At 67.7% G+C, this 54,648-nt stretch carries 56 protein-coding genes (1 of these 56 cut by a window edge); 27 read left to right on the top strand and 29 right to left on the bottom strand.

Annotated elements, in window-relative coordinates; genetic code table 11:
- The 4 genes in view from ctaD to BMZ02_RS11205 are tightly spaced (at most 30 nt apart) and all read left to right on the top strand, a layout consistent with a single transcriptional unit that may run on beyond the window.
- Window positions 1-528: the 3' end of a cytochrome c oxidase subunit I gene (gene ctaD, locus BMZ02_RS11195; protein ID WP_091643643.1), read on the top strand. Its footprint begins 1,062 nt before the window's first position; only the last 528 of its 1,590 coding nucleotides appear in the window; its start codon lies beyond the left edge, outside the window; the stop codon is at window positions 526-528.
- 10 nt (window positions 529-538) lie between these two features.
- A complete protein-coding gene (locus BMZ02_RS19305) occupies window positions 539-661 on the top strand; it encodes a hypothetical protein (protein ID WP_281244333.1) in 123 nt (40 codons plus the stop codon).
- Window positions 658-1,248 carry a cytochrome c oxidase assembly protein gene (locus tag BMZ02_RS11200; protein ID WP_091643646.1) on the top strand — a complete coding sequence of 197 codons (591 nt, stop codon included), beginning with the start codon at window positions 658-660 and terminating at the stop codon, window positions 1,246-1,248. Before BMZ02_RS19305 ends, BMZ02_RS11200 begins: the two co-directional genes overlap by 4 nt.
- A gap of 30 nt (window positions 1,249-1,278) precedes the next feature.
- The gene (locus BMZ02_RS11205) at window positions 1,279-2,139 is read left to right on the top strand and encodes a cytochrome c oxidase subunit 3 (RefSeq protein WP_091643648.1); all 861 of its coding nucleotides are present in this window, start codon (window positions 1,279-1,281) and stop codon (window positions 2,137-2,139) included.
- Between the two features lie 73 nt (window positions 2,140-2,212).
- Here the strand turns inward: BMZ02_RS11205 and BMZ02_RS11210 are convergent, their stop codons facing one another.
- Complete coding sequence (locus BMZ02_RS11210; RefSeq protein ID WP_091643651.1) at window positions 2,213-2,431, bottom strand: twin transmembrane helix small protein; 219 nt, start codon at window positions 2,429-2,431, stop codon at window positions 2,213-2,215.
- Between the two features lie 124 nt (window positions 2,432-2,555).
- Here BMZ02_RS11210 and BMZ02_RS11215 point away from each other — a divergent pair, with 124 nt between their 5' ends.
- From BMZ02_RS11215 to BMZ02_RS11235, 5 genes are all read left to right on the top strand, one after another.
- Complete coding sequence (locus BMZ02_RS11215) at window positions 2,556-3,302, top strand: SURF1 family protein (protein ID WP_091643654.1); 747 nt, start codon at window positions 2,556-2,558, stop codon at window positions 3,300-3,302.
- Window positions 3,289-3,900, top strand: a complete 612-nt coding sequence (locus BMZ02_RS11220; protein ID WP_139209204.1) for a hypothetical protein — start codon at window positions 3,289-3,291, stop codon at window positions 3,898-3,900. The genes BMZ02_RS11215 and BMZ02_RS11220 overlap by 14 nt, the downstream gene beginning before the upstream one ends.
- Before the next feature lie 3 nt (window positions 3,901-3,903).
- A complete protein-coding gene (locus BMZ02_RS11225) occupies window positions 3,904-4,941 on the top strand; it encodes a COX15/CtaA family protein (protein ID WP_091643659.1) in 1,038 nt (345 codons plus the stop codon).
- Window positions 4,938-5,882, top strand: a complete 945-nt coding sequence (cyoE, locus tag BMZ02_RS11230; RefSeq protein WP_281244335.1) for a heme o synthase — start codon at window positions 4,938-4,940, stop codon at window positions 5,880-5,882. The genes BMZ02_RS11225 and cyoE overlap by 4 nt, the downstream gene beginning before the upstream one ends.
- A 107-nt stretch (window positions 5,883-5,989) precedes the next feature.
- On the top strand, window positions 5,990-6,619 hold the full coding sequence (locus BMZ02_RS11235) for a YbhB/YbcL family Raf kinase inhibitor-like protein (protein ID WP_091643664.1): 630 nt from the start codon (window positions 5,990-5,992) through the stop codon (window positions 6,617-6,619).
- Window positions 6,620-6,715: 96 nt separating this feature from the next.
- Here BMZ02_RS11235 and fabB read toward each other — a convergent pair whose 3' ends face one another.
- The 3 genes from fabB to BMZ02_RS11250 form a co-directional block, all read right to left on the bottom strand.
- Complete coding sequence (fabB, locus tag BMZ02_RS11240) at window positions 6,716-7,936, bottom strand: beta-ketoacyl-ACP synthase I (protein WP_091643667.1); 1,221 nt, start codon at window positions 7,934-7,936, stop codon at window positions 6,716-6,718.
- Window positions 7,937-8,070: 134 nt separating this feature from the next.
- Complete coding sequence (gene fabA, locus BMZ02_RS11245; protein ID WP_091643669.1) at window positions 8,071-8,613, bottom strand: bifunctional 3-hydroxydecanoyl-ACP dehydratase/trans-2-decenoyl-ACP isomerase; 543 nt, start codon at window positions 8,611-8,613, stop codon at window positions 8,071-8,073.
- Window positions 8,614-8,825: 212 nt separating this feature from the next.
- Window positions 8,826-9,236: a DUF4168 domain-containing protein gene (locus tag BMZ02_RS11250; RefSeq protein ID WP_091643672.1), complete on the bottom strand. Its 411-nt coding sequence runs from the start codon at window positions 9,234-9,236 to the stop codon at window positions 8,826-8,828.
- 194 nt (window positions 9,237-9,430) lie between these two features.
- Here BMZ02_RS11250 and BMZ02_RS11255 point away from each other — a divergent pair, with 194 nt between their 5' ends.
- Both BMZ02_RS11255 and BMZ02_RS11260 read left to right on the top strand, forming a co-directional pair.
- The gene (locus BMZ02_RS11255; protein ID WP_091643675.1) at window positions 9,431-10,960 is read left to right on the top strand and encodes an ATP-binding protein; all 1,530 of its coding nucleotides are present in this window, start codon (window positions 9,431-9,433) and stop codon (window positions 10,958-10,960) included.
- Window positions 10,953-12,365 (top strand): sigma-54-dependent transcriptional regulator, encoded by a 1,413-nt coding sequence (locus tag BMZ02_RS11260; protein WP_091643678.1) that lies wholly within the window; start codon window positions 10,953-10,955, stop codon window positions 12,363-12,365. The genes BMZ02_RS11255 and BMZ02_RS11260 overlap by 8 nt, the downstream gene beginning before the upstream one ends.
- Window positions 12,366-12,388: 23 nt before the next feature.
- Here BMZ02_RS11260 and BMZ02_RS11265 read toward each other — a convergent pair whose 3' ends face one another.
- From BMZ02_RS11265 to BMZ02_RS11275, 3 genes are read right to left on the bottom strand one after another with little or no spacing between them, the layout of a single operon-like run.
- Complete coding sequence (locus BMZ02_RS11265; RefSeq protein ID WP_091643680.1) at window positions 12,389-12,994, bottom strand: DUF938 domain-containing protein; 606 nt, start codon at window positions 12,992-12,994, stop codon at window positions 12,389-12,391.
- Window positions 12,991-13,461 (bottom strand): YcgN family cysteine cluster protein, encoded by a 471-nt coding sequence (locus BMZ02_RS11270; protein ID WP_091643683.1) that lies wholly within the window; start codon window positions 13,459-13,461, stop codon window positions 12,991-12,993. The genes BMZ02_RS11265 and BMZ02_RS11270 overlap by 4 nt, the downstream gene beginning before the upstream one ends.
- 7 nt (window positions 13,462-13,468) lie before the next feature.
- On the bottom strand, window positions 13,469-13,942 hold the full coding sequence (locus BMZ02_RS11275) for a TspO/MBR family protein (protein ID WP_091643686.1): 474 nt from the start codon (window positions 13,940-13,942) through the stop codon (window positions 13,469-13,471).
- Window positions 13,943-14,063: 121 nt separating this feature from the next.
- Here BMZ02_RS11275 and BMZ02_RS11280 point away from each other — a divergent pair, with 121 nt between their 5' ends.
- A complete protein-coding gene (locus BMZ02_RS11280) occupies window positions 14,064-15,644 on the top strand; it encodes a peptide chain release factor 3 (RefSeq protein WP_091643688.1) in 1,581 nt (526 codons plus the stop codon).
- A gap of 24 nt (window positions 15,645-15,668) precedes the next feature.
- On the opposite strand, the gene BMZ02_RS11285 is transcribed toward BMZ02_RS11280, so the two are convergent.
- A complete protein-coding gene (locus BMZ02_RS11285; RefSeq protein ID WP_091643691.1) occupies window positions 15,669-16,877 on the bottom strand; it encodes a TraB/GumN family protein in 1,209 nt (402 codons plus the stop codon).
- 128 nt (window positions 16,878-17,005) lie between these two features.
- Here BMZ02_RS11285 and BMZ02_RS11290 point away from each other — a divergent pair, with 128 nt between their 5' ends.
- Window positions 17,006-17,782: a M90 family metallopeptidase gene (locus BMZ02_RS11290; RefSeq protein ID WP_091643694.1), complete on the top strand. Its 777-nt coding sequence runs from the start codon at window positions 17,006-17,008 to the stop codon at window positions 17,780-17,782.
- 28 nt (window positions 17,783-17,810) lie between these two features.
- Here the strand turns inward: BMZ02_RS11290 and BMZ02_RS11295 are convergent, their stop codons facing one another.
- Complete coding sequence (locus BMZ02_RS11295; protein ID WP_091643697.1) at window positions 17,811-18,371, bottom strand: ATP-dependent zinc protease family protein; 561 nt, start codon at window positions 18,369-18,371, stop codon at window positions 17,811-17,813.
- Here BMZ02_RS11295 and BMZ02_RS11300 point away from each other — a divergent pair.
- Complete coding sequence (locus BMZ02_RS11300) at window positions 18,370-18,879, top strand: protease complex subunit PrcB family protein (RefSeq protein WP_091643700.1); 510 nt, start codon at window positions 18,370-18,372, stop codon at window positions 18,877-18,879. The two genes, BMZ02_RS11295 and BMZ02_RS11300, sit on opposite strands and share 2 nt — an antisense overlap.
- An 85-nt stretch (window positions 18,880-18,964) precedes the next feature.
- The gene (locus BMZ02_RS11305) at window positions 18,965-20,410 is read left to right on the top strand and encodes a DUF4139 domain-containing protein (protein WP_245754026.1); all 1,446 of its coding nucleotides are present in this window, start codon (window positions 18,965-18,967) and stop codon (window positions 20,408-20,410) included.
- 14 nt (window positions 20,411-20,424) lie between these two features.
- On the opposite strand, the gene BMZ02_RS11310 is transcribed toward BMZ02_RS11305, so the two are convergent.
- From BMZ02_RS11310 to BMZ02_RS11320, 3 genes are all read right to left on the bottom strand, one after another.
- Window positions 20,425-22,566, bottom strand: a complete 2,142-nt coding sequence (locus BMZ02_RS11310) for a putative bifunctional diguanylate cyclase/phosphodiesterase (RefSeq protein WP_091643705.1) — start codon at window positions 22,564-22,566, stop codon at window positions 20,425-20,427.
- Window positions 22,567-22,650: 84 nt separating this feature from the next.
- Entirely contained in the window at window positions 22,651-24,774 is a 2,124-nt protein-coding gene (locus tag BMZ02_RS11315; RefSeq protein WP_091643708.1) for an HDOD domain-containing protein, read from the bottom strand.
- A gap of 32 nt (window positions 24,775-24,806) precedes the next feature.
- Window positions 24,807-25,322, bottom strand: a complete 516-nt coding sequence (locus BMZ02_RS11320) for a shikimate kinase (RefSeq protein ID WP_171909902.1) — start codon at window positions 25,320-25,322, stop codon at window positions 24,807-24,809.
- A 118-nt stretch (window positions 25,323-25,440) separates the two neighbouring features.
- On the opposite strand from BMZ02_RS11320, the gene BMZ02_RS11325 reads away from it, so the two are divergent.
- Window positions 25,441-26,022, top strand: a complete 582-nt coding sequence (locus tag BMZ02_RS11325) for a YajG family lipoprotein (protein WP_171909903.1) — start codon at window positions 25,441-25,443, stop codon at window positions 26,020-26,022.
- Between the two features lie 85 nt (window positions 26,023-26,107).
- Window positions 26,108-26,881 (top strand): DUF3108 domain-containing protein, encoded by a 774-nt coding sequence (locus BMZ02_RS11330; protein ID WP_091643714.1) that lies wholly within the window; start codon window positions 26,108-26,110, stop codon window positions 26,879-26,881.
- A gap of 10 nt (window positions 26,882-26,891) precedes the next feature.
- Here BMZ02_RS11330 and BMZ02_RS11335 read toward each other — a convergent pair whose 3' ends face one another.
- Window positions 26,892-28,106, bottom strand: a complete 1,215-nt coding sequence (locus tag BMZ02_RS11335) for a PQQ-dependent sugar dehydrogenase (RefSeq protein ID WP_091643717.1) — start codon at window positions 28,104-28,106, stop codon at window positions 26,892-26,894.
- Window positions 28,107-28,160: 54 nt separating this feature from the next.
- Window positions 28,161-28,964 (bottom strand): metallophosphoesterase, encoded by an 804-nt coding sequence (locus BMZ02_RS11340; protein WP_245754015.1) that lies wholly within the window; start codon window positions 28,962-28,964, stop codon window positions 28,161-28,163.
- A 160-nt stretch (window positions 28,965-29,124) separates the two neighbouring features.
- Here BMZ02_RS11340 and BMZ02_RS11345 point away from each other — a divergent pair, with 160 nt between their 5' ends.
- Together BMZ02_RS11345 and BMZ02_RS11350 are read left to right on the top strand one after the other, a co-directional pair.
- Window positions 29,125-29,703, top strand: a complete 579-nt coding sequence (locus BMZ02_RS11345) for a chalcone isomerase family protein (protein ID WP_091643722.1) — start codon at window positions 29,125-29,127, stop codon at window positions 29,701-29,703.
- 91 nt (window positions 29,704-29,794) lie between these two features.
- Entirely contained in the window at window positions 29,795-31,192 is a 1,398-nt protein-coding gene (locus tag BMZ02_RS11350) for a PhoH family protein (protein WP_091643725.1), read from the top strand.
- A 127-nt stretch (window positions 31,193-31,319) separates the two neighbouring features.
- Here BMZ02_RS11350 and lipA read toward each other — a convergent pair whose 3' ends face one another.
- The 3 genes from lipA to BMZ02_RS11365 all read right to left on the bottom strand — a co-directional run bounded on the left by lipA (window position 31,320) and on the right by BMZ02_RS11365 (window position 33,443).
- Window positions 31,320-32,324 carry a lipoyl synthase gene (gene lipA, locus BMZ02_RS11355; protein ID WP_091643728.1) on the bottom strand — a complete coding sequence of 335 codons (1,005 nt, stop codon included), beginning with the start codon at window positions 32,322-32,324 and terminating at the stop codon, window positions 31,320-31,322.
- A 106-nt stretch (window positions 32,325-32,430) separates the two neighbouring features.
- Window positions 32,431-32,754 (bottom strand): hypothetical protein, encoded by a 324-nt coding sequence (locus BMZ02_RS11360; RefSeq protein WP_091643730.1) that lies wholly within the window; start codon window positions 32,752-32,754, stop codon window positions 32,431-32,433.
- The gene (locus tag BMZ02_RS11365; RefSeq protein ID WP_091643733.1) at window positions 32,751-33,443 is read right to left on the bottom strand and encodes a hypothetical protein; all 693 of its coding nucleotides are present in this window, start codon (window positions 33,441-33,443) and stop codon (window positions 32,751-32,753) included. Before BMZ02_RS11365 ends, BMZ02_RS11360 begins: the two co-directional genes overlap by 4 nt.
- A 188-nt stretch (window positions 33,444-33,631) precedes the next feature.
- Here BMZ02_RS11365 and BMZ02_RS11370 point away from each other — a divergent pair, with 188 nt between their 5' ends.
- Entirely contained in the window at window positions 33,632-34,495 is an 864-nt protein-coding gene (locus tag BMZ02_RS11370; protein WP_091644085.1) for a DMT family transporter, read from the top strand.
- 7 nt (window positions 34,496-34,502) lie between these two features.
- Here BMZ02_RS11370 and dusB read toward each other — a convergent pair whose 3' ends face one another.
- Complete coding sequence (dusB, locus tag BMZ02_RS11375; RefSeq protein ID WP_091643736.1) at window positions 34,503-35,477, bottom strand: tRNA dihydrouridine synthase DusB; 975 nt, start codon at window positions 35,475-35,477, stop codon at window positions 34,503-34,505.
- A 104-nt stretch (window positions 35,478-35,581) separates the two neighbouring features.
- Between dusB and BMZ02_RS11380 the strand changes: the two genes are divergently transcribed.
- Complete coding sequence (locus BMZ02_RS11380) at window positions 35,582-36,535, top strand: 2-hydroxyacid dehydrogenase (protein WP_091644087.1); 954 nt, start codon at window positions 35,582-35,584, stop codon at window positions 36,533-36,535.
- A 13-nt stretch (window positions 36,536-36,548) separates the two neighbouring features.
- Here BMZ02_RS11380 and BMZ02_RS11385 read toward each other — a convergent pair whose 3' ends face one another.
- From BMZ02_RS11385 to BMZ02_RS11400, 4 genes are all read right to left on the bottom strand, one after another.
- Window positions 36,549-37,109, bottom strand: a complete 561-nt coding sequence (locus tag BMZ02_RS11385) for a DUF2726 domain-containing protein (protein WP_091643739.1) — start codon at window positions 37,107-37,109, stop codon at window positions 36,549-36,551.
- A gap of 120 nt (window positions 37,110-37,229) precedes the next feature.
- Entirely contained in the window at window positions 37,230-38,783 is a 1,554-nt protein-coding gene (locus BMZ02_RS11390) for a methyl-accepting chemotaxis protein (RefSeq protein ID WP_091643742.1), read from the bottom strand.
- A gap of 91 nt (window positions 38,784-38,874) precedes the next feature.
- Entirely contained in the window at window positions 38,875-41,544 is a 2,670-nt protein-coding gene (locus tag BMZ02_RS11395) for a bifunctional acetate--CoA ligase family protein/GNAT family N-acetyltransferase (RefSeq protein ID WP_091643744.1), read from the bottom strand.
- Between the two features lie 18 nt (window positions 41,545-41,562).
- Window positions 41,563-43,461 carry a propionyl-CoA synthetase gene (locus BMZ02_RS11400; protein ID WP_091643747.1) on the bottom strand — a complete coding sequence of 633 codons (1,899 nt, stop codon included), beginning with the start codon at window positions 43,459-43,461 and terminating at the stop codon, window positions 41,563-41,565.
- 203 nt (window positions 43,462-43,664) lie between these two features.
- On the opposite strand from BMZ02_RS11400, the gene BMZ02_RS11405 reads away from it, so the two are divergent.
- Together BMZ02_RS11405 and BMZ02_RS11410 are read left to right on the top strand one after the other, a co-directional pair.
- On the top strand, window positions 43,665-44,414 hold the full coding sequence (locus BMZ02_RS11405) for an SDR family NAD(P)-dependent oxidoreductase (RefSeq protein WP_091643750.1): 750 nt from the start codon (window positions 43,665-43,667) through the stop codon (window positions 44,412-44,414).
- Window positions 44,407-45,300 carry an alpha/beta fold hydrolase gene (locus BMZ02_RS11410; RefSeq protein ID WP_245754016.1) on the top strand — a complete coding sequence of 298 codons (894 nt, stop codon included), beginning with the start codon at window positions 44,407-44,409 and terminating at the stop codon, window positions 45,298-45,300. The genes BMZ02_RS11405 and BMZ02_RS11410 overlap by 8 nt, the downstream gene beginning before the upstream one ends.
- Window positions 45,301-45,321: 21 nt before the next feature.
- Here the strand turns inward: BMZ02_RS11410 and BMZ02_RS19015 are convergent, their stop codons facing one another.
- Window positions 45,322-45,486 carry a hypothetical protein gene (locus tag BMZ02_RS19015; RefSeq protein WP_171909905.1) on the bottom strand — a complete coding sequence of 55 codons (165 nt, stop codon included), beginning with the start codon at window positions 45,484-45,486 and terminating at the stop codon, window positions 45,322-45,324.
- A 100-nt stretch (window positions 45,487-45,586) separates the two neighbouring features.
- Between BMZ02_RS19015 and BMZ02_RS11415 the strand changes: the two genes are divergently transcribed.
- Entirely contained in the window at window positions 45,587-45,823 is a 237-nt protein-coding gene (locus tag BMZ02_RS11415; RefSeq protein WP_091643756.1) for a sulfurtransferase TusA family protein, read from the top strand.
- Window positions 45,824-45,825: 2 nt separating this feature from the next.
- Here BMZ02_RS11415 and sohB read toward each other — a convergent pair whose 3' ends face one another.
- The 5 genes from sohB to BMZ02_RS11440 all read right to left on the bottom strand — a co-directional run bounded on the left by sohB (window position 45,826) and on the right by BMZ02_RS11440 (window position 51,541).
- A complete protein-coding gene (gene sohB, locus BMZ02_RS11420; protein WP_091643759.1) occupies window positions 45,826-46,839 on the bottom strand; it encodes a protease SohB in 1,014 nt (337 codons plus the stop codon).
- Window positions 46,840-46,900: 61 nt separating this feature from the next.
- Window positions 46,901-48,211, bottom strand: coding sequence for an MFS transporter (locus BMZ02_RS11425; RefSeq protein ID WP_091643761.1), 1,311 nt, complete (start codon window positions 48,209-48,211; stop codon window positions 46,901-46,903).
- Window positions 48,208-49,449 (bottom strand): SAM-dependent methyltransferase, encoded by a 1,242-nt coding sequence (locus tag BMZ02_RS11430; protein WP_091643764.1) that lies wholly within the window; start codon window positions 49,447-49,449, stop codon window positions 48,208-48,210. Before BMZ02_RS11430 ends, BMZ02_RS11425 begins: the two co-directional genes overlap by 4 nt.
- Entirely contained in the window at window positions 49,449-50,216 is a 768-nt protein-coding gene (locus tag BMZ02_RS11435) for a DUF1365 domain-containing protein (RefSeq protein ID WP_091643767.1), read from the bottom strand. The genes BMZ02_RS11430 and BMZ02_RS11435 overlap by 1 nt, the downstream gene beginning before the upstream one ends.
- Window positions 50,213-51,541, bottom strand: coding sequence for an NAD(P)/FAD-dependent oxidoreductase (locus BMZ02_RS11440; RefSeq protein WP_091643770.1), 1,329 nt, complete (start codon window positions 51,539-51,541; stop codon window positions 50,213-50,215). Before BMZ02_RS11440 ends, BMZ02_RS11435 begins: the two co-directional genes overlap by 4 nt.
- Before the next feature lie 165 nt (window positions 51,542-51,706).
- Here BMZ02_RS11440 and BMZ02_RS11445 point away from each other — a divergent pair, with 165 nt between their 5' ends.
- The 3 genes from BMZ02_RS11445 (at window position 51,707) to djlA (ending at window position 54,081) form a co-directional block, all read left to right on the top strand.
- Window positions 51,707-52,315, top strand: coding sequence for a TetR/AcrR family transcriptional regulator (locus tag BMZ02_RS11445; protein WP_091643772.1), 609 nt, complete (start codon window positions 51,707-51,709; stop codon window positions 52,313-52,315).
- Between the two features lie 86 nt (window positions 52,316-52,401).
- Window positions 52,402-53,154 (top strand): helix-turn-helix transcriptional regulator, encoded by a 753-nt coding sequence (locus BMZ02_RS11450; protein WP_171909906.1) that lies wholly within the window; start codon window positions 52,402-52,404, stop codon window positions 53,152-53,154.
- A gap of 129 nt (window positions 53,155-53,283) precedes the next feature.
- Complete coding sequence (djlA, locus tag BMZ02_RS11455) at window positions 53,284-54,081, top strand: co-chaperone DjlA (RefSeq protein ID WP_171909907.1); 798 nt, start codon at window positions 53,284-53,286, stop codon at window positions 54,079-54,081.
- 22 nt (window positions 54,082-54,103) lie between these two features.
- On the opposite strand, the gene BMZ02_RS11460 is transcribed toward djlA, so the two are convergent.
- Complete coding sequence (locus BMZ02_RS11460) at window positions 54,104-54,571, bottom strand: CopD family protein (RefSeq protein WP_245754017.1); 468 nt, start codon at window positions 54,569-54,571, stop codon at window positions 54,104-54,106.
- Between the last annotated feature and the right edge of the window lie 77 nt (window positions 54,572-54,648).

Consider the following 54,648-nt stretch of genomic DNA (forward strand, 5'->3'; position numbering starts at 1 on the left):
CTGTTCTCCATCGCCTTCGTGGTGCTGTTCACGGTGGGTGGCCTGTCCGGCGTGATGCTGGCACTGGCACCGGTCGACCTCCAGTACCACGACACCTACTTCGTGGTGGCCCACTTCCATTACGTGCTGGTGAGCGGCACCGTTTTCGCCATCATGGCAGCCGTCTACTACTGGCTTCCCAAGTGGACCGGCCACATGTATGACGAGACGCTCGGCAAGATCCATTTCTGGGCGTCCGCCATTTCGGTGAACGTGCTGTTCTTCCCGCAGCACTTCCTCGGACTGGCCGGTATGCCGCGCCGGATTCCCGACTACGCGCTGCAGTTTGCCGAGTTCAACATGATCTCCTCCATCGGCGGGTTCGCGTTCGGGTTGTCGCAGCTGCTGTTCCTGTACATCATCATCAAGTGTGTGCGTGGCGGTGAGAAGGCCACCGATCAGGTCTGGGATGGCGCCCAGGGCCTGGAGTGGACGCTGCCGTCCCCCGCGCCGTACCACACGTTCGACACACCGCCGGTTGTGCGTTGACGGAGGAGCGTTGGACGAGAACCAGCACAAGACCGGGGCACGGCGGCGGGGCATTCTGATTACCGCCGCCGTTCTGGCCGGGATCTCCCTGGGCGTATACCTGATCTTTATCCTGTTGCAGGTGGGGTTATGAGCGACGAGACCACGAGCAAACGCCACACGAACCTGGTGACCAGGCTGGTGCTGGTGACGGTGGGCATGTTCGGGTTCGGGTTCGCCCTGGTGCCGCTGTATGACGTGATCTGCGATATTACCGGCCTCAACGGCGTGGTGGATCTCCAGGCCGCGGATTACGACGGCGCCGCAGAGGTCGACCCCGACCGCAAGGTGACGGTGGAGTTCGTGGCCACGGTCAACGACAACCGGCCGTGGGAGTTTACCCCGGAGGTCCGGCGCATGGAGGTCACCCCTGGTGAGCTCTACACCGTGACCTTCAAGACCACCAACGAGCAGGATGAGGACACGGTCAGCCAGATCGTGCCCAGCGTTGCCCCCGGGCGTGCCGGGCGGCATTTCCGCAAGACGGAGTGCTTCTGTTTCACCGAGCAGCCGTTCGAAGCCGGCGAGAACCGCGACATGTCGGTGACGTTCTTCATTGACCCGCGGCTGCATGAGCGGAAACAGGTGGTGACGCTGTCCTATACCCTGTTCGATCTGGGTGCCGGCGATGATCCCGACTTCGATCCAGAAGATGCTCAGTTGCACGCCGGTTCCGAGTAATCGGGCGGCGAGAAACGAGGAAAAACAAGCATGAGCCAAGCAGAAGGCAGCTACTACATTCCCCACGACAGCCGTTGGCCCGTGTTCGGTATTCCCGGCATGACGCTGCTCGCCGCCGGGTTTTCCGTGTATCTGAACGGCGGCGACTGGGGTGTTCCCATGATGGTTCTGGGGGCGGTCATCACCGTCATCATGACCGTCATGTGGTTCCGCGACGTGGTCAACGAGAGCGTGTCGGGCAAGTACAACGCACAGGTGGACATCTCCTTCCGGCAGGGGATGGCGTGGTTCATCTTCTCCGAGGTCATGTTCTTCGGTGCCTTCTTCGGCGCCCTGTTCTACGCGCGGGTGTTCTCCATTCCGTGGCTGGGGGGCGGTGATCCGGCCACCAGTCAGTATCTCTGGGATTCGGTGGTGCTGTCCTGGCCGACGGCCGGGCCGGGGATGCTGGACCTGGACTACCAGGCCATGGGGGCCTGGGCATTGCCGACCATCAACACCCTGATTCTGCTGACCTCGGGCGTGACGCTGACCTGGGCGCACCACGCCATCAAGGAGAATCATCGGCAGAAGGTGATCATCGGTCTCGCGCTGACCGTGGCACTGGGTCTGCTGTTCAGCTCCATTCAGGCCTACGAGTACGTCTATGCCTGGGAGGACCTCAACCTGCGCATGGACACGGGCATCTACGGCTCCCTGTTCTACATGCTCACCGGCTTCCACGGCGTGCACGTGATTGTCGGGGCGCTGACCCTGTTCGTGATCCTCATTCGCGTGATCAAGGGTCACTTCACCGCGGACGACCACTTCGGCTTCGAGGCGGCCGCGTGGTACTGGCACTTCGTGGACGTGGTCTGGCTGGGCCTGTTTGTCTTCGTGTACCTGATCTGATCAGCGGCTGTCGTGGCCACCACAGCGGTGGTCACGACACCACTCCCGGGAACTCGGCGCGGCCAATCGGCGTCTACTGCCGGAACGGATCGTTCATTTCGATGACCCCGGCGGCAATGAGTCCCACCACGACCAGAAACAGCCCAACCGAGAGGCCAATGCGCCAGGTGAGTGCGCGGACGACCCGGCGTGAGTCGCTCTTGTCCCGAACCAGGAAGATGGCGCCGGAGAACAGGCTGATCACGATGGCCATCATGGCCAGGACGATGGCGATTTTGATGGCTAGTTCCATGGGTTCCTGCCAGGACAGGGGCTGTGTGAACCCCGGGTTGCAGAGAGCGGTCACACGTCGCGTGTGACGGGTCTTCCGAGTATACGCGCGTTACACGACGCCTGACACCCCATCGGAGAATTGCATGCGCCTCGGGCGTTATCAGTTCAGGCCCCGCATTGTGCCGACGCTGGCAACGCTGCTGGTGTTCCCCGCACTGCTTGCGCTCGGGTTCTGGCAGCTTGATCGGGCGGATCAGCGACAGGCGATCGTGGACGCCTACGAAACCCGCGATCAACGGCCGGAAGTCGACCTCAACGCCGAGTCGATGCCCGCGGGTGACGCGGCGCCGAGGAACACGCGGGCGTACGGCCGTTTCGATGACGAGCGGCAGCTGCTGCTGGACAATCAGTTCCACCGCGGGCAGGTCGGCTATCACGTGCTGACGCCATTTCACATCGAGGGGAGCGACGCGGTGGTGCTGGTGGACCGCGGTTGGGTGCCGGCCGGTGACAGCCGGGCCGAACTCCCCGACGTTCAGGTCGACGGTGCGCGCCGGTCGGTCACCGGCTTTCTCGACCAGGGGCCGCCGAGCGGATTGCGCCTGGGCGGCATGGCGGATGGGGAGACCGGCTGGCCTCTGCGCATCCAGTACCTGGATTTCGAAGAGCTGGAAGGGCGTCTGGGCGTCGATTTGATGCCCCGCGTTCTCCGGCTTGACCCGGAGGCGCCGGACGGCTTTGCCCGGGATTGGGGGCCGGCGTTTCGGGAGGGATACGGGCCGGAGCGCAATCACGGGTACGCGGTCCAGTGGTTCGGTCTGGCCACGGCGCTCGCGGTGATTTTCCTGGTAGTCAACACGAAACGGATGGGGTCCGATGACAAGGAATGACAAGGCACAGATGTGGCGTGGCAGGCGTGCCCTGCTGTTGCTACTGGCCCTGTTTCTGCTGCCGGCGGCGATCGCCTGGACGCTGTTCTTCAGTGGCTGGCGGCCGCCAGCCACGTCGAATCACGGCGAGCTGCTGGATCCGCCGGTGCAGGTGGAGGCATCCGGCCTGACCCCCATCGCCGGCCCGGGTGGCGTGCCCGGTTTCCGCGGTCAGTGGACGATGCTGGTGGCGCTCCAGGGGCCGTGTGAACAGACCTGCCAGGACAGGCTGCGGGAGACACGCCAGGTCCGTCGCGCCCTGGCCCAGAACATTGACCGGGCGCAGCGGGTGCTGATTCTGGAGGCGGAGGATCATGCGCCGTCCGAGGCGTTTCTCGAGCGCCACCCCGATCTCCACGTGGTGACCGGCGGGGCGGAGTGGGCGCGGGGCGCGGACGCGCCGGAGGTTGCCCTGAGCCTCATCGATAGCCGCGGCTTCCGCATGATGGAGTACGGCGAACCCTTCTCCCCCTCCGGCATGCTCGACGACATGAAGCATCTGCTCCGCCTGTCGAACGTCGATATCGAACGCCTTGACGGCCTATCCGACCGGGATTGAACCATGGGAAACATCCGATTCTTCCGCTTCTGCCTGTCTGCTGCTGCCGTGACCCTGGTGGTCATTCTCCTCGGGGCCTGGGTTCGCCTCGAGGATGCCGGGCTCGGGTGTCCGGACTGGCCTGGCTGCTACGGCATGCTGCTGGGTGTGCCGCAGACCGATGAGGCGATCGAGACGGCCAACCTGGCCTACCCGGAGCGCCCCGTCCACGTTGGCAAGGCGTGGAAGGAGATGATCCATCGCTATGCGGCCGGCATTCTCGGCCTCATGGTGTTCGCCATGGCCGTAATCGCCGTCCGGAACCGTCGTGATCCCTGGCAGCCGGTGGGAGTGCCGCTGTTCCTGGCGGGGCTGATCATCGCCCAGTCGATACTGGGCATGTGGACGGTCACCTGGCAGCTCAAGCCCCTGGTGGTGACGCTGCATCTGCTGGGCGGCATGACCACCCTGGCGATCCTGTGGTGGCTGACCCTGAGAACAGGGCGGATGATTCCGGCGGTCACCCGCGACCCCGTACAGCGGTTGCGCCCCTGGGTGCTTGCCGTGCTCGCCGTGGTCGTGGCGCAGATCGCGCTCGGGGGTTGGGTCAGTACCAACTATGCGGCGCTGGCGTGCACGGATTTTCCGAGGTGCGGCGGGCAGTGGTGGCCGGACGCGAACTACGGTGATGCGTTCGTGCTGTGGAAGGGACTCGGAGTGGACTACGAGTTCGGTGTGCTGGACCATCCCGCCCGCGTCGCCGTGCATTTCGTCCACAGGATTGGCGCCGTGGTGACGGCCATCGCCGTCATCGGGTTGGCGCTGGCGGTCTGGCGGGCCACTCTCGCTACGGTCCCTCGTGCCATCGCCGCGGCGAGTGTGGCGCTGCTCGGCCTTCAGTGGGCGCTGGGCATCACCAACGTGCTGGCAAGCCTGCCGTTGTCCGTAGCCGTGGCCCATAACGGGGGCGCCGCACTTCTCCTGTTGAGCGTGCTGACCCTTTACCATACCCTTCAACCCTTGCCCGCTTCCGCGCCACCCCGGCAGGGGTCCGCGGAGTGACATCGACGACAACGCAACGGGATGGCGCCGCGCGCGACGGTATGGCGGAACTCACGCAACACTGGGAAGACTACTACGCCCTTTGCAAGCCGAAGGTTGTGGCGCTGCTGGTATTCACTGCCATCGTCGGCATGGTGCTGGCGGCGCCGCCCGCGGAAGTGCCCTGGAATGCGTTGATCTTCGGCAGCATCGGCATCGGTCTGAGCAGTGCCTCCGCGGCCGCGATCAATCAGGTTGTCGACGAGAAGGCCGATGCCGCCATGGCGCGGACGCGGGGCCGGCCGCTCCCCCAGGGGGCGATGCCCACGGGGCGGGCCATCGTGTTCGCCACCACGATCGGGGTGATCGGGCTTGGTACGCTTTACTGGCTGGTCAACCCGATGACAGCCCTGCTGACCGCGCTCTCCCTCATGGGCTATGCGTTCGTCTATACGCTGTTTCTCAAGCGCGCCACGCCCCAGAACATCGTTATCGGGGGTGCCGCCGGTGCCGCGCCGCCGGTGCTGGGCTGGGTCGCGGTGACCGGGACCATCGACCCCCACGCGCTGCTGCTGTTCCTGATCATTTTCATCTGGACGCCGCCGCATTTCTGGGCGCTTGCGATTCACCGCCGTGAGGACTACGCCAAGGTCGATATCCCCATGCTCCCGGTGACCCACGGGGTGCGGTTCACCGAGGTGCAGATCCTGCTCTACACCGTGCTCCTGGTGGCGGCCAGTCTGTTGCCGTTCGCCATGGAGATGAGCGGCCTGTTGTACCTGGTTGGCGTCATGGCCCTCAACGCCGGTTTTCTCTATTACGCCATCGCCATGTGGGTCTCCGATGACGACACGCTGCCCATGCGGGCGTTTGCCTACTCGATCACCTACCTCATGGGGCTGTTTGGCCTGTTACTGGTCGACCACTACCTGCCGCTGCTTGCCCGCCTGCTGCCCGCCTGAGGCCTGCGGCAGCCACCGCCCGCTTCACATTCCCCGTCCCGGCATGTCTACAATGTAGCGATGGAGGACCGTTAATCGGAACCTGTACAGCAGGAAGGGGAGCATTCATGAAGCTGACAAGCCACAGCCTGAGGGAAGGACAGCCCGTTCCGGAGCGGAACGCGTTCGGGGTGCCCGATCCGCAGACCCACATGCGTTTCGGAGACAACTACAGCCCCCATCTGGCCTGGTCCGGTGTGCCGGAGGGTACGCGCTCTCTGGTCCTGCTCTGTCACGACCCGGACGTGCCGAGCGAGGCCGACGACGTCAACAAGGAAGACCGGGAGGTGCCGGCGGATCTGCCGCGCGTGGACTTCTTCCACTGGGTGCTCGTGGACATTCCTCCGGACACCCATGAGCTGGAGGAGGGCGCGTTTTCCCGGGAAGTGACGCCGAAGGGCAAGAGCGGTCCGGAGGCGCCCGGCGGGTTGCGCCAGGGCCTGAATGACTTCACCAACTTCCTTGCCGGAAACCCCGACATGGCGGGTGAATACTTCGGCTACGATGGCCCCTGTCCCCCGTGGAACGATGCCTTGCTCCACCACTACGTGTTCACCCTCTACGCAACCGATCTGGAGCGCTGTCCGGTGGACGGGAAATTCACCGGGCAGGACGTCCGGCAGGCGCTCAGCGGCCACGTGCTGGATCGCGCCGCCGTGACCGGCACCTATACCCTGAATCCGAAGGTGAAGGGGTAGCCGACACCGATCTCCGGTACCCGTGAACGCAAGAGGGCGGACCCGCACGCGGGCCCGCCCTCTTTGCTGCTGGTGCCGGTGATCGCCGGCGCGGTGTCAGGAGCCGCTGTAGCGTTTGAAGATCAGCGAGCTGTTGGTCCCGCCGAATCCGAAGCTGTTGGACATCACCGCCTGAAGGCCGGCGTTGTCCACGCGCTCGCGAACCACCGGAGCACCCTCGGCCTCCGGGTCGAGCGTTTCGATGTTCGCCGAGGCGGTGATGAAATCGCCGCGCATCATCAGCAGGCTGTAGATCGCCTCCTGTACGCCGGCAGCGCCAAGGGAATGCCCGGTCAGCGACTTGGTGGAGCTGATCTGCGGCATGGTGTCGCCGAACGCATTGCGTACCGCTCCCAGTTCGGTGATGTCTCCGGCAGGGGTGCTGGTACCGTGGGCGTTGATGTAGTCCACCGGACCGTCGTGGGTGGCCAGGGCCTGCTGCATGCAGCGGGTCGCACCCTCGCCGGAGGGCGCAACCATGTCGTAGCCGTCGGACGTGGCGCCGTAGCCCGTGAGTTCCGCGTAGATGGTCGCACCCCGGGCCAGCGCATGCTCCAGCTCCTCGACCACCAGCATGCCGCCACCACCGGCGATGACGAAGCCATCCCGATCCGCGTCGTAGGCGCGCGAGGCGGTTTCCGGCGCATCATTGCGCTTGGAGGAGAGCGCGCCCATGGCGTCGAACAGCATGGTCATGCTCCAGTGCTCCTCCTCGCCGCCGCCCGCGAAGACGATGTCCTGTTTGCCCAGCTGGATCTGTTCCATGGCGGTGCCGATGCAGTGCGCGCTGGTGGCGCAGGCGGACGTGATGGAGTAGTTCAGGCCCTTGATCCTGAAGGGCGTTGCCAGGCAGGCAGACACCGTGCTTCCCATGACCTTGGGAACCATGTACGGCCCGACCCGCTTGACGCCGCGCTCGCGCAGCGTGTCCGTCGCCTTGACCACGTTCTCCGTGGATCCGCCCCCGGAGCCGGCCACCAGTCCGGTGCGTGGGTTCGAGACCTGCTCGGGCGTCAGCCCGGCATCCTCGATGGCCTGTTGCATGGACACGTAGGCGTAGCCGGCCGCGTCGCCCATGAAGCGTCGCGCCTTGCGGTCGACGTGCTCTTCCAGATCCAGGTCAACCACCCCGGCGACGCGACTGCGCAGACCCATCTCCTCGTAGGCTTCCCGGTATCGGATACCGGAGCGGCCGTCCCGGAGGCTTGCCGTTACGGATTCCTTGTCGTTCCCGAGGCAGGAGACAATGCCAAGACCTGTAATTACCACACGTTTCATACTGATTTGCTCCTCGCTACGCCCAAGCCGCGAGCGCGCTCGCAGAGTGCACGGGATGAGACGTCTGAGGGTGCCCTGCTATCGCGATCCCGCACCGCGGCACCAGTATCCACTGACCCGATCGCCGCATGCGCTCAACCTTCCATTGCCTCCGGCGACTGGAAAAGCCCCACCCGGAGATCGCTGGCATTGTAGATGGGCTTGTTGTCCACCAGCATCTCGGCATCTGCAATGCCCATGGTGAGCTTGCGCATGATGACCCGCTTCATGTCGATCTTATAGGTCACCAGCTTGGCATCGGGCAACACCTGGCCGAAGAATTTGACCTCCCCGGATCCCAGCGCACGACCGCGGCCCAGCCCGCCCTTCCAGCCAAGGAAGAATCCCACAAGCTGCCACATGGCGTCGAGGCCGAGACAGCCGGGCATCACGGGATCGTCCTGGAAGTGGCAGTCGAAGAACCACAGGCCGGGGTGAATATCCAGCTCGGCGTGGATGTGCCCCTTACCATACGCGCCGGAGGTGTCGTCGATGTGAACGATGCGATCCAGCATCAGCATGTTGGGCTTGGGCAACTGCGGATTGCCCGGTCCGAACAGCCGTCCCTCCGCGCAGCGGATGAGATCGTCGTACGAGAAGCTGGAATCGTTCTTCAGATAATGCGGATTCGTTGCCATTTGGTCCTCGGATGGCGCGGGCGGAGTCCGCTCACGCCGTATTCGTGGATAAAGGCAGAGTGTAAGGGATACGTCAGACTGGATCGAGTACTGATCGACTGTCTGCCCTCCCGGATGCCCTTCCAAAAAAAACCCCGTGCAGGACACGGGGCAAGCGTGGAGGGCAACCACTTGAAACCATGTGACTCACCGGCCTGTTGCCGGGGACGGCATCACTGCCGGTCCTCGATCATGCCGACGACTTCCTCGCGCATCTCGGGATCCCGCTCCAGGGCCGCGGCGACGGCGGAGTATTCCTGCACCTCGAGACCGCTTGCCTGGATCGCTTCAACCATTTCGTCGTTCGCCTCCTGCTGGAGCTGCTGCGCGTCTTCGGTCTGTTCCGCGCCCTGCAGCCGCTCGGAGTACTCGCGGTGGATCTCGCCCACTTCGACGTACGCATCGGCAAATTGTTCCAGCGTGTCGTCGTCGAAGTCCTCCTGCTCGGCCATGCCGTCAGGCTCCTGCTCGTAGGTCTCTGCCTGCGCGTCATCGCCATCCATCGCCATGGCGGACAATGCCGGCACCAGCAGCAGGCCGGACATCAGCGGGATCATGAAACGAATGCTGTTACGCTTTTTCATAAGTTTGAACCTCGAACGATTGATCTGATTTGTGGCCCAACTGATGCAGGCGTCGTGCCAGGATGGTTATCCGGCAACGCTGGCATCGCTGCACTGCCCGTCAGGCCGCCTCATGAGAACCGGGTTTGCGGGTCGCCCGGTTGTCCGCAAGTACGCATCTTGCGGCCCTCTACCGTGACACATAGTGTATACATATGACACATGCGACAAAGTTGAGCCGGGTTATCACGCGCCTGCGCAACGTCTGGAGCCACGGGTACAGTCTGCGCTGGGCGCTGATCCTGCGCGTCCTTCTGCCGTTGCTGGTTGCCATGAGCCTGGTCACCGTTGTCGGGCTGCGCACCATGGAGCAGGCCATCGAGACGCGGATGCAGGAGGACGTGGAGCTGGTCGCGCGCGCCATCCGGCTGCCCATCAGCGACAGCCTGGAGAAGGGCGAAGACGCCAGTGTCCGGCAGGCCCTCGAGTCCGTTTTCCGGATTGGTCGGGTCTATGGTGCCTACGTGTATGACGACAGTGGTGACCTGGTGGCTGCCGTGGGTGCGGTCAATCCGACCCCCGAGAGCCGGGAGCTGGCGGAGCGTGCCGCGGACGGCGAACGCAGTGGCGACTTCGAGCAGATCCAGGGCCAGGAGGTCTACTCCTATTTCGAGCCACTGACCGATAGCAGTGGCCGTATCAGCGGCCTGCTGCAGGTGACCCGGCGCGGCAGCGACTTCCGCGACGACATCGGCCGCATGCGGCTGCAGGCGTTCGCGTTCATCGGGGCGGCAGGCGTGGCGATCAGCCTGCTGCTGCTGGTGGGGCACCGCGGTGCCATAGGCAGGCATCTTGCAAGCCTTGCCGGCAGTATGTCGCGGATCGAGGCCGGAGAGCGGGAGCATCGGGCGTCGGCGGAAGGGCCGAAAGAAGTCCGCTCCCTGAGCACGGCATTCAATACCATGCTCAACAGTATGGAAGAGGCCGAACAGGAGATCGCGCAGCGCCGCTCCGAGCAGGCTCGGCTCGAAGACGAGCTGCGTCATGCCGAAAAGCTGGCGGCGATCGGCCGCCTGGCCGCCGGTGTGGCGCACGAGCTCGGGACGCCCCTGAGCGTGATCGATGGCAAGGCGCAGCGGGCGCTGCGTCACGCCGATGCGGATTCACGCCAGGAGCGCTCGCTGGAGCAGATCCGTGCCGAGGTCACGCGCATGGAGCACATCGTGCGGCAACTGCTGGAGTTCGCGCGCACGTCGAGCCGGCAGTTCCGCTGGACCCGGCTTGGTGACCTGGTCGGTGCGTCGCTCGCCTCCCTGGAGGATCGTCTGCGGGAGCTCGGGGCGGCAGTCGTCGTGCGGGGCGAGACCCCGGGGCCGGAACTGTACGTGGACCCCGTGCGTATTGAACAGGTGCTGGTCAATCTCATGCGCAACGCCCTGCAGGCGGGTGCCCGGCAGATTACGGTCAACTGGGACGATGCCGACCCGGTGACGGTCACCATTGATGACAACGGGCCGGGCGTGCCCGAGGAGATCCGGCCGCGGCTGTTCGAGCCGTTCTTCACGACCAAGTCCGTGGGTGACGGAACCGGGCTCGGCCTGGCAGTCGTGCACGGCATCATCACCGAACACGGCGGTGCCATCGCGATCGGCGTAAGCCCGGATGAAGGCGCCCGGTTCACCCTGACGCTTCCGCGCGAAGCGCGGCCAGAGAGCGAACAGATCAAAGGACACGACCATGGGTAACAAGGCGGTGAAACAGTCGGAGCAGATTCTGCTTGTCGAGGACGATCCGGGCCTGCGCGAGCTCCTGCGCGATGAGCTCGAAGACGCCGGTATGGAGGTGGACGCCGTCGACTCGGCCGAGCGCGCCCTCAAGCAGCTCCAGCAGGGGAGCCCCGACGTGGTCATCAGTGACCTGCGCTTGCCGGGCATGGATGGCATGGCGCTACTGCAGGAGGTGCGCAACCTGCACGCCCGTCCGGCGTTCCTGATCATCACCGCGTTCGGAACCATCTCCCAGGCCGTCGAGGCACTGAAGCACGGCGCCGACGAGTTCCTCACCAAGCCGCTGGATCTGGAGCATTTCATGCTGTCGGTGAACCGGCTGCTGGAGACGCGGCGGCTGCGCGGCGAAGTGCAGCGGTTCCGCGAGCTGATCGAGCAGGACAGCTTTCACGGCATGATCGGGCGCGGTCGCGTCATGCAGGTGATGTTCGATCAGATTCGCCAGCTTGCCCGCGCCGCCGGCCCGGTGCTGGTTGCCGGCGAGAGCGGGACCGGCAAGGAGCTGGTGGCCCGGGCGATCCACGCCGAGAGCAGCCGTGCCGGTGCCGCCTTTCAGGCGGTGAACTGCGCCGGTGTGCCGGCGGAGCTGCTGGAGAGCGAGTTCTTCGGTCACGAGGCCGGTGCGTTTACCGGGGCATCCCGGGCGCACAAGGGGCTGTTCGACCAGGCCGACGGCGGCACGCTGTTCCTGGACGAGATGGGCGAAATGCCCATGGCGCTGCAGGCGAAGCTGCTGCGGGTGTTGCAGGACGGCGTGATCCGGCCGGTGGGTGCCAACAAGGAACACACCGTGGACGTGCGGATCGTCGCCGCCACCAACCGCAACCTGGAGGAGCTGATCGAGTCGGGCGACTTCCGTGAGGACCTCTTCTACCGACTGGAGACCTTCACCCTGCGTGTTCCGCCCCTGCGCGAGCGCGAGGACGACATGGAGCTCCTGGCCGCACGATTCCTGGAGCGCTTTGCGGTGCAGCTGGACAAGGAGGTTCAGGGGTTTACACCGGCCGCCATGAACTGCCTGAAGCAGTACGGCTTCCCCGGCAATGTGCGCGAACTGGAGAACGCGATCGAGCGGGCGGTGACGTTCTGTCACGGCAGCCAGGTGGATGTGGAGCACCTGCCGAGCCGCATGCAGGATCAGCAGCGGCCGCAGATCGACACGGCCGGCCTGGACAACGCCATGGAGCAGTTTCTCGACGGCCCCATCCTGCCGACGCTGGACGAACTCGAGCGGCGGTACATCACCTACGTGCTGGAGCAGGTGGGGGGCAACAAGCGGCGCGCCGCCGCGCTTCTGAATGTCAGCCGCCGCACGCTCTACCGCCGGCTGGACGAAGAGGGCGACCAGCGCATCAACGGCTGACAACCCTCGGCGCACCTCCGCCGCTATTCACGGGTCCAGACCAGTGTCCGGTTGTTTGCGGGCATGGCGACGTCATCGACGAGCCGGAGCCCGTGGCGGCCGGCGAGCGGCAGCAGATCGTCCATGTCCCGGATGCCGCTGTCCGGGTCCTGTTGCTGCAGCGTGGCGTGGAAGCGGGCGTTGCTGGGTGCCGTGTGTTCGCCACCGTAGGCAAACGGGCCGTACAGCAGAAACCGGCCGCCCGGTCGCAGCACCCGCCCCACCCCGGCAAACAGGGCTTCTACCCCCGGCCATCCCATGATGTGCGCGGTGTTGGCGGAGAAGACCCCGTCGAAGGGGCCGGTGATGGACTCCGGCCAGGCCAGCACGTCCAGTGGCTCCGGGAGTGCGATGGTGCCAGACCCGGCCTGGCGGATCCGGGCGGTCGCCGTATCCAGCGTGCCCGGGCGGTCGGTGGGGTACCAGTGCAGCCCCGGCAGGGCCCGTGCAAAGTGGACCACGTGCTGCCCCGTGCCCGTGCCGATTTCGAGCACCGTGCCGGATGCCGGCATCCACGCGCGCACCACGTCGAGTATCGGGCCCTTGTTGTTCTCGCAGGCCTGGGACCAGGGCAGGGCGTCGGCGTTCATGAGTGCGGCTCCGGCTCCTGGTGAATCCACTCGACGATATGTTCCTCCAGCTCGCTGTCGGCCACATCCTGCTCCCGTGCCATGCGTCCGCGCACAGAGACCCCCGCCTGGTGGACCGTCTGCCGGTCACCGGAAACCAGGTGGTGCCACCAGGCGAGGCCGCGGCCCTCGGCCACGCGCCGGTAGGCACAGCTCGCCGGCAGCCATGGTGCGGTGCGCGCCAGTTCCGGTGTCATCTGCAGGCAGTCGGGCACCGACTCCCGGCGCCTGGGGTAATCGGAGCACAGGCAGGTGTGGCAGTCCAGCAGCCGGCAGGCGATGTCGGTGGAGAAGATCTCGCCGGTATCCGCGTCTTCGAGCTTGTGTGCGCAGCAGCGCCCGCAGCCGTCGCACAGCGCCTCCCACTCGTCGGCGGTCATCTCCTCAAGACGTTTGTCTTCCCAGAACGGCGGCGTGTGCTGACTCATGGCGGACCTACGCGTTCAGGACCATGATGGAGCCATTCAGCGCCATCGCATAGGTGACCCACACCAGGTAGGGCAGCAGCAGCGCGCCGGCCACCGGGCGGATGCGCCAGAAGGCGATGACCGTTGCAGTCAATGCCGTCCACAGCAGCAGGATGTCGACGAATGCCGGCAGGATCGCCTGTTGACCGAAGAACAGCCAGGACCACAGGCCGTTCAGGCCGAGCTGCACCACGAACAACACCAGTGCGGCGCTGCTGCCACTGGCCGTGTGGCGGGCCTCCCAGACCATCCAGGCGGCAATGCCCATGACCGTGTAGAGCACGGTCCAGACCGGGGCGAACAGCCAGTCCGGCGGCGTCCACGCCGGCTTTTCCAGCTGCGCATACCAGACGCCAGGGTCGGTGACCGACGCGGCCAGGGTGGCAACCAGGAAGCACAGGGACAGCCAGGCGAGCAGGGCGATCAGGGACATGCGGTTCATGGGCGGGCGTCAGCCTCCCTCGTTGGTGTCGCTGTAGGCGTGGTCGTGTCGGGACGTTATAATCCCGCGTTACCCGCGGTTCCCTCAACACCGTGCCATTTGTTAACCCTTGGGCCGATCCATGAGCAAGCTTCCGGAAGCGGTGGCTCAGCGCCGCACGTTCGCGATCATCTCCCACCCGGACGCCGGTAAGACCACGGTGACGGAAAAGCTGTTGCTGTTCGGTGGTGCCATTCAGGTCGCCGGCACCGTCAAGGGCCGCAAGGCGGATGCCCACGCCACCTCCGACTGGATGCAGATGGAGCAGGAGCGTGGCATCTCGGTGACCTCGTCGGTCATGCAGTTCCCCTACAAGGGCAGCACCATCAACCTGCTCGACACCCCGGGTCACGCCGATTTCTCCGAGGACACCTACCGTGTGCTCACCGCGGTGGACTCCGCGCTCATGGTGATCGACGCCGCCAAGGGCGTCGAGGAGCGCACCATCAAGCTGATGGACGTGTGTCGTCTGCGCGATACGCCGATCATGACGTTCGTCAACAAGCTCGATCGCGAGGGCCGCGACCCCATGGAGCTGCTGGATGAGGTCGAGGACGTGCTCAGGATCCGCTGCGCGCCGGTCACCTGGCCCATCGGCATGGGCAAGGGGTTCCGGGGAGTCTACCACCTCTACAACGAGTCCATTCACCTCTTCAGTCCCACCCACGGCGGACGCATTCAGGAGGGCGAGGTGATCCAGGGGCTGGACAACCCGCGCCTGGACGAGCTCTTTGGTGGCGAGGCGGAGGCGCTGCGCGAGGAGATCGACCTGATCCGCGGCGCCAGCAACGACTTCGACAAGGCCGCCTTCCTGCGCGGTGAGCTGACCCCGGTATTCTTCGGATCGGCCATCAACAACTTCGGCATCCGTGAGTTCCTGGACGACTTCGTCAGCTATGCGCCCGAGCCGCAACCGCGGGAGGCCCGGGAGCGGACAGTGACCCCGGACGAGGACAAACTGACCGGTTTCGTGTTCAAGATCCAGGCGAACATGGACCCGAACCACCGCGACCGCGTGGCCTTCATGCGGGTGTGCTCAGGGCGCTTTCAGGCCGGCATGAAGCTGCGCCACGTGCGCATCGGCAAGGACATCAAGGTGCCCTCCGCCATCACGTTCATGGCGGGTGAGCGGGAACAGGCGCAGGATGCCCTGCCGGGTGACATCATCGGTCTGCACAACCACGGCACCATCCAGATCGGCGATACCTTCACCCAGGGGGAAGCGCTCAAGTTCACGGGCATTCCGAACTTCGCCCCGGAGCTGTTCCGGCGTGTCGTGCTCAAGGACCCCATGCGCATGAAGGCCCTGCAGAAAGGGGTCGAACAGCTCTGCGAAGAGGGAGCTTCGCAGCTGTTCCGGCCGTTGAATACCAATGAACTGATCGTCGGCGCCGTGGGGGTGCTGCAGTTCGACGTGGTGGCGCATCGGCTCAAGGCGGAGTATGGCGTGGATGCCGTATTCGAGCCGGTCAACGTCAACACCGCACGCTGGGTGCGGTGCGAGGATCCGAAGATGCTGGAGGAGTTCCGCCGCAAGGCCGCCGACAACCTGGCGGAGGACGTGGCCGGGAACCTCACCTACCTGGCGCCCACCCGCGTGAACCTGGACCTCACCCGGGAGCGTTGGCCGGACATCGCCTTCGACGCGACCCGCGAGCACTGACCCCCACCCGGGCCGCCGGAGGGGTCAGGAGGAGATCAGCTGCTCGAAGATCCGGAACCCGGCGATATAGGTGCCTGCCGCCGAGCCGAACGTGGCCAGCAGAAACACCAGCAGCGTGCGCGACACGCGGTTGCGCCACCACCCCTTGAGCGCCGCGACGTCGCGGCGCAGGGTGGCGAAATCACCCACGGTCGGCTTGCGTAGCGTCATCTCGATGCCGGCGGCCACGAAGCCCGCGCCGATGGTCGGGTTCAGCGATGTCAGCGGAGCCGCGAAGAACGTCCCGAGAATGGTCAGCGGATGGGCCCAGGCGATCGCCGTCGCCGCCGCCGAGAGCACGCCGTTGATCAGAAACCACTCGCCCACCAGCTGCGCGCCGAGTTGCGGATTGCGGCTGAAGCCGATGGCAAACCCGGAGAGAATCAGCGCGACCACGACCCAGGGGATGGCTTTCGGCCAGCGGGTCTTGCGCGGCACCGTGTCCAGCGCGTCCCGCTCCCGCGCTGGCTCCGCGGGCGCAGGTGCTTCCAGGTGATTGGCAAGCCCCTTCAGGTGGCCGGCGCCGATGACCACCAGCACGTTGCGATACTGCCCGTTCTGGTTCTCTTCCCGCAGCCGCAGCGCCATGTAGCTGTCGCGTTCCGCGATCAGGGGGCGGTAGAGCCTTTCCGAGCGCTCGGCGAACTCCGCGAACGTTGATTCCAGCACGTCGCCTTCCTTGAGGCGCTCGATCTCCTCGGCGCTGATATCCTGTCGGGAGACCAGGCTGGCCATGAGGCCCGAAATGAGGCCGAAACGTTGCCACCACGGGACGCTGTGATAGACGCGACGCAGGGTTGTACCGATGTCCCGGTCCACCAGCATGACGGGAATGCCCGCTGCCTTCGCCTCCGTGATGGCGGCGCGCATCTCGGCGCCGGGCTGGATGCCGGACTGCTCGGCAATGCGCTGCTGGTAGGCGCCCAGGGCAAGACTGGCCGCAACCATGCCGGCTTTGCCTTCGCGAATGACCTGGAACAGGTCCATCTGCGCCATGCTGTCCGGGTTGGTCAGGCTCTGGTAGCGGGTCTGGCACAGTTCGATGGCCACGGCGTCGAAATCGCCGGAACGGATCAGCTCGGCGACTTCATCGGCGCTGGCCTGGGAGACGTGGGCCGTTCCCAGAAGCGTGTACTGGCTGTCCCCGGCGGTGACCTCCCGGCGCGGTCCGCCGGTTTCGGTTGCTGCGGTCATGGTGGCCCCTTGTAGCGTGGAGCGGTGATTATCCACGAAGGGTGCATCGGGACCAAGGGAGTCGCCATTGTGCGACAGGGGCAGCCTGGCACGGTACCCTGCCGTAGGACCAACACCGGGAGACGGGCATGCTCGAACGCCTCCGCCGCTGGCGGCGGGACCGCATCCTGCAGCACGCCGGCATCGAGCCGGCGCTGTGGACGCACCTCATGGACACGTTGCCCGTTTTTGCAGGGCTGGATCGTGGTGAGCGGGAGCGCCTGCGGCAGCTGGCATCGCTGTTTCTCCACGATAAGGATGTGCTGCCCCTGAACGGGCTGGAGCTGGATCCGTCCATGCGCGCCGGGCTGGCGGCCCTGGCCTGCCTGCCGGTGCTCAATATCGGCCTGGAGGTGTACCGCGGCTGGCGGACCGTTCTGGTGTATCCCTCCGGCTTCATTGCCCGGCACAGCTATACCGACGAGCATGGGCTCGCGCACGAGGAGACCAGCCCGCTCGCCGGGGAGGCGTGGGAAGGCGGCCCCGTGGTGCTGTCCTGGGATGACGTGGAGTGCTCCCTGGAGCTGGACGGCTACAACGTCGTGCTCCACGAGTTCTGCCACAAGCTGGACATGAGCAATGGCGACGCCAATGGCATGCCGCCCCTGCCGACCGGCATGTCCCCGCAGGAGTGGGCGGCGGCCTTCACCGATGCCTACGAGGCACTGTGCGCAGCGGTGGATGGCGGGCAGGAGACCGTGCTCGACCCCTACGCCGCCGAGGCCCCTGGCGAGTTCTTTGCCGTGGCCTGTGAGTCCTTCTTCGAGCGCCCGGACGTGCTGCGGGAGGCGATGCCCGCGGTCTACTCCCTGCTGAGCCGCTATTTCCGGCAGGACCCCTGCGCGCGGTTACCCGGCGGGCCCTGATGCCGGGCGGCGTATCCGGGGCGGCGTGTCAGCTGTCGTCCGCGTCGTCGCCGTTATCGTCATTGTCGTCGTCGGCGGCGGCATCCTCCACGGAGTCGTCGCTGCAGGCCGGATCACGGGTGTATTTCGGCCCGGAGTCCACCAGCACGTGGTCTTCCATGAAGCTGCGGCCGATGAGCATCTCGTAGCTCAGCCCGTCACGGTCGGCGAGGTTCACCTCCACCTCCCGCTGGATGTCGCCCAGGCAGACGTTCATCATGACCACATAGCGTTCGCTGGTGCCGGACGCGCTGCGGATGCGGGCCATGCGCTCAACGGGCCGTTCGATGGTATGTTCTTCGTCATCGGCGCTGGTGATGGTGAAGCGGACCCACTCCTCGCCGTCTTTATCGAATGATTCCGGGTCCGGGGCATTGATGGACGAGTTGTCCGCACCGGTGTCGAGCTTGGCTTCGACGGTCACGTCGCCTTCCAGCAGCTTGACCCGCTCGATCCAGCCGAAAATGCTCTTGGCATGGGCCGAGGACACGGCCACAGTGAACAGGGACAACGCGAGCAATGCGTAACGTAGCGAAGGGAATTGCAGCATGAAAGACACTCCAGAAGGGCAACCTGAACGTCGCGTGCGAAAGTCTTGCAAGACCGGGCGTTCAGGTCAATGTGTCGTCGCCCTGGCGGCAGTGCTCGCGCTCCAGGGCTGCTTCTCCTCGCAGAGCGACCGGGAGCCGGCGTCGGTGGAGGTGCTTGGGCAGGGGAACCGGTGCGGTGATCTGGATACCGGCGCGCGCTGGATCGAGCCCGATGCGCTGGAGCGTCTGGACGTCGAGCGTTCGTCCGATCGTGCGCTGCTGCTGATCAGCCAGGGGGAGCGGCCCACGGGGGGGTATGGTGTCAATCTCGATGCGACCTCCGTCGACGGTGACACCATCATCGTGCATCTGCGCCTGCAGGCCCCCGGCGATGACGAGCTGGTGACCCAGGCGCTGACCCGCCCGTGCCTGGTGCTTGGCATACCGCGTGATGCCGCTGCCGTGGAGCTGCGCCAGCGCGAGGGGGGTGTGCTCGCCTCGCTGGAGGTACCGGAGCGGGACCAGTAGTCAATCGGTCGGCCGCCGTTCGGCCGCGCGCAACCGCCCATGGCGGCGCGCCCAGATCGTAGCCAAGGAGGTGCCCTTGCATTCCATGACCCTGAAGCCGTTACTGACCCTCTCCCTGCTGGCGTTGCCGGCCTCCCACCTGGGCGCCGAGCTGGTGCAGGGCGAGCCCGCAGCGCCGCGCCAGCCGGTGCTGGACAGCCAGGAGCTGGGTGATGACGCGGCCGTGCGCACCCGCGCTGACGATGCTACCGCATTGACCCTGACCCTGTACCAGGGCGGTGTCGCCCAGGTCGGCGAGCGCCGGGAGTTCGGAATGCAGCGTGGCCGGGCCGTGATCGACTGGCACGACGTCCCGGCCGCCATGCAGCCGCAGACCCTGCAGGTGACCGGCGAGGGTGATGTCGACGTCCACGAGGTGCGCCTGCGGGACCGTGTACTCTCCCGGGACGCCCTGCTGGACGCGTCGGTCGGCGAGGAGGTGCGGCTGGTTCATAGGGATGGCGAGTCGCAGCGCGGGCGCCTGCTGGCGGTCTCCGGCGGCACGCCGGTGGTGGAACTTGACGACGGCATCGAGTTGCTTGACCAGGGCAATCCCTGGCGAATCGCCCCGGACGCCCTGCCGGAGGGCCTGGCCGACGCGCCGGTGCTGCAGCTCGACCTGTCGTCGGACATGCCCGGGCGACAGTGGCTGGATCTTGGCTACCTCGTCGACGGTCTTGCCTGGCGCCTGGACTACGTCATGACCATTGCGCCCGAGGCGGACACCATGGCCCTTCACGCCTGGGCGACGCTGCGCAACGATACCGACGTGGACTTCCGGGACGCGGATGTCCACCTGGTGGCGGGCGCCTCCGACGCGCAGCGGCCCCGGCTCGAGACGCTGGCGACGCGTACGGCCGGTGATGCCATTGGTGACGCGTCGGAAGCGGTTGCGGACCAGCAGCGCTTCCGGCTGGAAGGACCGATCACCCTGGAGGCCGGCGACCGGCGTCAGCTGCGGTTCCTGCAGGTCGACAGCGTGCCGGTTGAACGCGAGTACCGTGTGCGCAGCCACGTCCCGCTCGGCTCCCAGGGTCGCGCGCAGCGTCGGCCGGTCGCCATTCACATGGCGTTCGAGAACCGGGAGCCGGAGCTGGGACGGCCGCTGCCCGCCGGCAGTGTGCGCGTCTACCAGCGCGACGATACGGGCAGCGCCGTCTATGCCGGTGACGAGACCCTGGATCCGACGCCGGTGGGTGAGCAGGTGGAGCTGCGGCCCGGTACCGCCTTCGATCTTACCGCCGAACGCCGCCAGACCGACTACCGGCGCCTGGACGAGCGTACGGAGGAGCAGGCCTGGCGCATCACCCTGCGCAACGCCGGCGAAAGCGAGCGGCGCATTGTCGTGGAGGAGACGCTGCCGGGCGAGTGGACCATGCTCGAGGAGTCCGCGGAGCATCGCCGCCCGGATGCCGGTCAGGCCCGCTGGGAGGTGGACGTGCCGGCGGAGGACAAGGTCGAACTGGAGTACCGGGTCGAGATTCGGCGCTGACCGCGAGGGGCGCGTCAGCCGTTGGCGGAGAGCAGCACCATGGACGCCTGGTCATCCCAGCTGGCGATGAGGCTCCGTGTCTCCGGGCCCACCAGCGGAATGCTGAAGAGAAAGCCCTGCATGTAGTGGCATTGCATGCTGCGCAATGAGCGGAGCTGTTCCCCGGTTTCCACGCCCTCGGCCACCACCTGCAGCCCCAGCCCCTGGGCCATGGCGATGATGGTGTTCACCAGCGTGGCCTCGTCGGTGGTCTGGTAGAGGCCCTGGGTGAACGACTGATCGATCTTCAATGTATGGATGGGCAGCCGCTGCAGGTAGCTCAGGGATGAGTAGCCGGTGCCGAAATCGTCGATGGCGAAGGTGACCCCGCGTCCGCTCAGTTCCCGCAGCTTCTCGATGACGGCGTCGAGGTTGCGCATGAGCACATGCTCGGTGATCTCCAGCTCCAGTCGCTCCGGCGGGAACTGGGTCTCCAGGAGCACGTCCAGAATGCCATCGACGAAGTCCGGCTGCTCCACGTGCAGACTGGAGAGGTTGACCGCCAGGCGCAGCTCGCTCTCCGGGCCCTGCCAGGACAGCACCTCAAGGCACGCCTCCCGCAGCAGCCACAGGCTGATCGGGACGATCAGCCCCGTCTGCTCCGCCACCGGGATGAAATCCATGGGCGGAATCAGTCCCCGGTCCGGGTGCTGCCAGCGCAGCAGTGCCTCGACGCCCAGAATGCGCCCGGAGCTCACATCCACCTGCGGCTGATAGAGCACCTGCAGTTCCCGGTTACCCAGGGCGCGCCGCAACCCCGTCTCCATGGTCAGGTAGTGATCGGCCTTGTTACCCATGTTCGGGTCGTAGAAGGCGTAGCGCATGGCCTCCTGGCCCTTGGCGTGGTACATGGCCGCGTCCGCGTGCTTGATCAGGCCTTCCATGGTCTCGCCGTGTTCCGGGTAGACGGCGATGCCGATACTGACGCCGAGATAGATCTCCTGGTCGTCCAGCTCGAACGGCGTCTCCAGGGCGGCAAAGCACTTCTCCGCCACGGTGGCCGCCGAACTGCTGCGCTCGAGGGTCGGCAGCAGTACCGTGAACTCGTCGCCACCCATGCGCGCCAGGGTATCGCCCTCGCGCAGGCAGCCACGCAGGCGCCGGGCGACCCGCTCCAGCAGGCGGTCACCGAACGAATGACCAAGACTGTCGTTGACCATTTTGAACCGGTCCAGGTCCAGGAACAGCACCGCCAGCTGATCGCCCGACCGCCGTGCCTGGGACAGCCCCTGGCGGAGCCGGTCCTTGAACAGTGCCCGGTTGGGCAACCCGGTCAGCATGTCGTGGTAGGCCTGGTGCCGGATGATGGCCTCCGCGTGCTTGCGTTCGGTGACATCCCTGGCGACGCCGTAGGTGCCGAGAAACTGCCCGGCAGGGCCGTTGTCACCGTCCCCGTACATGCCCATGGCCGTGAGGTCCACGTGGGCCGGGTCACCGCCGTTGGCCCGTTGCAGGCGCAGCTCCAGGCCGCGGGTGGCCCGTTCACCGGTACGTCGCTCGTTGAAGGAACAGCGGGCCAGCGCGCGATCCTCTGCCACCACGAGCTGGCTGAAGTGACGCCCCAGCAGCATCTCCGGCTGGTAGCCGAGGAGTCGCTGGGCGGTGTCGTTGATGAAGGTGAATCGCCCCTGATCATCGAGGACGTAGATGAGGTCCGGGGAGCTGTCGACGATGAAGGCGTAGAGCTGTTCCGAGCGCCGCAGCCGGTTGCTGATGGCACGGTTCTGCTGACTCAGACGGCGCCGCTCCAGGGTGTTCTGCACCGTGAGCAGCAGCTCGTCGGGGCTGCAGGGTTTGCGCAGGAAGTCCGATACGCCGTTGCGCAATGCCTGCACCGGCGCCGAACCGGAGGTATCGCCCGTGAGGACCACCACGTCCACGTCGGACTGATGCTCGCGTTGCTCCCGGATCAGCGCGAAGCCGTCCCCCTCGGGGAAGACCGGGTCCAGCAGCACCACACCGTAGTGACCCTGCTGCAGACGGGTGCGCGCCTCCGCGAGTGTGGCCGCGGTGTCCAGGGGCAGGGAGCGGGATGCGGCCAGGGCCTCAAGACTGGCGAGCATGCGTGGATGGGAATCCACGGCCAGAATCCGTTCCGTCGTTCGTTGCATCGCCATCGAATGACTCCTGGCGGCCGCCCCGCGGCGCGCAGCTCCCTCCCCAGGCCCGCACCGGCCGGGAGGGTGGTTATTCTTGATTGTTCAGCCTGCCACGGACCCGCGTGAGGTCGTCTCCGGGGCTGCATCCGCTGTCGGTATCAGCAACTGAATGCGTGTCCCCTCCCCGGGGCGCGAGCGGCAGGTCATGATCCCGCCGGCGTCACGCATGAGCGATCCGGCCACGTTCAGTCGTTCCGCTTCCGGCGAGCCCGTGGTCTGGCGCGGCCCGGACTCCAGCTGCTGGCGCAGGGATTCGGGAAAGCCCGGTCCAGTATCCTCCAGCAGTACCTCAATGTAGCGCTCTCCGGCCATATGTACAAAACCGGACGATCGGATACTGATGGTGTCACTGCCGCGCAGGTGCTCGCCCATTGTGCGCAGCAGGTTCAGCAGGACCTGGCGCAGTACCCCGGGCACGGGCATCACCGGTTCATCCAGGCTGCGGTCCAGGCTGACTTCCGGGCGGATGGTATCGGGGATGGCGCCCGCCCGTTCGGCGAGCCGCATGACCGCGCGGATGAGGTCATTGATTCCCTGCGGCCGGGTACCACCCCGCTCCGGTGTGTCGGCCCCGCGAAGAAGCGCGGCGAGCCGGCCCGCTTCCTCGCTCAGCGAGAGGACGCTGGCGTGGGCTGGGTGGTCCGGCTCGAGCTGCGTTTCCAGCACTGACAGGTAATTCTGCATGATCGACAGCGGATCCGCTGCCGCCTGAACCAGCGCTTCCCGGTGCAGGGTGGCGTTCGCCGCCTCGTCGTCGTGGCGCTCCTGCCGCTGGCGGTTGCGCTGCTCCTCGACCAGCAGTGCGCGACCGGCCTCGCTGGCGAACGCAAGAAACAGCGGTGACTCATCAAGCAGCGCGGAGATCTGGTCGTAGCGGATACCCAGCACCAGGATACCGATGGCTTCGCCGGCGGGCCGCATGGGCAGGCAGAGCACGCCATCCGAGGGCATCTGGCTGCATAGCTGGCGATCCGCAATGGTGAGCGCGTCCCGCGCCTCGGGATCCAGCGTATGAATCGGGTGGTTGTCCACCAGGCTGCGGGCGAGAAAACTGCGATCCCGGTCCAGGGGCAGCTCCAGCTCCTCCAGCCGCTGGTCTGCGCCACGGGGTACGCGGACCTGCAATGTCTCGCCGTTGCGGCCCCGTTGCAGGCAGACCAGGTGGTTGATGCCGAACAACAGGGCGACGTAGCGGGCAATGCCGTTGACCGGGTTGGGGCCGTACAGGTGGCGACGGGCATCGCCGATCAGGGCGGTCTGGCGAAGCTCCTGGCCGATGGCGCTGTCGCGCCCGGTGGCCGCGGCCAGTGGTGGATCGTCCCCCGGCCCGTTGTCCAGGGCGGACGACAGGCGGTCGCGCTCGGCGGCCGCATTGGCCATGACACACAGGCAGGCCGACGGGCCAAGGTCGAAGAGGTGGCCGGCGGCGTGACGCACGGTGGCATCGGGCTCGTGGCCGCAGGTCGCCATGGGCCGCGCCACGGCCGTGGTGCGTACCAGCCCGTGGGTGTCGGCCAGGGTCTCCGGGGCCTCCTGCTGATAGCGCACGGCGTCCACCAGCAGCGCCGGAAGGCCCCAGCGCTCCAGCAGTTCGGCGCCCAGTTCCACGTGGTCGATGCCGAAATGCTCGCGCTCCAGGGCGGGCAGGTGATGGTTGCCCTGCGATGCGGTCTGGAGCACCTCCGGATAATCATCGGGGAGCTGATACACCAGCACCAGCTGGCCGATGTTGTGGAGCAGACCGGCGAGATAGGCCTCCGCAGGCCGGGCGCTGCGCGTGTACTCGGCCAGCTGCCTGGCCACCGTTGCGCAGGCCAGGGCCTGCTCCCATACCCTCGGTAGCCACCGGTGCTGGCGTCCTGCGACCGCACCGAAGAACTGCTGCACCGTTGCCGCCAGGGCGAGGCTCTGCACCGTGTCCATTCCGAGGGCGTGAACCGCCGTGTCCAGCGATGTGGGGCGCAGGCGCCGGGCGAAGACCGGCGCCGAGGCGGCCGCCAGCAGGCGGGCGCTGAGTACGCTGTCGCGACCGATGGTCCTGCACGCGTCGGCAGGCACTGCGTCGTCGTCCCCGCAGAGCCGGAGCAACGGCAGCAGCAGGTCGGGAGGGCTGGGCAGTTCATTGAGCCGGGCGCGCCGCAGCGCGTCGGCTGACCCATTCGTCATGAGTGGTACTGTTGGACAATCGTCCAGTGTCGTCAAGTCCCCGTTCGTACGGAAAGTCTCGAGACGATGGCCGCACTCACCTCCTCGGGCGAGAGGCCGTTGCAATCGATCCGCAGGGTCGCGTGGCGCTGGTAGAGTGGCAGGCGTTCCGTGGCCAGGTCCGCCAGGCCCTGGTCCGGGCGCATGGCGAGGCCCCGTTGATCACCGCTGCCCACGCGCGTTTTCAGGGTCTCCAGCGGCACATCCAGCCAGATGATCGGGCCCAGCTGCTCCAGGGCCTTCATGGCCGTCTCGCTGTAGACCATGGACCCCCCGGTGGCGATGACGGTATCGCGACAGTCGAGCCGGAGCGCCTCGTCGGCCTCGGCGCACAGCACGCCCTCGGGACCCTCCGCGTCGACGATGGCCTGCAGGCTGACCCCCCGCCGCTGTTCCACCAGTGCATCCGTGTCGACGAATGCCATGTCCAGGGCATTCGCCAGCACACGGCCGACGGTGCTTTTGCCGCTGCCGGGCATGCCGATGAGAATCAGGTTGTGGGTGTCCATAAGGGAGAACCCGTTGGCCGTATTCGTGTGCCGTTGCGACCTATGATGGGCCGCGCCGGTAGTATAACGTGCGGCTTGACGCCGCTCGACGACGAGAATGGAGCAACGGGAGACTGCCATGAAGAAGAAACTGCTGTTCATCGGAACGATTGCGGCCGCGCTGATTCTGGGAGGGTGCGCGCAGACCGGGCAGCAGCTCCGGCTCGGGCCCGAGGCGGATGTGCCCGAAAGCAGCATCGGCGATGGCCACGAGGTGGCCGTGCGTGTTGAGGACCAGCGCGACGACAAGCTACTGGGCTACCTGGAGAACCGTGACCGTGAGCCGGGGGAGCTCACCAGCTCCGTGGAGCTGCGCCACGTGGTCACCGATGCGCTGGAGAAGGCGCTGGAGCGCAACGGGTTCACGGTGGTGGACTGGAGCGAGGAGGCCCCGCGGCGTCTCAAGGTCCAGATCATCGACGCGAAGCACACTGTCTCGGCGGCGGTTCCCCGTGACGTGGAAACACGGGTGGAGCTGCGCTCCGAAGCCCATCGTGACGGCAGCCGTATCACCGGCCGTACCACCGCCAGGGGCAGCGATCAGGTCACCCACAGGCCTGACGCCGATGACAATGCGCGCTACCTGGACGACGTGATCGGACGCGCGCTGGAGCGTCTGGTGACCGTCGACCTGCTGGATTTCCTGGCCGGAGACGACTGACTGCGTCAGCCGTCGGGAACCCTCGCCGGCCCGTGGCGTCAAACAGGCGCTGACCGTGTGGTCAGCCGATACCAAGGAGGCGTGCATGGGAATGCGAGTGGTGGTGATGGGGGTGCTGACTCTGGCGCTGGCGCTGTCACCCGCTGCCGGCGGTGTTGCCGACGAGCCGGAGGCGTCCGGTGTCTCCGGGATTCCGGAGTTCAGCGCCGACTACGAGCTCCGGCGCAACAACACCCGGGCGGCGCGCCTGACGCGCACCCTGAGCTGCGATGGGGCCGCCTGCGAGTTCCGCTCCGAGGGCCGCACCGTCGGTATTGCGGATCTGCTGCTGCGCGGCCGGATCGATGAGTTCACACGCTTCCGTCTGGACGGCAGTGGCGGGCTGCAGCCGCGCGACTACTCCTACCGTCAGCGCGCCCGTGGCGACAACGACGAGTACGTGCGGCTGTTCTTCAACCCCGTGTCCGGCCGCGTGACCAGCCGTGGCGATGAGGAATGGGAATCCCGCATCGACGGCGAGGTCATGGACGAGCTGCTGTCCCAGCTTCGCCTGATGCTCGCGGTGCGGGCCGGGGACACGGAGATGGAGTTCAGCGTGGTGGAGGGTGACGGCGAAGAGGACGTCTATCGTTTCGAGGTGGTCGGGGAGGAAACGCTGGAGATCGACGCCGGCACCTTCGAGACCGTCAAGGTCCAGCGGGTGGGCGGCTCCGAGCGGCGGACCACGGAAATGTGGTTTGCACCCGAGCTGGAGTACATCCCGCTGGTGGTGAAGCAGAAACGCCGGGGTGGGGACAGCTATACCGCGACGCTCACCGAGATTCGCGAGCAGCCCCGGATCCATCGCCCCGATCAGTGAGAGCCGCCGCTCAGTCGATGTCGCCCTCGCTACCACGGTATTCGACGCGCCAGATCGTCCCCTCCTGGCTGTCGGACACGAACAGGCTGCCCTCGGGTCCCTGAGCCAGGCTCAGCAGGCGCTGCGGGGCGGTTGCGTCCCCGTCGGCAAAGCCGTCCGCGAAACGTTTCTGACCCCCGGACGGATGGCCGTTCTCGTCCAGCGGCACCAGATCGACCCGCGCCTGCGCGCCGTCATCGCCGGCGCCGTTGAAGGCGATGAACGCGGCCCGCCGATACGCCTCCGGGAACTGGTGACCGCCGTAGAACAGCAGCGCGGTTGGCTCCGTCCCGCCTGACAACGGGTGCAGCGGTCGCTGGAACGGGGCGCAACCGCTATCGCTGACGCCGTCGCCGCCGTAGGCAACAGTCTGCAGGTGGCGGTCCAGTGCCGTGCTGAATGTGCAGTACGGCCAGCCGAAATCGCTACTCTCCGGCACACGGAGCAAGTCGCTCGCCGTGGCGCCCTGGCTGTCGCTCGCCGGCGGTACCGCGTCGACGGTGTACAGGTGCTCGTCCCGGGGGTTCCAGTGCATGGCCGTGGCATCCCGGATCCCGGCGGCAAACCGGGTCTCCCGGCTTTGGCTCTGACCGGTCTCGCGAGCCTCGAAACGCCATATGCCGCCAGCGCGCTCCCGCTCCTCGCAGGGGTCCTGGCCCGCGGCGTCGTTGTCGCCCGACTCGCAGTACCGCGTCTGTGCCGCGACGCCGACGTAGAGCGCATCGTCGCGGATCAGGAGCGCCCGGGGTGTCGGGCTGTCCGGCAGATCGTGAGCGATGACCCGCGGCGTGTCACCGGGGCCGAGGCGGTCGGGGTGCAGCGGCGAGCTGAGAATCCGCTGGCGCTCGCTGACGTACAGGCGGTCGTCCTGCAGGGCAAGCCCGGTGGCGCCCCGCTCGCCGAACGTGACGTGTTCATCCAGCAGGCCGTCGTCGGTGGTGTCACGGAGGCCGACAATGCCGCCGTGCCGGTCTTCGGTATCCCGAACTGCCACGTAGATGTCGCCGTCGCCGGTGATCGCCATCTGCCCGAGCGGCCCCAGGTCCGTTGCCACTTCCTGGGCGCAGAATCCGTCCGGGAGTGACAGCTCCCCGTCATCCTTGCATGCCCCGCGCTCATCCGCCGTGGCCGCGGACAGCGCCAGGCACGCCAGCGCAATGGACACCGTCCCGAGTGTTCGTGTCATTTCCCCTCCCGCAGCGCGCCCCGCCGGCACCGGTGTTGTCCCGGTGTCCTCCGCTCAGGCGGCAAAGCGGTGGACGCGTTCGTTGCCGTGCCCCGTCCGGGCGGCGATGGACAGGGCGTACTCACTGCGGCCCGGAGTCAGGACGCCGTAACAGGCGCCCGTATCAAGACAGACGTGCGACCGCCGCCGTCTGACCTTCGGCTCCGGGGTGTGGCCGCAATAGGTTGTTGAAAGTCCGCGCTGGGTGCGTGGTAAACGCGGTGCCCGGCCGGACATGAGCGCTCGCGCCCAGAGCAGCGGTTCCGGTGTTGCCCCGGGGAGCCCCGAGTCGATCTCGGCGTTGGTCACCACCGGCGCATCCGGCCCCGCAGGCAGCTCCGCATGCACCAGATGATAGCGCTCCGGGCCGTCGCCGACGACCAGCAGGTGGGGGAGAGCGGCGGCAAGCTCGAGGCGTCGCGCCAGCGTCCCATCGGCCGCCACGTGCCGCGGCCCGCGGAACCAGTTGCCGCCGTTGAGCTGGTGCAGGTCCCGCGCGCCGATGTCGCGGTCTCCCGACCGGACCCGTGCCACCAGCATGGCTTCGTGGTTGCCGGCGACGGCATGGAACCAGGGCTCCTCCAGCAGCGCCAGACACGCCTGTGATTCGGGGCCGCGGTCCACCAGGTCGCCAACGGACAGCAGGCGGTCCGCTACCGGATCGAATTGTAGCGCGTCCAGGGCCTGGTCCAGCAGCGAGCGGCAGCCGTGCAGGTCGCCCACGATCAGGTCGCGGCCGACGGTGTTGGCGGGCAGGTGGTGGATGCGAATTCCGTCGTCACCGTGCGGGTGGAGCGATGTGCCTGGCATGGCGGGCATTGGTTGAATGCGTCCCTGTAAGCGCTGTTGCTGGCCCTGCGACCACGGCGGCGCCGGTCGGGTTCCGTTCAGGTATAGATGTATATGGTGTGTAAAAATAATGTATAGTAAATGAGTCAGTTCCAGCGGGCGTAAAGCCCTATTGCCAAAGGATAGCCCCATGACGTCATTCCGGTTTCTGGCCACGGTGGCTCTGGCCGTGCTGCTGGCCGCGCCCGCGGCGGCGGATTCGATCACCAGTCAGGGCGTGGATGTGCCCCGCGAGACGGAGGTGGATGGCGAACGCCTGGTGCTGTTCGGTCACGGGGTGGCGCGGTATGCGCGCATCTTCCGGGTCTACGTGGCCGCCCTGTACGGCCCGGAGGACGTGGCCGCGGACGATCTGCTGGACAGCAACGTCCCCAGGCGCCTGGAGATCACCTACCTGCGCAATGTCGGTGCGGACGACATCCGGGAGGCCACCCGTGTCGTGCTGGAAGACCAGTACTCGGAGTCTGAGCGGGATGCGCTCAGCGAGCGGTTCGAGCGGTTCAATGCCCTCTACGAGGACGTGACCGACGGCGACCAGTACGCCTACGAGTACCGGCCCGATGGCGAGGAGTCGCGGCTGTATCTCAACGGAGAACTCCAGGGCACGGAGTCCGGCGAGGACTTCGCCCGCGCCTATCTCGGCATCTGGCTGCGGGAGGATGCGCTCTCCACCAGCCTCCGGGACGACCTGCTGTTCGGCAGGCGCTGAGCCGGGTCGGAGACAACCGGTCATCGACCTGTCACCGCTGCCCGCTTATGCTGGACTCACCCACACGGGCCGTTCAAGGCAAGGAGGTGAGATGGCTGACAGTGACCTGCGCGGGCGCCGCGCCTACGTGCTCGACACGAACGTGCTGATCCACGATCCCGCAGCACCCTACAAGTTCAAGGAGCACAGCGTTCTCATCCCCATGACGGTGCTGGAGGAACTGGACAAGCTCAAGAGTGGCACCACCGATACCTCCCGCAGCGCCCGGCAGGCAACCCGCAATCTCGGCGCGCTCCTCGACCGCGTGGAGCAGAACGCCGTCGCTGACGGGGTGCCGGTGGGCGAGCCGCCGGACCCGGCGCTGCCCGTTGGCCGCCTCTACTTCCTGCTGCCCGATTCCGGGACGGCGGGGGTTCCCGGGCTCAGCGAACAGTCCGCCGACAACCGCATCATCGCCGAGCTCCGCGAGGCCCAGCGGACGCGCACGGACGAATTGGTGGTGCTGGTCAGCAAGGACGTGAACCTGCGCGTGAAGTGCGCCGCCCTGGGCATCCCCGTGGAGGACTACCGTAACGACCAGGTCCTGGACGACATTGACGCCATGACGGCCGGCGTCCATGTCGCGGGCAGCGGGTTCTGGGACACGCTGGATGCACACGTGGAGTCGTGGCAGGAGGGCGGGCGCAGCTACTACCGCGTCACCGGGGCGGCGGTGGCGGACTGGCACCCCGGGATGCTGCTGTGCGAGACGGAGCAGGGCGGTTTCGAGGCGGTGGTGCGTGACAACGACGGCGAGACCGCGCTACTGGAAGTCTGCCGCAACCACCGGGGTGATCGTGGCGGGATCTGGGGGGTTGCCGCCCGCAACGCGCGCCAGAACTTCGGCCTCAACATCCTCCTTGATCCGTCCATCGACCTGGTGACCATCGCCGGCCCGGCCGGAACCGGCAAGACCTACATGGCGCTGGCTGCCGGATTGCACCAGGTCTACGAGGATCGCCGTTTCGAGCGCATCATCGTGACCCGCGAAGCAGTGCCCATGGGTGAGAACATCGGCTTTCTGCCCGGCACCGAGGAGGAGAAGATGGCGCCCTGGATGGGCGGCATCCAGGACAACCTGGAGGAGCTGCTGCGCGCCGAGGACAGCTGGAGCGCGGCCGCGGGCAAGGACATGCTGGCGGGGCGGATCCTGTTCCGCTCACCGGTGTTCATGCGCGGCAGGACGTTCAACGACACGTTCCTGATCATCGATGAAGCGCAGAACCTCTCGCCCAAGCAGATCAAGAGCCTGGTGACGCGCGCGGGGCGCGGGACGAAGATCATCTGCCTCGGTAATGTGCGCCAGATCGACAGCCCCTATCTCACGGAGACCACCTGCGGGCTCACCTATCTGGTGCAGCGGTTCCGCCGCTGGCCGCATGCGGCGCACATCACCCTGCAGGAAGTGGAGCGTTCACGCCTGGCGCTGCAGGCGGAGGAGTTGCTGTAGGGGGGCAGGGGCGCCGCGGTCCCGCTTTGCTGGCGGGGTCGTGTCTCGATGGTGGATCTGAAGATCCACCCTACGCCCGGCTCCGCACCCCGTAGGGTGGACCTTCAGGTCCACCACAATCCGTGCACTAGGCCGATTCCTTGTCGCCAAGCCCCACGTTGTTCTTCTCCAGCACCCGCTCGGCACGGTAGCTGGAGCGCACCAGCGGCCCCGACACCACCTCCAGGAAGCCCTTGGCCAGGCCCCACTGGCGGTATTCCTCGAACTGCTCCGGCGTGACGTAGCGCTCCACCGGCAGGTGGTTCATGGTCGGCCGCAGGTACTGGCCGAAGGTGACGATGTCCACGTTGGCGGCGCGCAGGTCGTCCATGGTGGCGTCGATCTCGTCGTCGGTCTCACCCAGGCCGAGCATGAGACTGGTCTTGGTGAGCACGTCCGGGCGATGGCGCTTGGCGTGGGCCAGCACGTCCAGGGTCTGCTCGTAGGAGGCCCGCGGGTCGCGCACCGGGTGAGTCAGCCGGCGGACGGTCTCGACGTTCTGGGCGAACACCGCGATGCCGGAGTCCACCACCTTCTCCACGTCCGATTGGCGGCCGCCGAAGTCGGGCGTGAGCACCTCCACCGCCGTCTCCGGGTTCATCTCCCGCACGGCGCGCACGCAGTCGGCGTAGTGCTGGGCGCCGCCGTCGGGAAGGTCGTCCCGGTCCACGGAGGTCAGGACCACGTAGTTCAGGCCCATGATGCGCACGGAATCCGCGGTATTGGCCGGCTCGTCGTGGTCCAGCCAGCCGCCGGGGTTGCCGGTGTCCACGGCGCAGAACCGGCACGCGCGGGTGCAGACCGAGCCCATGAGCATGATGGTGGCGGTGCCGGCGTTCCAGCATTCGCCGATGTTGGGGCACATGGACTCTTCGCACACGGTGCTGAGCCGGTGCTCGCGCACGTTGCGCTTCACTTCGGCATAGCCCTTGCCCGTGGGCACCTGTGCGCGCAGCCACGGCGGCTTGTCCCCGCGTGGCACGGGCGCGCTGTCACGCCGCTGCTTCACGCCGTTCTTGATGGCGCTGAAACCCTGCTCGGTGCGGAATTTCGATCCGCTGACAACGACGGGAATATCCTTCAGTCGGCTCATGCAATGCTCCGGTATTCGGGCGTCGTCATAGTGTGACGCACGGCCGTAGCGGTTACAAATGACTGCCCCGACGTGCAGCCTTTCCGGGTCGGACCAGATGGCCCGTTCACCGCTGCGGTGACTTGGGCTTGAACCCCACGGGGCGGGCGGCGATCCACCGGGTGAAGCGCTGGATCTCCGGATGCGCCCGCAGCGCCTCCAGGGTGTTGTAGTCGCGCTCCAGGTCCTTCTCCGTGAGCGTGCGGTGGATGTGATTGTGGCAGGGTCGGCAGACCGGGATGACCCGTGTCTGCAGCTCCGCGAGCGAGAACTGCCGGCGCGTGCGCCGGTTGCGGTGGCGCGCCCGCGGAATGAGATGGTGCCGCGTCAGCCGCTCCGGGCGGCCGCACAGGGCGCACACCGGCGTATCCGCGGGGCCGTCCGTGGTCATGACTCCAGCAGGCGTTTCTTGGCCGCGTTGATGCGGCTCGCCAGGTAGTCCGAGCCGCCACGATCCGGGTGCAGGCGCTGCATCAGCCGTCGATGCGCGGCGGTGATCGTTGCCGCATCGGCGTCCGCCGGCACCGCCAGGATGGCGCACGCCTCCTCCCGGGTCATGGGGTCCCCGGGTGCGTGACCGGTGGTGCGCCATTCGCCGCCGTGGCGGCGGTCCAGGTAGGCGCGCAGCAGCGCGGCCGATGCCGGATCCCGCTTCTCGCAGTACTGGTTCAGGTCCCGCAGCTCCTCCAGGCTCAGGGCGCTCAGGCGGCGCCCCTTCCACGGACCTGCATGGACGACGCCGTCCATGTCCTGGCCGTCGCCCAGGGTCAGGCTCAGCAACCGGCCCCGCAGGTCGCCGTCACCGGCCGCCGTCCCGTCGGCGGCGCTATTCCCCTTGCCTAGAAGCCGTCTCACCCAGGGCCAGGCGCGGATCAGGGGCAACAGGCGCTGCGCCATGGGGAACAGGGCGGCGATGATCGCAAACAGCCAGTGCAGGCGCCCGGTCACCAGCATCAGCAGCAGAAAGCCGGCAGCGCCCCAGAGGAGCGCCTTGCGGCCCCACTGTCTGCGGCGGTGCTCCGGCAGCAGCATGTAGACCACGAGCCCGAGCAGGCCCGCGGCGATGACGAACTGGATCAAGACGGCTCCCGTGGGCTGGTCCGATACGGGGCCGCGCGCGCCGGCCCCCTGCAACGGCTTATTGTGCGGTGGCTGCGGATGGATGCAAGGGGGAGGTGGGTTGTCCGGGAAAGTCTAGTAGGCTACTGCCCTGGTTTTTCAGGGAGCTGGTCATGTCCGTCACGCCCACCCGATCCGGAGCGGATGTCATGAATCACCGGCGCGGTACGCTGCTGGCCCTGGCCGGGGTGACCGCGCTCAGTTTCGATGCCCTGTTGGTGCGCCTGGCCCTGGCCGATAGCGCCGTGGTCATCTTCTGGCGCGGACTGCTGATGGCCGTGGCCCTGACGCTGGTGCTGCGCATCTGGCGCGGGCGCTGGAGCTGGCAGGCCGTGCGGGAGGCCGGCGCGCCGGGGTGGCTCACCAGTGTCGGTTTCGGGCTCAGCCTGATTCTGTTCGTGCTGGCGATCATGAACACCCGCGCGGCGAACGTGGTGGTCATTCTCACCGCCGCGCCGCTGTTCGCTGCTCTGTTCTCCGGCATCTTCCTGCGGGAATGGGTGCCGGCGCGCACCTGGGTCGCCATGGCCCTGTGCGGGGTCGGAATCGTGCTGGTGTTCGGTGGCTCCGTGGGCTTCGGCGGCTGGCTGGGGGATCTCTTCGCCCTGTGTGCGGCCATGGTGACCGGGGGTAATCTGACCATTCTGCGGCGCTCCCCGGGCGTGGACCGCATGGCGGCGGTCGCCGGCGGCGGGCTGTTCGCCTGCCTGGTGGTGCTGCCCTTTGCCGACCCGCTGGCGGTGCCACTGGCTGGTGTTGTGGCGCTGGCGGTGATGGGGCTGGTGCAGATGCCGCTGGCCCTCGGGCTGATGGGCGAGGCGACCCGCTACCTGCCGTCGGCGGAAGTGTCGCTGTTTCTGCTGGTGGAGACCGTGCTGGGCACGTTCTGGGTCTGGGCCGTGCTGGGCGAGGAGCCGCCGGGCATGACCCTGCTGGGCGGCGGGCTGCTGCTGACGACCCTGGCCGTGCATTCGTGGATCGGCCTGCGCAACCAGCGCCGCAGCGGCGCGTGACCCGGGTTCAGGCCGCCGCCGGGGTGTGGTCGAAGTAGGCGGCGGCGCGTGCCAGCTGTTCTCCGGGGTCGGTGATCCTGACCAGTTCCCGTCGCGCGGCTTCACCGTCCGGCCGTCCGGCGAGATACCAGCCGATGTGCTTGCGCGCGATGCGCACGCCCTGATGGTGTCCGTAGAACGCGTGCAGGGCGGCCAGGTGATCCAGCATCAGTTCCCGGACCGCGGCGGTGTCCGGCGCCGGCAGGTGCCGACCGGTGTCCAGAAAGTGCTGGATCTCGCGAAAGATCCAGGGGCGCCCCTGGGCCGCGCGGCCGATCATGACGCCGTCGGCGCCGGTGTCATCCAGCACCCGGGCGGCCTTCTCCGGGGTGTCGATGTCACCGTTGGCGAACAGCGGCAGCGAGATGGCCTGCCGGATCGCGCGGATGGTGTCGTACTCCGCTTCCCCGCGGTAGAGCGCCTCCCGCGTGCGGCCGTGCACCGCCAGGGCGGCGATGCCGGCGCGCTCTGCCATGCGGGCGATGCGCACACCATTGCGGTTGTCTGCCGTGGGGCCGGTGCGGATCTTCAGCGTGACGGGGATATCCACCGCGGCCACCACCGCGTCGAGGATCGAGGCCACCAGGGGCTCGTCGGCCAGCAGCGCCGAGCCCGCCTGGCGGTTGCACACCTTCTTGGCCGGGCAGCCCATGTTGATGTCGATGATCTCGGCGCCATTGGCGGCGTTGTACCGCGCGGCCTCGGCGAGCATGGCCGGGTCCGGCCCCGCGATCTGCACCACCCGTGGTGACGGCTCGCCGCGGTGGTCCGCGCGCAGGCGGCTCTTGCGGCTGTCGCGCAGCGCCGGGCTGGCGTGCACCATCTCCGAGGCGGCCAGCGCCGCCCCGTGCGCACGGCACAGCAGGCGGAACGGGCGGTCCGTGACGCCCGCCATGGGCGCCAGAACCACTTTGCCGTTCAGTGTATGGTTGCCGATCCGCATTGCCGGTTTCCGGGTGTGACTGAAACCGGCATCATACGCAAGCGGCTGTTATCGGCAAAGGCCCGGCAGGGCGACCAATTCCTTGATTCGCTGGGAGAATGACCATGCATGCGGTATTTCTGGACCGAGAATCCCTGGACCGGAGCGACCTGGACATGGCGCCGCTGGACGGGGCCGTCGCCGGCCTGACCAGCTACGAGCGTACCCACCCCGGCGAGGTGGTGGAACGCCTGCAGGGCGCCACGATTGCCATCGTCAACAAGGTGGTGCTGGGGCGTGAGCACCTGTCGCAGCTACCGGATCTCAAGCTCATCTGCATCGCGGCCACGGGCGTCAACAACGTGGATCTGGAGGCGGCGCAGGAGCTGGGCATCCGGGTTGCCAACTGCCGCGGTTATGGCACGGATTCCGTTGCCCAGCACGCCATCGGCCTGATGCTCGCCCTGGCTACCCGCATGCCGGATTATCAGCGGGCCGTGGCGGCGGGCGACTGGGGGCGCAGTACCCAGTTCTGCCTGCTGGACTACCCCATCATGGAGCTCGCCGGCCGCACCCTGGGGCTGATCGGGCTCGGCACTCTTGGCGGGCGCGTGGCGGAGCTGGCGGAGGCGTTCGGCATGACCGTGCAGGTGGCGCAGCGGCCGGGTGGCCCTGCCGATCCCGATCGCGTGCCGCTGGATGAGCTGCTCGCCCGCGCGGACGTGATTTCCCTCCACTGCCCGCTGACCGATGCCACCCGCGGGTTGATCGGTGCCGCGGAACTGGCCCGCATGCCGTCCCATGCGCTGCTGATCAACACCGCACGGGGCGGCCTGGTGGACGAGCAGGCGCTGGCGGATGCGCTGCGCGACGGGCAGATCGGCGGTGCCGGTTTCGACGTGCTGACCGAGGAGCCGCCGCGCGACGGGAACGTCCTGCTGGACCCGTCCATTCCCAACCTGATCGTCACCCCTCACTCCGCCTGGGGCAGCCGCGAAGCCAGGCAGCGCATCGTTGGTCAGCTCACGGAGAACATCGAGGCGTTCGCCCGGGGTGACGCCCTGCGCCAGGTGGTCTAGCGCGGCCGAAGCATCACAGCCGGGGTTCGCGGCGCCGGGCGGCGCTGGCGGCCTTTGTCCGGCGGCTCCGTGCCGGCTCGTCATCGTGCTCGGCGTCGGCGGCGACCCGCTCGCTCATGGCGTGCAGGGATTCCAGGTCGTGGATGGTCTCCCGGACCTCGCTGGCATCCGGAAGGGCGTCGGGCGTCCATCGCACCAGGGGCAGGGCGGCGTCCCGGAGCAGGCTGTCCCGTTCCCCCGGGTGTGCGTTGGTGGTGAGTTCCACCACCGCCACCACGTTGAAACCGCTGTCGCAGACAATGAAATCCGCCAGTATGGCGTTCAGGTCGGGTCGGCGGCGTTGCCGGTCGTCCCGGGGCGCGAGAAAGGCACTGAAGGGAACCCGGGCCATCACGTGATGGTTGGGCAGTCCGGCGCGCAGGATGCGGTAGAGCTGGCGCTGGTTGCCTTCCAGGAGCGCTTGTGCACGGACACTGGCAGTCGGGGTCAGCTTGCGGCGGCGGGCGTTCCAGCCGATCACGAACAGCAGGATCAGCAGCAGCGTGAACGCGCCCGGCATGATGAACGTTTCCATGGCGGCTCTTCGGTCAGCGTGAACGGCAGCCGGCCCGTGCTGGTCACGGCCCGGCGTTCCCCCCGCAGATATGCTGTCCGGCGGCGTGTCTTTCAAGCCCGCCGCGGCTGCCGTGGCCCGCTAGGCGCGATACTCCCGCACCAGGTTGTCCAGGTCGTTGACCATGGTGATCAGCTCCTCCGCCGTCTCCCGCGCCGTTCCCGCGGCATCCGTGGTCTCGGCGAAACGCTCGTTGATCCGGGTGATGTTACGGTTGATCTCCTCGGCCGTGGCTGACTGCTCCTCGGCACTACTGGCGATCTGGGTGTTGAGGTCGCTGATCTCCTCGACCGCGGTGAGCACGCCCCGGGCGGCGTCACCGGCCTGCGAGGTGAGTTCGCGGACGTTCTCGCTGGAGGCCTGGCCACGGGCCATGACGGTGCCCGCGGCCTCGGCGCCCTCCTTGACCCGCCCCAGGACCGCGTCGATCTCGCCCGTGGCCTCGCCCGTGCGCGCCGAGAGCTTGCGCACTTCTTCGGCCACAACCGAGAACCCCCGGCCGCTCTCGCCGGCCCGTGCCGCTTCGATGGCGGCGTTCAGGGCCAGTAGATTGGTCTGCTCGGAAATGCCGCGGATGGTGTCCAGGATGGAGTGGATGCCGTCGGTTTCCTGCACCAGTCGCTGAATCGCCTGGCTGGCGCCCTCGGTCTCCGTGGCCAGGGTCGCCATGGCTGCCGCGGTCTCCTCGGTGACCCGGTGGCAGTCGCCCGCCTGCTGGTGGGCCGCATTGGCCTGCGCGGCGGCGTGGCTGGTGTTGCTGGAGACCTCCGCCACGGTGGACGACATCTCGTTCATGGCCGTGGCGACCTGCCCCATTTCGTCCTGCTGGGAGCCGATGGCGGCGCCGCTGCGCGCCGCGCTGGATTCGGTGTCCTGTCCCGCCTTCTGCAGTCGCCCGGTGAAGTCCCCCACACGGCCGAGCAGGGTGCGTTCGCGGGCCTTGTACATGGCCAGGCTCAGCAGCACCTGGGCGGCCTCGTCGTGGCCGCCGCCGTACACGCGGCGGCCCACGGCGTTGTCGTAGATATCCGCGGCCGCCTGACGGGCGTGCCGCAGCCGACTGTTGATCATCAGGGCCGCGGGCCAGGCCAGTGCCACAAGTCCCACCCCGGCGGCCAGGCCGGCCGCGCCGCCGATACTGGCGGCGCCGAACCCGCCGGCCACCGCGGCGCCGAGGCCCAGGGTGGTGCGGCCGGTCTGGTCCAGGCGTGGCAGACGGCGCCGGTTTCCTCGCCACATGCTCGCGTACAGCCGTTCGGCCCGCGCCACCAGCTGGCGATCCGGGACCGTGCGCACGGACTGGTAGCCGATCATGCGGCCGTTCTGGTAGATCGGTGCCACATAGGCGGTGACCCAGTAGTGGTCGCCGTTCTTGCAGCGGTTCTTGACCACGCCCATCCAGGGTTTGCCGGCTTCCAGCGTGGCCCAGAAATCGGCGAAGACCGCGGGTGGCATGTCCGGGTGGCGAATGATGTTGTGGGCCTGGCCGATGAGTTCGTCCCGCGTAAACCCGGCCACGGCGCAGAAATCGTCGTTTACATGCTCGATCACGCCCTTGAGAGTGGTGGTGCTGATCAGCCGGGAGTCCGGGTCGAAAGTGCGTTCTTTCCCGGTGACGGGGAGGTTCTCGCGCATGGATGTCCTCGATTGCTGTGGTGTTGCCTGGTAACGGTGTATCGGCGTCGGTGGGTATCCCTTTAGACATACGGTCCCGGGCAACGAACGGCTAGTCCCTCAGTGGGCGCTCCACCTGGACGACCCGGTAGTCGTCCGGCACCCGGTGACGCTGGAATCCCAGCCGTTCCATGAGCGCCAGCATGCCGCGGTTTGCGGACAATACCTGGCCCTCCATGCGGGTCAGGCCCCGCGCCCGGGCCGTTGCCATGAGCCGCTCCATCAGCCGCCGCCCGAGGCCGCGGCCCTGCCAGTCGTCGGCGACGGCGATGGCGAACTCGCAGCTGGCGCCGTCCGGGTTGATCACGTACCGGGCCACGCCCACCTGCCGGTACGCCTCGCCACTGCCGTGCACGGCCACCAGGGCCATCTCCCGGTCGTAGTCGATCTGCGTAAAGCGCACCAGCATGGGCAGGCTGATCCGGTCCATGTGGTCCATGAAGCGGTAATAGCGGGAGCGTGCCGATAACCCCTGGATGAAGGCCTCTTCCATTTCCGCGTCTTCCGGGCGGATCGGGCGGACGGTGACGGCGGTGCCGTCGGGCAGCGTCTCGACGGTCTCCAGGTGGCGGGGGTAGGGCATGATGGCCATGTGCCCGTAGCCGTCGCTGTCACTGTCGCGGATATGCAAGCGGGCGTCCACGGCGATCATGGCCGTGGCGTCCGCGATCACCGGGTTGATGTCCACATCGGTGACCTGGGGCAGCAGGCAGACCAGGTCCGAGAGGCGCAGCAGGGCGTGCTCGAGCTCGCTTCTCAGGGGGCCGTCCTGGTCCAGTTGCAGGTGGCGGCCGACCCGTGTGCGGGTCATGAGGTCGCGGGCAAGAAAGTCGTTGAGCGGCGGCAGCGACACCGCCCGGTCGCGGATGACCTCCACCATGGAGCCGCCGGCGCCGAAGCTGATGGCCGGGCCGAACACCGGGTCGCGGACTACGCCGAGCATGACCTCCTTGCCGTTGCGTGGCGTGTGCATGGGCTCCACGGAGACGCCATCCGGGGTGACGTCGGGTCGGGTGCGCGCGGCGGCGGCCATGATGTCGCCATAGGCGGCCTCCACCGCGTCGCCGTCGAGGACGTTCAGGCGCACGCAGTCCACCGCCGCCTTGTGGGCGATCTCCGGTGCATTGATCTTGACCGCCACCGGCAGCCCCAGTTGTTCCGCCGCCGCGCGGGCCTCCTGCGGCGACCGCGCCACCAGTGTGCGGCTCACCGGGATGTGAAAAGCGGCCAGCACCGCCTTGGACTGGTGCGGGGTCAGACGCGACTGGCCGCGTTGGAGGGCTTCGGCAATGATGCCCCGCGCCGTGTCCAGGTCGGGCTCGGAGCGGGTCCCGGACGCCTCGGGGACCTGCATCAGCAGCGCCTGGCTGCGGCGGTAGCGGGACAGGGCCGACAGCGCCTCGGTGGCGTTCTCGGGAGTGGCGAAATTGGGAAAGCCGGCGGCCGTGAAGCGCTCCCGCGCCGCGCGGATGCGTGTGCCACCCATCCAGCAGGCGAGCACCGGTTTGCGCCCGGTGCGGGTCTCGCACAGAGCCCCCGCCGCGGCGTCCGGATCGGTGCGCGCCTGCGGCGTGAGAATCACCAGTGCCCCGTCCACGCCGCGGTCGTCCAGGCAGGCCGTCAGGCTGTTGCTGAAGCGGTCGGCGTCGGCGTCGCCGAGGATGTCCACCGGATTGTGGCGGGGCCAGCGCGCCGGCAGGCTGCGGTCCAGGGCCGTCACCGTCTCCGGCGCCAGGTCCGCCAACTGCAGGTCGCGTTCCACCAGCAGGTCGGTGGCGATGATGGCCGGGCCGCCGCCGTTGCTGATCACCGCGATGCGATCGCCGCCCAGGCGTCGGCCGCTGGCCAGCAGTTCGGCCGCGGCAAACAGCTGCCCGATAGTGGGCACGCGCACGGCGCCGGCCCGGCCCAGGGCGGCGTCGAAGGCGTCGTCCTCGCCCACCAGTGCGCCGGTGTGGGAGGTGGCGGCGCGGTAGCCCTCCTGCTGCCGCCCCACCTTCATGACGATCACGGGCTTGAGCCGCGCCGCCGCCCGCAGGCCGCTCATGAACCGCCGCGCGTCGGTGATGGTTTCCACGTAGAGCAGAATGCTGCGGGTGTCCTGGTCCAGCGCCAGGTAGTCCAGGACATCGCCGAAGTCCACGTCCGTGGTGTCGCCCAGGGAGCACACGGCGGAGAAGCCCACCCGGCGGCTCTCGGCCCAGTCCAGCACCGCCGAGGTGAGGGCGCCCGACTGGGACACCAGGGCGAGCTGGCCGGCCGAGGCGCGGTTGCGGGAGAACGTGGCATTCAGGCCCAGGGGCGGGCGCATGAGCCCGACCCAGTCGGGGCCGATGACGCGGATGCCGTACCGGCGCGCCGTGGCCATGACCTCCCGCTCCACCCGCTTGACGCCGGTGCCCGGGTCGCCGAGTCCGGCAGCAAGAATGAGTGCCGCGCGGACGCCGTGCTGCCCGCAGTCTTTCACCACCCGGTGGATATGGCGGGGAGGGACGCAGATCACCGCCAGGTCGGGTACCGTCTCGAGACCGGTGATGCGATCAACGCAGGCGCGGTCGCGCACACGGCGGTGGTTGGGGTTCACCGGCAGGATGGTGCCCTGGAAGTCGCCGTCCAGCAGGTTGTCCATCACCTGCTGGCCGACGGAGCCCGGTGTCTCGCTGGCGCCGATTACCGCGACACTGTCCGGATGGAAGAAGCGCTCCAGGTAGTGGGTGCCCATGCGTGCTCCCGCCGCCGGCTACCCGGCGTAGCGTCCGATGCGGTGTTCTTCCATGGCGCCGCGGATGTCCTCCAGGCTGCTCGGGTCGTCGATGGTGGAGGGCACCGGGACGTGGTCCTCCGTCGACAGCTGGCGGATGCTCTTGCGCAGGATCTTGCCCGAGCGGGTCTTGGGCAGTTTCTGCACGATGGCGACCCGCCGCAGACAGGCGAACGCGCCGATGTTGTTGCGCACCCGGTCCACCAGGTCCTGCTCCAGGGTGGCGTGGTCGATGTCGGCGCCATCCTTGAGCACCACGAAGCCGATGGGCATCTCGCCCTTGAGCTCGTCGGCGATGCCCACCACGGCGCATTCGGCCACGGCGTCGTGACCGCCGATGATCTCCTCCATCTCGCCCGTGGAGAGCCGGTGACCGGCGACGTTGATCACGTCGTCCATGCGGCCCATGACGAACAGGTAGCCGTCGGCGTCGATGTAGCCGCCGTCGGAGGTGTCGTAGTAGCCCGGGAATCGCTCCAGGTAGGACGACCGGAAGCGGGCGTCGTCCCGCCACAGAGTGGGCAGGCAGCCGGGCGGCAGCGGCAGGCGGATGGCGATGTGGCCCTGCTCGCCGCGCCCCAGCGGCTGGCCGTTCGGGTCCAGGATCTCCACCTGGTAGCCCGGGCTGGGAAAGGTGGCGGAGCCGGGTTTCTCGGGGTGCGGCTCCACGCCCATGGGGTTGGAGGCGATGGGCCAGCCGGTCTCCGTCTGCCACCAGTGGTCCACCACCGGGCGGTCACCGCTGATGGCCTTGAGCCAGTCGTACGTGGGCGGGTCCAGCCGTTCCCCGGCCAGGAACAGGGCTTCCAGCGAGCTCAGGTCGTAGTCGGCCATGAGCGCCGCCTGCGGGTCCTCCTTCTTGACGGCGCGGAAGGCGGTGGGGGCGGTGAAGAAGGTCTTGACCCGGTGTTCGCTGATCACCCGCCAGAACGCGCCGGCGTCCGGGGTCTTCACCGGTTTGCCTTCATACACCACCGAGGTGCAGCCGCGGATCAGCGGACCGTAGACGATATAGGAGTGTCCGACCACCCAGCCCACGTCGGAGGCGGTCCAGAAGACGTCGCCCGGGTCCAGGTTGTAGACGGTGCCCATGCTGAGGTTGAGTGCCACCGCGTAGCCACCGGTATCACGGAGCACGCCCTTCGGTTTTCCGGTGGTGCCGGAGGTATGCAGGATGTACAGCGGATGGGTGGCATCCACCGGCACCGGGTCCGCGGGCGCGGCGGCGCCGGTCAGGGTGTCCCAGTCGTGGTCGCGGCCGGGCGCCAGGCTCGCTTCCGCCTGCGGCCGCGCCTTGACCACCACCGCCTCGGGTTTGTGATGCGCCTTGTCGATGGCCTGGTCCACCAGCGGCTTGTAGGGAATGACGCGGCTGAACTCCAGACCGCAGCTCGCGGTGAGAATCACTTTCGGTTCGGCGTCATCGATGCGGACCGCCAGCTCATGGGGCGAGAAGCCGCCGAACACCACCGCGTGGATGGCGCCCAGGCGGGCGCAGCCGAGCATGGCGATCACCGCCTCGGGGATCATGGGCATGTAGATCACCACCCGATCGCCCTTGTCGACGCCCAGGTCCCGCAGCGCCCCGGCACAGCGGGCGACAGCGTCCCGCAGCTCGCGGTAGGTGTAGCGCTGCTGGCTCTCGGTGACCGGTGAGTCGTGGATGATGGCGGTCTGTTCGCCGCGGCCGTTGCTGACGTGGACGTCCAGCGCCAGGTGCGACATGTTGAGCTCACCGCCCTCGAACCAGCGATAGAGTCCGTCCTGGTGGCTGAGGATCTGCTCCGGCTGCCGGAACCATTCAAGCTCCGCGGCCTGTTCGCGCCAGAACGTCTCCGGCGATTCGATGGAACGCTGGTACAGCGATGCGTAACGCATGTCACCTCCTCCCGTGCCGAGCGGCCTATGGATCACCCACTGCGGCTGCCTGCTTTGTTATGCTCATGACCTTGCTGTTGTTGGGCGCAGGGGCGGCAGCAGCCCCTGCGCTTCCGCCAACTTATCATCAACTGAGCCTTTCGGGGTGCTTGCGTCGCCGTGCGACGCCTCACCCCATAGGGCAAGGCTAGCGGGAGGACGACGTGGCGCAACGGGCGGTAGTGACAGGTGGGGGCAGTGGCCTCGGGCAGGCCATCTGCCGGGAACTGACGCAGCGGGGCATGGAGGTCATCGTCGTGGGCCGGCGGCCGGAGGCGCTGCACGAGACGCGCGCCATGGCGCCGAAACAGATCACCACGGTCAGCGCGGACCTGGCCACGGAGTCCGGCCGTGAGGAGCTGGTCAGCGCGGTCGGCGAAGACAGCCTCGCGGCGCTGGTGCACAACGCCGGGGTGCTGACGCCCATTGGTCCGCTCGCCGGGGTGCGGCTGGAGGACTGGCGGCAGGCCCAGGCGGTCAACGTCGAGGCGCCGCTGTTTCTGACCCAGGCGCTGCTGAACAACCTGCAGGACGGCGGCCGCGTCCTGCACATGTCCTCCGGTGCCGCCCATCACGGCTACGCCGGCTGGGGGAGCTACTGCACCAGCAAGGCGGCGCTGCACATGCTCTACCAGGTGCTGCGTGACGAACTGCGCGACCGAGGTATTGCCGTGGGCAGCATGCGTCCCGGGGTCGTGGACACGCCCATGCAGTCGCTGATCCGCGAGCAGCCGCCGGAGCGCTTCCCCATGGTCCAGCGGTTCATGGACCTGCACGCCACCGGACAGCTTGAGAGCCCCTCCGATGTGGCGCGGTTCACCGCGTGGCTGCTCGTGGAGGTGGATGCCGACGCCTTCAGCGCCGAGGAGTGGTCGTTCACCGACCCGGCGCACCGGGAGCGCTGGGGTGGCTGACAACGGCGCCTACCAGCCACGGCGCCCGGCACGTGCAGAGCGACTTGCGCTGCGGGGCGTGGACTATCACCTGCATTGCTGGGGGCCGGAGACGGGGCGGCCGCTGGTTCTTCTGCACGGCTGGATGGATACCGGGCTCACGTGGCAGTTCCTGGTGGATGCCCTGGCCGGCGAACGGCGCATCATCGCGCCGGACTGGCGCGGGTTCGGTGACTCCCAGTGGGTGCCCGGCGGATACTACTTCCCGGATTACCTGGCGGATCTCGACGCCCTGCTGGACGCCGTTGCCGGCGAGGAACCGGTGGACCTGGTGGGCCACAGCATGGGTGGCAACGTGGCGGGGTTGTACGCCGGCGTGCGGCCGGAGCGCATCCGGCGCCTGGCGCTGGTGGAGGGGTTTGGTGCCCGCGCCCGTGGCGCCGCGGAAGCGCCCGACAACTACGCGCGCTGGCTGGATCAGTGGCAGCAGCCACCGACGCTGCAGACCCCGGAGTCCCCGGGGGCGTTCGCCGAGCGGCTCATGGAGCGCCACCCGCACCTGCCCCGTGAGCGGGCGCTGTTCGTTGCCGGTTGCTGGCTGCGACGGGCGGATGATGGCGGCTGGCAGCTACGGGCCGACCCCGGCCACAAGCGTGGCAACCCGGTGCTCTACCGGCTGGAAGAGGCCGAGGCGTGCTGGCGCCGGATCAGCGCGCCGGTGCTCTGGGTGGTCGGCCTTGAGTCGCGCACGCTGTCGTGGTTCGGCGGCTGGGAGGAGCTGGAGCGGCGGCGCGAAGTGGCCGGCGGCCGGCCGGTGCATGTGGAGGAGGCCGGACACATGGTCCATCACGACCAGCCCGGCGTTCTGGCAGCGGAGCTGGAGGCGTTCCTGGAGGGCGACGGCTGACCGCGGCGGCGTCGGGTTGATTCAGCGCTTGCCGTAGTCGTTCTTCATCACGTCCATCCAGCGCTGGTGCTTCTCGTGCGCTTCCCGGCGCCAGCGCTCCACCTGCTCCCGGGAATGCTCTTCCAGGATCTGCTTGTCGGTGTAGGAGCGGGGATCCTCGTCCTGTTCCGGCTTGTTGTCGCTCATGGTCGTCTCCATGTCTGATCCGGCGCGGGAGTATAACCGAAGACGCGGCGCCACGTGATATCGTCTCCGGCGCAGTTATCCCCTGTCCTGTGGAAGAGCCATGACCAGCCATTTTGATCGCGAACTCGATGTGACCGGCCTCAACTGCCCCCTGCCGATCCTGCGGACCAAGCGGGAACTGGTGCGCATGGATGCCGGCCAGGTGCTTCGGGTCATGGCCACCGACCCCCACGCGGTGATCGATTTTCTCGCCTTCACGGAGAAGACCGCCAATCGCATGGTGGACTACTGGGACACCGACGGAATCTATTACTTCCTGGTCGAGAAGGCCGACTAGCGTCAGTGCCCTCCCCGCAACAGCCGCTCCAGGGCGGTCTCGATGCCGAGCGTGATCCGCTTGCTGATGGACTGCTTGCGCCGGAACGTGACCTCGAACACGTCCGCCTCCTCGGCCTTGGCCATGAGCAGATCGTCACTGGTCTGCAGGGCGTCCACCAGGTTCAGGTCCACCGCCTGTTCGCCGTACCAGTGCTCGCCGGTTGCGACCTGCTCGAGATCGAGGGACGGGCGGTAGCGGTGCACGAAGCGCTTGAACAGCCCGTGGATTTCGTCGAGTTCCTGCTGGAACTTCCGGCGGCCAGCGTGGGTGTTCTCGCCCAGGGTGGTGAGGGTGCGCTTGTGCTGTCCGGCGGTGTGCATCTCCACGTCCACGTCGTGGCGTTTCAGCAGGCGGTGGATGTTGGGCAGCTGCGCCACCACGCCGATGGAGCCCACCACGGCGAACGGGGCGGCAACGATCCGGTCGGCGACACTGGCCATGAGGTAACCGCCACTGGCGGCGACCCGGTCCACGGCGGCCGTGAGCCGGATGCCGCGGTCCCGCAGGCGGGTGAGCTGGGATGCCGCCAGGCCGTAGCTGTGCACCAGCCCGCCGGGGCTCTCCAGGCACAGCACTACCTCGTCCTGCCCCGGGCGCGCCTGGGTGAGCACGGCGGTGACTTCCTCACGCAGATTCTCGACCCGGGAGGCGCGTATGTCGCCCTCGAACCGCAGTAGATACACCCGGTGTTTCGGGCCCTGGGCAGGCGGTTCGCCCTGGGTGGGGTGGTCGGTGTCGGTCTGCCTGCCGGAGCGGCGGAAGCGCTGGAACAGCTTGCGCTCGGTCATGGCGTTGCTCAGGGTGCGGCGCATGTCCCGGTAGCGGTTGTTGAGCTTGCGCACGCGCAGGGATTCCCGGCCCTGCTCCCGATCGCGGCCGGCCACGGCACTGATGCCGGCCAGCACGATCAGGATGCTGACGACGACGGTCAGTGCCTTGGCGAGAAACATCCCGTACTCGTAGACAAACGCCATTGTGCCTCCATCCCGCGTGATTGAACGGCGCCATTATAGCCACAAGGTCTGCGGGCGCGGGTCAGGCGGACTCCAGCGCCTCCACGTCGCGGACCGTTTTCTGCTGGACAGCCCGATCCACCGGAAAGTGCCACACCAGCCAGACGGCGGCGACCTTGAACGGGATGGGTGCCAGGCCGTAGAGCAGCGACAGGGCCCACAGCCCTTCCGGTTCGCTGGCGCCGGCGTCGAAGCCGGCCAGCCCCAGGAGCGGGTAGGCCAGGCCGACGGCAAGCGCCAGGGCCAGCTTGGTGGCCATGCCCCAGAGGCCGAAGAACAGGCCGGTGCGCTGCCCGCCGCCCCGCGCCGTGTCCACGTCCACGAGATCCGCCTGAATGGAGGCGGGCAGGGCCATGTCGACACCGAGGCTCAGCCCCGACAGCAGGCAGATGATGATGAACAGCCAGGCGTCACCGGGCCCGAGCAGGGGCACCCAGGCGAAGATCGCCGCCGCCCACAGCATGGACAGGGCCCAGGCGCGGTGCTTGCCGATACGCCGCGCCAGCCACAGCCACAGCGGGATGCCGGCCAGCCCGGAGACGAAATAGACCACCAGCATGACGCCGGCCAGGCCTTCCGCCTGCAGGACGTGCTGGGCGAACAGCAGGAACAGCGTCGCCGGCAGCGCGTTGGCGAGACCATTGAGGATGTAGGCCACCAGTAGCCGCAGGAACGGGGTATGTTCGCGCAGCAGCTGGAGCCCCTGCCGCCACGGCACCGGGGTCAGCGCGTTGCGCGGCTCGGGTACGGCGATCAGTGCGATCGCCACCGTCAGCGGCAGGCTCAGCCACAGCAGCCAGGCAAGCTGCTCCAGAGCGGCCCCGGCGGACTCCTCCGGGTCGGAGAGCGTGATGGCCGGCAGCACGATGGCGATCAGCATGCCCGCCAGCACGAACCCCTCGCGGCTGCCGGTAATGCTGGAGCGCTGGTTGTAGTCACGGCTCAGTTCGGCGCCCCAGGCGCTGTAGGGCAGCGCCACGAACGTCCACGCCAGGTAGGTGACGAAGCTCCAGAACAGCAGATGCAGCATGCCGGCGTCGCCGGGCGGCCGGAACAGCTGGTCAACCCCGAACATGAGCAGCGGCACGCCGATCAGGATCAGCGTCTTGCGGCGGCCGAAGCGGTTGCGGATGCGGTCACCCAGGCCACCCACCACCGGATCGGTGACCACATCCCACAGCCGGGCCACCAGCAGCAGCACGCCCACGGCGCCGACACCCAGCGTTTCCGCGTAGAAGGGCGGCAGGTAGACATACAGCGGAATGCCGAGAATGGCCAGGGGCAGGCCGGGCAGTCCGTAGAGGAGAACCCGGCTGCGGGAGACTGGTGTCATGTACCGTACTCCGGGCGCTCCAGTACGAACTGAACCAGGTCGATGTTGCCCATGCGGAATCCGGCCTCACAGTAGCTCAGGTAGTAGCGCCACATGCGCATGAAATGCGTGTCGTAGCCCAGGGCGCCGATGGGGCCGGCGTGGGCGTTGAAGCGCTCCTGCCACAGACGCAGGGTTTCGGCGTAGTGGAGCCCGAACGGGGTCATCGCCCGCAGCCTCAGCCCAGCCGCCGAGGCCATCCGCTGCAGGTGCCCCCGGGTCGGCAGCATGCCGCCGGGGAAGATGTAGAGCTGGATGAAATCCGGGGTCTCCCGGTACAGCGGGTACGCCGCCTCGTCGATGGTGATGACCTGCAGCGCGGCGCGCCCGCCGGGTTTCAGGCAGCGGGCCAGGGTCTCGAAATACTCCGGCCAGTAGCGCTCCCCCACCGCCTCGAACATCTCGATGGAGACGGCGTGGTCGTACTGGCCTGTCTCGTCCCGGTAATCCCGGTAGTGGTAGGCCAGCGCGTCCTGGAGCCCGGCCGCCCGGCTCTGCTCCTCCGCCCACTCCAGCTGCTGCCGGGAGAGGCTCAGTCCGGTCACTCGGTGGCCGGCCGCCGCGGCGGCACGCCCGAAACCGCCCCAGCCGCAGCCGATCTCCAGCAGGTGGCTGCCGGCGGGGGCATCCAGCTGCTCCAGAATACGCTGGTACTTGCGTTGCTGCGCCTGCTCCAGGGTGTAGCTGTCGGTCTGCGGCGTGCCCGATTCGCCGAACAGTGCGGCGGAGTAGGTCATGGTCGGATCGAGCCACTCGCGGTAGAAATCGTTGCCCAGGTCGTAGTGTGCGGCGATGTTGCGCCGGCTGCCGCGGTGGGTGTTGGCGCGCAACCGGTGGCGCAGCCGCATGGCCAGCAACGCCAGCGCACTGGGGCGCGACGCCCCGCCGAAGACGTCGTCGTTCTCTCCCAGCAGCTGCAGCAGCGCGGTCAGGTCACTGGTTGTCCAGTCGCCTGCCAGATAGCCCTCGGCCAGGCCCAGGGCGCCGTGGATGCGCAGGCGTATCAGGGTGCGCCAGGGGCGATGGACGTGCAGGTCGGCGTGGATGCCATCGGCGTTGCCGAAGGTCTGGCAGCTGCCGTCCGGGAATTCCACCTCCAGCGTGCCCCGGGCGAGGCCGTTGAGCACGGCGCTGAAGTAGCGCCCGCTGATGCCCGGCAGGTTCCGGGCCGTTTCGGTCATGGATTTGTCCCAAGCCATCAGGTGATGTCCTCCGACGGTCGCTCCGGCTTGCGATGGAACCGGGCGCCACGCAGCCAGATTTTCAGGGCCTGCCAGTGAATCGCGGCCATGACCTTCAGTGTCATGAAGGGGTGCCGCGCGCCGGCACGCAGGAGTTCCGCGTCGCTCAGGGGGCGCCGCTCACCCTGCTGCACCGCCGCCAGGCGCAGGGAGCCCTGGTCGTGGTAGTGGATCGTGGTGGTGAACGTCTCCCCGGGCGGCGTCAGCCGGAACCGGTACTCGCCGCTCACCGGGAAGAAGGGTGAGACATGGAAGCACTTGCTGGCGCGCGAGCGTACCGGGGTATGCAGCGGCGCGCCGCTGTCGTGCAGCAGATAGCCGTGCCATTCACCGAAGGTGTTGCGCACCTCGCACAGCACGGCCAGCAGGGCGCCGTCGCGGTGATGGCAATACCACAGGCTCAGCGGATTGAAGCCGTAGCCAAGCATTCGCGGCATGCCGTAGAGCAGTACCTGTCCGCCCTGGAGATCGATGGCCGCCCTGGCCAGGATGGCATCGATCCAGGGACGCAGGGCGCTGCCGTCCCGCGGGCCGTGGTCGCGGTCTAGGAAGCTGAACAGGTTGAACCGGTTGTGGGAGAGCAGGCGTAGCCCGTCCACCGCGTCGTCGATGCGGTCGATGTCCAGCAGCACGCCGAACAGCCGGTAGCGGAACGCGCTGCCCGGCCGACCGTAGCGGCGGTGCATCACGGCTCCGGTGTAAAGCGCCCCGGCCCGCGTGGTCATGGGCTCTGGAGCTCCGGTTGTGCCTCGGGTGGCGGCGCGGCGACGGGTGCATCGGCCTGGGCGGTGATCCACGGCGGGTCGATGCCGAACGCGGCCGCGACGTTCACGCCCGAGCGCAGACCGTCCTCGTGAAATCCGTAGCCCAGGTAACTGCCGCAGAACCAGAGCCGGTCGCGCCCCTGGATGCGGTCGAACACGCCTTGCGCCTGCACCGCGCCGGCATCGAAAACGGGATGGTCGTAAACCATGCGGGCGTGGGTCCGGTCCGGGTCGGGGGGTGTCTCCGGGTTCAGGGTGACGAAGACGTTCTCGTGTGTCGGCAGTTGCTGCAGCCGGTTCATCCAGTAGGACACCGAAGCCGGCCCGCCGGCGTTGCCACCCTGGTAGTTCCAGCTTGCCCAGATGTGGCGCAGCCGCGGCATGACGCGCTCGTCCTGGTGCAGCCACGCCACGTTCTCCTGGTAGCCGAAGGCGCCCAGGAGCCGTTGTTCGTCATGGGTGGGCGAGTCGATCATCGCCAGTGACTGGTCCGCGTGGGTGGCCATTACCACCTCGTCGAAGCGCCCGAGGAGCTCGCGGTCGGAGTACACCTCGACACCGTGGTCGCGCCGGCTGACGCGGCGGACGGGTGTGGCCGCGTGGCAGCCGCCGCTGATCTCGGGCACCAGCCGGCGGACGTACTCACGGCCACCACCGGTCACCGTCCGCCACTGCGGCCGGTTGGCCAGGTCGATCAGGCCGTGGTTGCGGAAGAACTGCAGGAACCGGCGCGCCGGGAAGCGCAGCATCTCCGCCTGCGGGCAGGACCAGATGGCTGCCGCCATGGGCAGCAGATACTGCTCGCGCAGCTCCCGGGAGGCACGCATTCCGTCCAGGAACTGCGCCAGGGTGAGTTCGTCGGCGCCGGGCGTGTCCAGATACCGGTGGGCACGCCGGTTGAACCGGATGATGTCTCCGACCATGCGCAGGAACGAGGGACTGACAAGGTTGCGCCGCTGTGCGAACAGCTTGTCGAGGCGGTCGCCGGCCCACTCCAGGCGACCGTCCGCCGAACGGAACGCGAACGACATGTCGCTGCCGTGGGTCGCAATTCCCAGGTGGTGAAACAGTCCGGTGAGCAGTGGATAGTTGGGTTCGTTGTAGACGATGAACCCGGTATCCACGGCCACCGGCCCCGTCGGGCCCGGGATCTCCTGGGTGTGCGTGTGCCCGCCGACGTAGTCGTTGTGCTCCAGCAGCGTGACGTGATGATCGCGCGAGAGCAGCCACGCCGCCGCGAGGCCGCTGATGCCGCCACCAATGACTGCAATCCGTTTTCCGTTCATGGCTGGTCCGTGAAGTGTTTGTATCGTTATTGTATAGTAATTCGCGCGGCAGGGAAGCCCGTTGTTATCAGCTTGCGGCTTCGTGCACCGGTGACCCGATGGCTGCGGTTGTCGTATCCTGTTGGGGTGTGACGACGTCCCTTAACCGCACTCGGGAGGCCAGCCTTGAGAACACGGCAGGGCACCAAGAAGCGCATCCTTGATGCCGCCGGCGAGCTCTTTCAGCGCAACGGGTTCAGCGGGTTCAGCTATCAGCACATCGCCAGTCAGCTTGGCGTCAAGAATGCCGCGATCCACTATCACTACCCCTCGAAGACGGACCTTGGTGTTGCGTTGATCCGCCGGTACCGGGCCAATTTCTCCTGGTGGACGGACCAGCTGGCCTCCCAGGGAGTGGACCCCGTGGCCCGCCTGGAGGCGTTCTTCGATCTGGAGGAGCGCTACCTGCGCGAGGGCAAGGTGTGCCCCCTGGGGGGGGTCGGGGTCGAGCACGCCGGCATCCCCGAACCCATGCGCCGGGAGACTGAAGTCTTCGTGGGCGAGCTGCTCGGGTGGCTCACGCGCGCTCTGGACGATGGCGCGCGCGACGGGGTGCTGACGTTCAGTGGCACGGCCAGTGGCAAGGCGCTCAGTCTGCTGACATCCCTCCAGGGCGGGCTGCAGGTGGCCCGAGTCGGCGGGTCCGGCGCGTTCCAGCGGATCGTGGAGCAGGTGCGCACGGAGCTTGGTCTGCCGCGGGAACGCACCGCGCGGCGGATGCCGGCGGCGGTCTGACGGCGCCGCCCCCGGAGCGGGCACGGTGTATGGTTCACGAACGGCGCCGCGGCCAGGGCTGTCGGCGCCTCCGGGTCGGGGGGCTTATGAAGTCGGACTGGTTTGCCGGACTGCAACGGGAGATCGCTGCGGTCGGCGACGTCGATCAGCTGGGTGCTGTCTGCGAACGGCTCTGTGAGCACCTGAAGGTGCCCTACTACTGCTTCGCCATGCGGTTGCCCACATCGTTCGTGGACCCCGCGCTGGTGGTGTTCGACAACTATCCGGAGCCGTTCCGCGATCTCTACGTGGAGCTGGAGGGCCTGAATATGGACCCCGTGCTGCTCGGCACCTACGAGCAGTCGGCGCCGGTCTACTGGGACGAAGTCTTCGCCGCGGTGTCGCCGGGCTCGGATCAGGCGCGGTTCGTCGAGGGTGCCGTGCGTGCACTGGGCCTGCTGTCCGGTGTCAGCTGCGGTTATCGCGGCGCGCGGGGGCAGTTCGCCGTCCTGTCCGTGGCCAGTCGGGATGACAGCGCCGGGTTACGGCGCTACCTCCGCGCCGTGGCGCCGCGTGTCATGCTCGCCGGCGCCTGCCTGCACGACTCCGCCACGCGGTTGCTGGTGGAGGATCCCGCCCAGGCCGTCACGCCGCGCGAGCGGGAATGCCTGCTCTGGTGCGCCGAGGGGAAGACGGCACGCGAGACGGGGGAACTCCTGTCCATCACGGAGCGCACGGTCACCTTTCACTTGCGCAATGCCAGCGCCAAGTTGCGGGTGAACAGCCGACAGCAGGCGGTTGCGCGCGCGGTCTCCCTGGGGATCATCGAGCCGCGGCCGGTCACCGTGCCGACCAATTGACCATTTCTGCGACGGATTTGGCGGCTCGCCGGAAACGGTGACGCTACCCTGACTGGCGCCGTTTTCCCGGGCCTGCATACAATGCTCGTCTCCCGGTGAAGTCAGTGCGCATCAATGAAAGGGAGACGCGTGCAGCAGCAATTACAGGAACATGTGAGTGGCGGAGGCGGGCGCATTGTCGCCACCCTGGCCGGTGCACTGGCGTTCGGGTTCCCGGGGGCGCTGGGCGGTCTGCTGGTGGGCTATGCCGGCGACGTCGGCCTGCGGCGCTGGATGGTCTCCGGCTGGCGCCTGCGCAAGCGCATGCCGGATCAGGTCCAGCGGCAGTACCTCACGGCCGCCTGTGCCGTCATGGGGCACGTTGCCAAGTCCGACGGGCGGGTCAGCGAGGCGGAGATTACCGTGGCGCGCCAGGTGTTCGAGGTGCTGGATCTGCACGGTGACCTGCGTCGGGAAGCCATTCAGCTGTTCGGTCGGGGCAAACGGCGGGATTTCCCGCTGACCTGGGTGCTGCGCCGTTTCAACCGGGTCTGCGGCGGCGAAGACGATCTGCTGCAGGCGTTTCTCGAATATCAGGCGGCCGTCGCCCAGGCGGACGGCCGGCCTGCGGGCGCACAACATGCCCTGCTGCTCCGGATTGCCCGGCGCCTTGGTTTCAACGAGCCGGAACTACGGCGGCTCATGCGTGGCCAGCGCGGCAGCGGTGCCGTACGCGCCATGCCCCAGAGCCCGTATCGGGTTCTCGGCGTGGCCGAGAGCGCCAGCACCGACCAGATCCGCCTGGCTTACCGCAAGCTCATCAGCCGCCATCACCCCGACCGCCTGCAGGCCCAGGGCTGTACCGAGGACGAGATTCGTGAAGGCGCCGGACGCACGCACGCGGCCCGGCGCGCTTACGACCAGATCCGGCGCCAGCGCGGGTTCTGACGTCCGGGGGCGCGGCGCCGGTTCAGCCCAGCAGGCCCAGCCGGCCACCGCTTGCCGCCGCCACCACAACCAGTCCGATGACCAGGTTGATGCCCACCAGCCGCCGCACGTTGGCGAGCGCTTCGGTGCCCCGCTGCCAGTCCTGGGTGTCCACCGCGCTGCGGAGCTGCTTGAACGGCAGGAAGAAGACCACCAGAAACAGCAGCGCCATGATCAGCCCGAGGCCGTGCATCACGTGCACGTGGGTGGGCCAGTCGCCCATGCTCTGGAACATGCCGAACCCGAGCCAGTAGCCGGTCAGCAGCACGATGACCACCGACTTCCAGACCCAGACAAAGAACTTGGCCAGTACCCGGCGCCACAGCATGAGTCGCTCCGGGGCCTCGAGCGTGGCGGCCGCCACCGGGCGCAGGATGACGTAGGCGAAGAACATGCCGCCGACCCAGATGACGGCGAACAGGACATGCAGCAGGCTTCCGATACTGATCACGCGGTATTCCTCCGACCGTTCGGCGATGACTCGACGGATGGCAGTGTAGCAGCCGGTGCCGGGCGCCGTAATCGGCC

Source organism: Aquisalimonas asiatica, assembly GCF_900110585.1.
In the GTDB taxonomy this organism is placed as follows: Bacteria; Pseudomonadota; Gammaproteobacteria; order Nitrococcales; family Aquisalimonadaceae; genus Aquisalimonas; species Aquisalimonas asiatica.

Coding starts and splice junctions, on each gene's coding strand:
- BMZ02_RS11390 (WP_091643742.1), bottom strand. CDS start 38,783: ATGCGCGAGAACCTCCCCGTCACCGGGAAAGAACGCACTTTCGACCCG.
- BMZ02_RS11340 (WP_245754015.1), bottom strand. CDS start 28,964: ATGCCCGCCATGCCAGGCACATCGCTCCACCCGCACGGTGACGACGGA.
- BMZ02_RS11250 (WP_091643672.1), bottom strand. CDS start 9,236: ATGAAAAAGCGTAACAGCATTCGTTTCATGATCCCGCTGATGTCCGGC.
- BMZ02_RS11285 (WP_091643691.1), bottom strand. CDS start 16,877: ATGACCGCAGCAACCGAAACCGGCGGACCGCGCCGGGAGGTCACCGCC.
- BMZ02_RS11305 (WP_245754026.1), top strand. CDS start 18,965: ATGACCCTGAAGCCGTTACTGACCCTCTCCCTGCTGGCGTTGCCGGCC.
- BMZ02_RS19015 (WP_171909905.1), bottom strand. CDS start 45,486: ATGAGCGACAACAAGCCGGAACAGGACGAGGATCCCCGCTCCTACACC.
- BMZ02_RS11235 (WP_091643664.1), top strand. CDS start 5,990: ATGAAGCTGACAAGCCACAGCCTGAGGGAAGGACAGCCCGTTCCGGAG.
- fabA (WP_091643669.1), bottom strand. CDS start 8,613: ATGGCAACGAATCCGCATTATCTGAAGAACGATTCCAGCTTCTCGTAC.
- BMZ02_RS11220 (WP_139209204.1), top strand. CDS start 3,289: ATGACAAGGAATGACAAGGCACAGATGTGGCGTGGCAGGCGTGCCCTG.
- BMZ02_RS11260 (WP_091643678.1), top strand. CDS start 10,953: ATGGGTAACAAGGCGGTGAAACAGTCGGAGCAGATTCTGCTTGTCGAG.
- BMZ02_RS11315 (WP_091643708.1), bottom strand. CDS start 24,774: ATGACGAATGGGTCAGCCGACGCGCTGCGGCGCGCCCGGCTCAATGAA.
- BMZ02_RS11430 (WP_091643764.1), bottom strand. CDS start 49,449: ATGGCTTGGGACAAATCCATGACCGAAACGGCCCGGAACCTGCCGGGC.
- BMZ02_RS11280 (WP_091643688.1), top strand. CDS start 14,064: ATGAGCAAGCTTCCGGAAGCGGTGGCTCAGCGCCGCACGTTCGCGATC.
- BMZ02_RS11395 (WP_091643744.1), bottom strand. CDS start 41,544: ATGGGCACCCACTACCTGGAGCGCTTCTTCCATCCGGACAGTGTCGCG.
- BMZ02_RS11425 (WP_091643761.1), bottom strand. CDS start 48,211: ATGACACCAGTCTCCCGCAGCCGGGTTCTCCTCTACGGACTGCCCGGC.
- BMZ02_RS11330 (WP_091643714.1), top strand. CDS start 26,108: ATGGGAATGCGAGTGGTGGTGATGGGGGTGCTGACTCTGGCGCTGGCG.
- BMZ02_RS11320 (WP_171909902.1), bottom strand. CDS start 25,322: ATGGACACCCACAACCTGATTCTCATCGGCATGCCCGGCAGCGGCAAA.
- BMZ02_RS11385 (WP_091643739.1), bottom strand. CDS start 37,109: ATGGAAACGTTCATCATGCCGGGCGCGTTCACGCTGCTGCTGATCCTG.
- BMZ02_RS11295 (WP_091643697.1), bottom strand. CDS start 18,371: ATGCTGCAATTCCCTTCGCTACGTTACGCATTGCTCGCGTTGTCCCTG.
- BMZ02_RS11350 (WP_091643725.1), top strand. CDS start 29,795: ATGGCTGACAGTGACCTGCGCGGGCGCCGCGCCTACGTGCTCGACACG.
- sohB (WP_091643759.1), bottom strand. CDS start 46,839: ATGGCGTTTGTCTACGAGTACGGGATGTTTCTCGCCAAGGCACTGACC.
- BMZ02_RS11435 (WP_091643767.1), bottom strand. CDS start 50,216: ATGACCACGCGGGCCGGGGCGCTTTACACCGGAGCCGTGATGCACCGC.
- BMZ02_RS11210 (WP_091643651.1), bottom strand. CDS start 2,431: ATGGAACTAGCCATCAAAATCGCCATCGTCCTGGCCATGATGGCCATC.
- BMZ02_RS11205 (WP_091643648.1), top strand. CDS start 1,279: ATGAGCCAAGCAGAAGGCAGCTACTACATTCCCCACGACAGCCGTTGG.
- fabB (WP_091643667.1), bottom strand. CDS start 7,936: ATGAAACGTGTGGTAATTACAGGTCTTGGCATTGTCTCCTGCCTCGGG.
- BMZ02_RS11265 (WP_091643680.1), bottom strand. CDS start 12,994: ATGAACGCCGACGCCCTGCCCTGGTCCCAGGCCTGCGAGAACAACAAG.
- BMZ02_RS11335 (WP_091643717.1), bottom strand. CDS start 28,106: ATGACACGAACACTCGGGACGGTGTCCATTGCGCTGGCGTGCCTGGCG.
- lipA (WP_091643728.1), bottom strand. CDS start 32,324: ATGAGCCGACTGAAGGATATTCCCGTCGTTGTCAGCGGATCGAAATTC.
- BMZ02_RS11255 (WP_091643675.1), top strand. CDS start 9,431: ATGACACATGCGACAAAGTTGAGCCGGGTTATCACGCGCCTGCGCAAC.
- BMZ02_RS11275 (WP_091643686.1), bottom strand. CDS start 13,942: ATGAACCGCATGTCCCTGATCGCCCTGCTCGCCTGGCTGTCCCTGTGC.
- BMZ02_RS11225 (WP_091643659.1), top strand. CDS start 3,904: ATGGGAAACATCCGATTCTTCCGCTTCTGCCTGTCTGCTGCTGCCGTG.
- dusB (WP_091643736.1), bottom strand. CDS start 35,477: ATGCGGATCGGCAACCATACACTGAACGGCAAAGTGGTTCTGGCGCCC.
- BMZ02_RS11400 (WP_091643747.1), bottom strand. CDS start 43,461: ATGCGTTACGCATCGCTGTACCAGCGTTCCATCGAATCGCCGGAGACG.
- BMZ02_RS11215 (WP_091643654.1), top strand. CDS start 2,556: ATGCGCCTCGGGCGTTATCAGTTCAGGCCCCGCATTGTGCCGACGCTG.
- BMZ02_RS11270 (WP_091643683.1), bottom strand. CDS start 13,461: ATGAGTCAGCACACGCCGCCGTTCTGGGAAGACAAACGTCTTGAGGAG.
- BMZ02_RS11310 (WP_091643705.1), bottom strand. CDS start 22,566: ATGGCGATGCAACGAACGACGGAACGGATTCTGGCCGTGGATTCCCAT.
- BMZ02_RS11380 (WP_091644087.1), top strand. CDS start 35,582: ATGCATGCGGTATTTCTGGACCGAGAATCCCTGGACCGGAGCGACCTG.
- BMZ02_RS11440 (WP_091643770.1), bottom strand. CDS start 51,541: ATGAACGGAAAACGGATTGCAGTCATTGGTGGCGGCATCAGCGGCCTC.
- BMZ02_RS11450 (WP_171909906.1), top strand. CDS start 52,402: ATGAAGTCGGACTGGTTTGCCGGACTGCAACGGGAGATCGCTGCGGTC.
- BMZ02_RS11415 (WP_091643756.1), top strand. CDS start 45,587: ATGACCAGCCATTTTGATCGCGAACTCGATGTGACCGGCCTCAACTGC.
- BMZ02_RS11290 (WP_091643694.1), top strand. CDS start 17,006: ATGCTCGAACGCCTCCGCCGCTGGCGGCGGGACCGCATCCTGCAGCAC.
- BMZ02_RS11360 (WP_091643730.1), bottom strand. CDS start 32,754: ATGACCACGGACGGCCCCGCGGATACGCCGGTGTGCGCCCTGTGCGGC.
- BMZ02_RS11345 (WP_091643722.1), top strand. CDS start 29,125: ATGACGTCATTCCGGTTTCTGGCCACGGTGGCTCTGGCCGTGCTGCTG.
- BMZ02_RS11325 (WP_171909903.1), top strand. CDS start 25,441: ATGAAGAAGAAACTGCTGTTCATCGGAACGATTGCGGCCGCGCTGATT.
- BMZ02_RS11370 (WP_091644085.1), top strand. CDS start 33,632: ATGAATCACCGGCGCGGTACGCTGCTGGCCCTGGCCGGGGTGACCGCG.
- BMZ02_RS11200 (WP_091643646.1), top strand. CDS start 658: ATGAGCGACGAGACCACGAGCAAACGCCACACGAACCTGGTGACCAGG.
- BMZ02_RS11300 (WP_091643700.1), top strand. CDS start 18,370: ATGAAAGACACTCCAGAAGGGCAACCTGAACGTCGCGTGCGAAAGTCT.